Consider the following 55,042-nt stretch of genomic DNA (forward strand, 5'->3'; position numbering starts at 1 on the left):
GGCGTCCTGTTCGAGCCCCCATACCGGCTCGATGGATCTCCCCACCCAGGCCGGTGCAACCCGTCCGCCTCGCCGGCCAGGTTGATAGGGGCGAGTTCAGGGGGCGAGCAGCGGACGAAGGTTTGCGTCTGATCTCTTCGGCCTGCACCTGGGTGACCACGAGGCCGGGGATAGCCGGGTGGTCGTTGATCCAGGTCCCCCCCCCGGGCGGCTACCGCGAAATGGCGCAAATTATCTGGTTGCCACCGGATTGACACTGCTGACTTCCGCCGCGTCGCGTTCGGCCCGCTCGACGCGGCCCTGCCGTCGCAGACTCGTCAGCGCCCGGATCGTCATACCCGCCCGCAGCGGCGCGAGCACCAGAGCGAGCGCCGCCACAACGACGAGCAGCCACCCCGCATCCGGCACGAACAACAACGCCACTTTCAAGTTCCCGCCCATCTGCTGGGGGAGGACGATGCAGGCGGCCGCGGCAGTCAACAGGCAGAGAGCCATCGCCGCGACACCGCCGATCACGATCCGCAAGGCGCCGCGACGCAGTCCGCGTTGGGGTGTACGACACGGAATGCCGACCATCCGACAGCCGTGGCGAGCGCAGCCGCAACCGTGCCGAGCGGCACCAGGATCCACGTCAGCCACGAGTCCTCTTGGGCCGACCGGGCCTCGGCACCGAGCAGGATGCGGGCGACACCGAACGCGGTGTTGTTGCGCCGGTTCTCCTTGGCGAGCCCGGCGGCGTTGTACTGCACGACGACCGCGAGGTCGTGATCGGACAACAGGACCACGATGCCGTGGTAGCCGGGGGTCGCCCCCGAGTGCCGCACCATCCGCTCGTCCAGTCCGTCCACTTCGTCGTCGCGCCAGCCGAAGCCGTAGCGATGGCGGTCGTGGACGGAGACCGCGCCCTGGTGCATCTGCCGGAAGCCGTCCCGGGACAGCACGCCCCGTCCACATCCCGTCAGTTGAGCAGATGCGAAGGCGCGCAGGTCCTTCAGGGTGGCGCCCAAATAGCCGTACGGCACACCCGAGGCGTCGTACCCGAAGTCGAACTTCTTCGGCTGACCGAAGAAGAACCGGTGCCGGGAGCGAGCGTGGCACGCTCGGCCTCCTCGCTGTTGGTGAGCGCGCCGTCCATGCCCAGCGGCTTCAGCACGTTCTCCCTCAGCTGCTGACCGAACGGCTTTCCGGTGACCTCCTCCAACAGCGCCCCAAGCAGCATGTAATTGGCGTTGCTGTACTCGTGCCGCTCACCGGGCGCCGCGGACAGCGACTCTCGCCCGTCGGACACTCTGAGGACGGCCAAGCCCGTGGCAGGCGCGGGACCGGGCTTGTTACCGTTCGTCAACTCGAAGCATGCCAGGAGCGCGGCACCCCACCCCTGTGAGAGCACCGCCCTCGATGGTCGGCGAACCCAGCACCGTTGCCAGGATCCCCAGCGACCTGCAGCACGCGCGTCCTGGAGCCGTCGCCGCCGCCCGCACGGCCCTCGCGTAGCCACCGAGCTGTGTCCTGCCTGTGTCCGGCGTTGCGATCTGTCACGTGAGCTGCGAGGAAAGGGTATCGAGCGAGCCGTTCAGCCCCGACCACCAGGTTTCGGGAAGCCCAGGATCCTCACGTACGAGGGCGCCCTTCGCCGACTGGCTGGGCGGTGACCAGCTCCAGCTCATCGGTCCGCCAGATCACCGGCTCACCTGCCTCGCGCCGCGCCCTGGTACCACTGGGGGTGACGTCCGGCTGGTGCCAGCTGTCGGGCTTGGCGAAGGTGAGGACGCCGCCGTGCCGGCGGGGCCGCCCGCCCTTGGGCCCTGAGCGGCCGGGGCCCGGGTCGCGGAGCATGGCGCGGTCCGAGCGCAGTCGTCCGAGCGGCACGACGGGCAGGTCCCGCAGGGAGTGGGAGAGGTAGGCGACGTCGTAGCCGGCGTCCATCACGATCAGGATCCCGGGGTCGCCCGGCATCCAGTGCCCCGCGTCGACCAGGCGTTCGACGACCTCGCGGAGCTGGGCGGCGGTGACCAGTGTCGCGTCGTCCGCCGGGGCCGAGCCGCACGGCGTCCAACAGCCGGCACCAGGAGGTGCGGCCTGTTTCCAGGGTAGCGACGAAGGAGTACGGCCAGCCCCGGGATCCTTACCGCAGTCGCCGCGTCCGTAGACGTGGCAGAACAACCGGTCGTCGCTGGTGGGAGCGTCGGGGCGGCCAGTTGCTCACGTCCACGGCCAGTACGATCCGTCCGTCGGCCGCCTTCGGTAGCGGCAGGCCGGCCAGAACGCGTCGCAGACGCCTCGGTTCGATCCCGCTGCGGTCCAGCCCCGCATACAGGGCGCGCCGTGTCCGCGCCGATGCTCGACCGTCAGCGACAGCTCGACCAGGGTGTTCACCGGCCCGTCCGCACACAGCACCGCGTCGGTGTGCTCGAAGAGCACGTCAGCCCGGGCATACTGGCAGTCGTAGAACTCGACACAAAAGCGGGAGAACACACCCAACGCCTCGCGTCCGGACACGTCGGCAGACAGACTCATACACAGCGGCCGTTCTCCGGTACTTCGTGACCAGACATCTCGAAGCGTGGAGAACGGCTGCCTCCGCCGTCCCGGAAAACACGGCAGATCAGCAGGTCGGGTGACGAACGAGGATAAACGCCAAGCTTAGGCGGCGTCAGGCCTGGTGTTACATGCGTTCCTGCATGTGTCCGAAGAACTCCTCTGGGCGCGTCACGCCGGCCGTCACCCGGGCGAACTCGTCCTGTGCCGAGCGGCTGCGGGAAACGGCGAGGAGGAGTTCCTGCATCGCGGGGGGCGGTGGTTCCAGCGTGGCGAAGTCGGCCGTGAACTCGTACATGCTCATGACCTCGGAGTCCCTCGTCTCCTGGCAGGCCCGCATGGCTTCGTCGAAGGGCCGTCGGCCGACGAGCACGTCGTCGAGGGCCCGGGTGCACCGTTCCGCATCGCGGAAGGCGTCCTGGATGCCCTGCGCGGTGATGGGATCCTTGAGGTATCCGGCGTCTCCGACGAGGATCCAGCCGGGACCGTAGGGCTTGCGGAAGTAGTTGGGGATGGCCATGCCGACGAACCGCTCGGTCCGAGTGGCTTTCGAGATCCGTTCGGCGAAGGCCGGCGCGCGGGCCAGGACGGCGTGGTAGTTGCCTTCGACATCGTCGCGGTTGGCCTCGAAGTCGCGCATGGGCCAGGCGCAGATGACCAGCGTCTGGTCGTCATTGGTCGGCCATGCGGCGAAGGCGCGGTCCTCGCGGTCGTACGCCTCGAACGCCCCGTTCATCGGCAGACCGGCCCAGTAGGCGTAGTAGTAGGCGTTGATCTTGGGCTTCTCGGCGTAGCCCGTGGCGTCCGTCGCCCTCGCGACGGACGAGTGGACTCCGTCCGCGCCGACTACGATCCGGGCGTGCTCCGTGGCCGTCCTGCCGTCCTTGCCGTGCCCTTTGATGCCGATGACCGTACCGCCGTCGAACAGGATCTCCTCGACGGTGAATCCCTCGCGGACCTCGGCGCCCGACTCCGCGGCGGCGTCGACCAGGATCTTGTCCAGGACCGTGCGGCGCGGGGCGTAGGAGACGTCGAAGCCCTCACCGGCAGGAGAGCCGACGATGACGAAGGGGCCGAGATCGAACGCGTAGGTATCGATGGCGGGGCAGCCCGTATCGACTACGCGGTCCAGCAGTGCCCAGCGTTCGAGCGCAGCCAGGCCGGGCGGATGGATCAGGTGGGTGGAGATCGTGTCGCTCGGGAAGATCGCCCGGTCGACGAGGAGGACCCGGTGACCAAGGCGGGACAGGAGCATGGCGGTCGGGGCTCCTGCGCACCGTGCTCCGACGACGATCACGTCGTGGCGGTGGGTTTCGGCACCGGACGCGCTGGCTGTGCTGGTCATGGACCTCACCTGCCCATCGAGCACACCGCCTGGCGGAATCGTCTGCGGGCGGCCGCGGCGGTGCGCCTCTATTCACGTTAGCCCAGGCCCGCCCCCCTTTCTCATCGAGCCGTGAACGACTGCTCCGGCCGGTTGCCGCGGGCCGAGGGCTACGGCACCATCCCACCGACCAAGAACGGCCCCGCCCTGGGCGGCTATGGGGCCGCGCGTCCGGGGCCCGGGACGTTTTGGAGCTGGGCGCCGGCCACGGCCGCGACGCCCTCTACTTCGCCCGCGAAGGATTCACCGTCCAGGCCACCGACTTCTCCGCAACCGGCCTGGACCAGCTGCGCGCCACCGCCGGGCATCAGGAAGTGGCCGAGCGGGTGACGGCCGCGGTGCACGACGTGCGCGAGCCCCTGCCGCTGCCGGACGCGTCCGTTGATGCGGTCTTCGCGCACATGCTGCTGTGCATGGCCTTGTCGACGAAGGAGATCCACGCCGCGGTCCGTGAGATCCGCCGGGTCCTGCGGCCGGGCGGCGTCCTCGTCTATACCGTCCGGCACACCGGCGACGCCCACTACGGCACCGGCATCGCCCGAGGCGACGACATCTTCGAACACGGCGGCTTCGCCGAGCACTTCTTCGACCGCGCGCTCGTCGACGCCCTGGCCGACGGCTGGATCCTGGACGAAGTCCACGCCCTCGAGGAGGGCGAGCTGCCCCGCCGCTTGTGGCGAGTCACTCAATCCCTGCCACCCCGGACGGAGGCCGCGACGGGCCGGCACCACCCACCCGGTGTTGCCGGCCCGTAGGACGCCAGCGGTCAGTGGCTGGCGGCGAGCTCTCCACTCAGCTTGCCGTGGAGGTCGGCGCTGGGGTCGTTCAGGCCGGTGATCTCGACGGTCTTGCCGCGCTGGGCGTACTTGGTCTCGATAGCGTCCAACGCGGCCACCGAGGAGGCGTCCCAGATGTGCGCGGCGGACAGGTCGATGACGACCTTCTCGGGGTCGGTGGCGTAGTTGAACTGGCCGACGAGGTCGTTGGAGGAGGCGAAAAACAGCTCTCCGGTGACCCGGTAGACCACCGTGGTGCCGTCAGGGTCGATGACGGCGGTGACCTCGGCAAGGTGAGCGACGCGCTTGGCGAAGACGACCATGGCGGTGAGGGAGCCAACGACGACGCCGATGGCGAGGTTGTGGGTGGCGACGACGCAGGCGACCGTGATCACCATGACCGCGATCTCCCCGGCGGGCATCCGCTTGAGCGTCTTCGGGGCGACGGAGTGCCAGTCGAACGTCGCGAACGACACCATGATCATGACGGCGACCAGGGCCGCCATGGGGATGTCGGAGACGACCGGGCCGAAGACGATGCACAGCACCATCAGGAACGCGCCCGCCAGGAACGTGGACATGCGGGTCCGGGCCCCGGAGACCTTCACGTTGATCATCGTCTGGCCGATCATCGCGCAGCCGCCCATGCCACCGAAGAAGCCGGTCACGATGTTCGCGATGCCCTGACCGATGGACTCGCGGGTCTTGTTCGAGTGTGTGTCGGTGATCTCGTCGACCAGCTTCGCCGTCATCAGCGACTCCATCAGGCCGACCAGCGCCATCGCGAACGCGTACGGGGCGATCGTCGTCAGCGTGTCCAGCGTGAACGGCACGTCCGGCAGGCCAGGCACGGGCAGGGAGGAGGGCAGGTCGCCCTTGTCGCCGACGGTCGGTACCGCGATGGCCGCGCCGACGGTGATGACGGTCAGGATGACGATGGAGACCAGCGGGGCGGGGACCACGGTGGTGATCTTCGGGAAGAACACCATCAGCGCGAGGCCCCCGATGATCAGCGGGTAGACGGCCCAGGGCACGTTCCGCATCTCGGGCACCTGGGCCATGAAGATCAGGATCGCGAGCGCGTTGACGAAGCCGACCATCACCGAACGGGGGATGAACCGCATCAGCCTCGCCACACCGAGCGCGCCCAGGACCACCTGGAAAATGCCGGCCAGGATGACGGCGGCGATCAGGTAGCCGAGGCCGTGCTCACGGTTGAGCGGGGCGATGACAAGGGCGACGGCGCCGGTCGCGGCGGAGATCATCGCCCGCCGGCCGCCGACGACGGAGATGACGACGGCCATGGTGAAGGAGGCGAACAGGCCGATGGCAGGGTCGACCCCGGCGATGATCGAGAACGAGATCGCCTCCGGGATCAGCGCGAGCGCGACGACCAGGCCCGCGAGGACTTCGGTTCGCCACACCTTCGGATCGGACAGCCAGTCCGGCTTCAGGCCGCGCAGGCGCGCGGCGGGGGACACAGCGGCAGCAGAAGAGGACAAGGAGGCACCTGTCGTGCTCGGGCGCGTCCCGTTCGGCAGGCCGGGGCGTGCGGGAGGGCGCGGAGGGGCCGGGCCGGCACCCCGCGGACGGCCCGTGAAAGACGTGGGCCGGAGAGGAAGGGGGATCGAGCGAGGGCCGCGCCTGCGCGGCCGGGCTCACATCCCGAGGCGAAGCATCACGGCGGGCAGGCGGCGGCGCCGGGCGTCATGGGCTCGCGCACGCTTCTCTCCTGCAAGAATCGGATCTCCGCCGGGGGCGCCATCGGCCCCGACACGGCAACGACGGGACAGCGAATCGCTGCCCGCACCATCAGCAACTCTACCCTAACGTTAGAGTAGGGACTGGCGGGGAGTGCGGATGCACCCCGCCACGGTGCGAAGGGCTGGGAAGTACAGGCGTGGACGGCAAGCACATGCAGATCGGCGAGGTCGCCGCGCGTACGGAGCTGTCCCTGCGCACGATCCGGCACTACGAGGAAACGGGCCTGGTTGTCCCCTCCGCCCGCTCCCAGGGCGGCTTCCGCCTCTACACCGAGAACGACGTCCAGCGGCTCATGGTCATCCGCCGGATGAAGCCCCTCGGCTTCACCCTGGACCAGATGCGCGACCTCCTGGACGCCACCGACCGCCTCGACACCGACAGCGAGACCGAACTCGATGCCGACGAGCGCGAAGCTCTGCTCAAGCGAGTCCGCGGCTACGAGCAGGCCGCCGCCGAGCGGATCGACAAGCTCCGCGTCCAGTTGTCCCGTGCCGAGGACTTCGCCGCCACCCTGCGCTCCCGCCTGGAGCGGAACACCCCTGCCCCACAGGTCTGATGGCCGTCAGGAAGGTCAGCAGTCCGGGCGGGGGGCAGCAACGAGGGCCTGACGGAGCAGGTCGGCATCGGGCGCCCCGGAGAGCCCGGTCGCGGTCGGGTAGATCCGGCAGGCCAGCCCCGGCGGGCGCCCGGGCTCGGCGAACGGGTCACGGCCGTCGATGAGAATCGTCGGGGAGCCGGTGAAGGCGGACCGCTCGGCCTCGGCCTCATCGGCGATCACGCGGATGGTGAAGCGGGTGTCGGGCAGCCTGGCGTCGGCCAGTGCCTGCTGCAACCGCTGCTCGGCGAGTTGCCGGTGAGGGCAGTCCGGTACGACCAGAACCTCGAGCTCCATGTCTCCAGGATCGCGCGCCGAGACGCCCCACGGGGTCGAAGGCCCGAAGCAGAAGGTCCTCATCCCCGAGGCCGCTGAAATCTCGCCGCGCAGTGCGGCAGTGGCCCGCCGACCACACGTCGGCGGGCCGCTGCCGTTCCCCCTTAGCTAGGCCCTGGCGAGTGCCGCGGCGCCGAAGGAGACGTTGAAGCGGTCGCACCAGATGCTCACGCTCGTGTACTGGGAGAGGTCCACATCGGCGGGAAGGACGTAATTCTGGTCGCCCTTGTTGCCCTTGAGCTTGCCCAGGCTGACGTACTTGCCGTCATCGAAGACCTCCCAGCCCGCCTTGCCTTCCTTCACCGGCGCATCGGTGAGCCACACGTGCAGGTCGGGACCGTTGCTGGTGTCGAGGTTCTCCAGCCGCAGCGTGTGCGAACCGTCCGCCAGCTGGACGATCTTCACCGTGCCCGTCGTGGTGTGCTCATGACTGATCAACTGCCCCGCAGAGACAGTCCGCGGCTCCGGTGGCGCCGACGGCGGAGCCGAACTCTGACCGGACGGGGACGGCACGGCCGACGCGGTCGCTGCTGTGGAGGGTAGGGCCTCCCGCACCGTCTCGTCCTGCCACAGCTTCCAAGGCTGAAACAGGTACATGCCCACGCCGATCACAGCGACCGCAACCACCGCGACGCCGAGAACAACCGGTCTGCTCGATATCCATCCACGCGCCATAGAACGCCTCCCGCAGCATCAGATTCCCGCCTGACATTAGACGGCATCCACCACCGGTGTGAGCCTGGATCCAGAGTCCGGACCCGAGCTCGGACACGAGGGAGCGAGGGCCAGCGCCAGGGACTGGCCATCGCCGGTTGCGGCTGGGCTGGCGGGACGGAGGTCAGCTGTGCGAGCGACACGCGGCACCGCCGTTGGCCGCGTCGGCCTGTCACGTACCGCAGCCTGGTAGGCGAGCACCATTCACTACGTGCCGAGCCGCTCGGGGCGGTCTCGGCTCCCTGCTCGGAGGAGCACGGCATGGCAATCGAAGGTGTGTCCCCCTACCTGCGGTACGAGGACGCGGACGCGGCTCTCGACTGGATGGAGCGGGTCCTCGGCTTCACCGACGCGATCCGCTGGCGCGACGATTCAGGGCGGACGTTCGAGGCTGACATCCAGGCGGGTGTGACGAAGATCGGGGTCAGTGGCGGCGGGGTGAGCAGCGAAGGCAGGAACGCCCTGTTGATCGTGCACGTGGATGACGTCGACGCGCATTTCGCGCTGGTGCGGGCGGCATCCGGCGTGGAGGTGGACGGTCCGGTGGATCAGCCGTACGGGCCGCGGACCTTCACGGTCACCGACCCCTGGGGGTATCAGTGGAGCTTCTGGCAGGGCGAGGCCACACCACCCCAGTGATCGCCGGTGAGCCCCTCCGGTTTCACTGGCCCGTCGTCGAGGGCGTCGCTGCCGAGGCCGGCGCCACCGCCGTGATGTGGCTCAGCAGGCACAGCCAGCGGCCGTCCCGCTTCACGAACACATCCGACGTCCACTCGTCGGCGTCGAACCGCCGGCCCCCGTAATGCGCGGTGTTGGTCATCCGCGCGCTGAAGACCGCGGTGTCGCCGTGCACCCGCACCCGGGGCCTGCTGACGAGGTCCATAGCCGAGTGGGTCAGCTGCCCGGAGGCGACGAACGCGAGGAAGTCGTCCTTGGATGAGATGCCGGACTCCGAGACGATGGCCCAGTCGTCGGTCATGAAGCTCGCGATCCGTGCCGCATCGTTGGAGACGATCGCCGCGGCCCAGGCCTCCGCGACGGTGGTGAGGTCCGCTTGGACCGCGTCGTCGACGCCGTCATGAACCGTTTCGTCCGCCGGGACGGCCGGGTCTGCGCTGGGGTTGTCGGCCATGCCCCGATGCTAGGGCCTGTCGTCAAAGTGATCTTGCATTGTGGATCATGGTTGGGTGATACGTCGCCATGAACTGTCGGACGCTGAGTGGGAACTCGTGCAGCCGTTGCTGCCTCGGCCCGTGTTGGGGCGGCCGCGGCTGGACGACCGGACGATCCTGAACGGGATCGTGTGGAAGTTTCGGACCGGGGTCGCCTGGCGGGACGTGCCCGACCGGTACGGGTCGTGGGCCAGCCTCCACACCCGTTTCCGCAGGTGGGCGGCGGACGGAACCTTCGAGCGGATGCTCCAGGCCGCGCAGGCGCAAGCGGACGCGGCAGGTGACATCGAGTGGCTGGTGTCGGTGGACTCCACCGTTGTCCGTGCCCACCAGCACGCGGCCGGAGCCCGAAAAGGGGGCTCCGCAGCCCGGCCCTCGGCCGGTCCCGCGGCGGACTGACCAGCAAGATTCACCTGGCCTGCGATGGGGCGGGCCGCCCCCTCGCGTTCGTCCTGACCGGCGGGAACACCAACGACTGCACCCAGTTCACCGCCGTGATGGACGCGATACGGGTGCCCCGGATCGGGCCGGGTCGACCGCGCATCAGGCCCGACCACGTCATCGGCGACAAGGGCTACAGCTCGAAGGCCATCCGTACTTGGCTGCGGCGGCGCGGCGTCACGCACACGATCCCTGAACGGTCCGACCAGGTCCGCAACCGGACCCGGCGAGGCGGCCGGGGAGGCAGGCCGCCGGCCTTCGACAAACAGGTCTACAAGCGCCGCAACGTGGTGGAACGGTGCTTCAACCGGCTCAAGCAGTGGCGCGGCATCGCGACCAGGTACGACAAGACCGCCCAGTCCTACCAAGCAGCCGTCACCCTCGCGTCGCTCCTGATGTGGGCGTGACACTTTGACGACAACTCCTAGGCCCTGTCCGGGCCCGATGGCCTGCGGAGCAGCCCTGCCACCCTGAGCGGGCGGTGTGCGAGGGCCCGCGACAACAGCGGAGTTGGTCGGGTGAGGGGATGACGGCGCGCTTGGGGTCGTACTGGGGTGGACTGACGCCCAGGCGGGGGCTGTCTTCGAAGATGCCCAGGCGGTGCGCGCCGAGGAGGATCGACTTCAGCTTGTCGTACGCATTGGACTGCGTCGCGAGCAGGTCGACAAACTCCGAGTCCAGCTGGCCCGCGCCGAGGACTTCGCCGAAACGCTCCGTACGTGCCTGCACCAGGCCGCACCGGCCGGGTCCTGACTCGCGGTGACCCGCCGCCCAGCGCGCTGTCCGACTTCGCCCCTGGTGGTGATGGGCGCGGTCCTCACGATCGCAGGCGCCGCCCTCTACACCATGCCGGGCGAGCGGCCGGAGCTGATCGCCGCCGCAGCCCTGATTGTGGCGGCCGTCGCCGCCTGGTGGTGCGCCTCCCGCCAAGGATGATCACGACCTGACACCGATGTGATCCTGCGCAGGGGGGCGGCGCAGACAGCGGCCCGCCTGGTGGATACGGTGTAAAGAACGCGTCAAGAACTGGCGCGCGGTGTGCCGGGAAGTCTGGTCGGCGTCCTGGGGGCAGTGTGCCCTCTTGCCACTGACACACCCGGAGGCCCACTGCCATGGCGGCACCCGCTCCCGTCCCCCCTTCCTCGGGTTGCTGCCGCTTTCCGAGCGGCAGGCGATCACCCGGGCCCTGCGCATGGAGACCGTCGGCGGCCTGGTCCTCCTCGGTGTGGCTGTCCTCCACTCCGCGCCGGACGCCGAGAGTGGCGTAGCACGTGCGGACGGGAAGCGCACCTGATGACCGGCGGCGATACCTCTCTGCTGGCCCCCACGATCATCATTGCCGCCCTGGTCGTCCGGACCGCGCTCGCGGAGCTGCAGCACTCGGGCAGCGCCCGGCGCCAGTGGGCGTTCGCCACCAACCCCAAGGGCATGGCGGCCGGTGCGACGGTCGCCGCCGCCACGGTCCTGATCGGCGGTGCGAGCTTCGGCTGGGCGGCGGCGGCCTGGGCGCTGCTCATCGGGGTGTTTACCGCCTTCCTCACTGGCCGCGATACCCCCGCCGCCGCATCCCCCGTAGTGCCGAACGCGGAGCGGCGGCCTGTGTCCGAGCGACAGGTTGCCTGGGTGATGGTCGGCATCGGTGCGCCTGTGACCTTGGCCGGGGTGGCGATGTACTTCCTGCCGGGCCCTGGGTCTCCCGTGCTCGTCATGGGGCTGGCCCTGCTCGTCACCGGCCTCGTCATGGCCGCATCCGTCCGCCGCTAGCACCCGACAGGAAACGACGCAGATGATCTGGCAGTGGATCGGATTGACGATCTTCTCTCTCACCCTGCTGCCCGCTGGGCTGGCGATGGCCGCAGGCCGGGCACCGGCCCGTCTGCGGGCCCGGCTCGCGCCGGTAAGTGCCCACGGCTGGGCGCTCCTGGCGCTCTACGCCGTAGCACCCCTGAACGCGATCCCGCGGCTGGCCGGGGCCTCCCCGGAGATGAGCCTGGCCCTGACCGCTGCCGGCGGGATCGTCGGGGTGGCCGGATGCCTGCTGGCCGGCCTGGCCCGCCTCCGCACCCTCAACAGCGGCGCCCGATGACACCGAACCCGCGCCGGCGGGTTGTCGCCTGGTCCGTCATCGGCTGGTGGGCGGTCCTCACCGGCCTGCTGTGGCTTGCTGGCACTGCTCTGGGGTACCCCGCACCACTTGTCGGGTGCGCCGCATCCGCCGCTGTCCTGGTCGCGGTCGGCGAGGCCGGTGATTGGATACGGAGACGGTGGACGGCTCGGTCGGGCGGCCGGACGCCGCGCTAGCGCTAGCGCTAGCGGCCACGAAACGGTGTCCGCCTCGCAGGGCGGAAGGCAGCGGAACCGTTTGGTCCTATGCCTTGTCCGGTGTGATGCGGCGCGAGTATGTTCACCAGCGGTGTGCCGGGAAGTCTGGTCGGCGATTAGGGGCCCTGTGCCCGCCGCGCCGAACCATGGAGGCCCACATGGTCTCGCCCGCCCTCCGTACGCAATCCCTGAGCAAACGCTACGGCCGTGTCCGGGCGTTGGACGGGCTGGATCTGAGTGTTCCGGCAGGCGAGGTGTTCGGCTTCCTCGGCCCCAACGGGGCCGGCAAGTCGACCACCATCCGGCTGCTGCTGGGACTGGCCCGCCCCACCAGCGGCCAAGCATCGATCTTCGGCATCGACGCGGCCGACGTCGCCATGACGCACCGGGGCCTGGCGTACGTACCGGCCGACGTGGCGCTGTGGCCACAGCTGACCGGCGCCGAGACGCTGGAGCTGCTGGCCCGCACGGGCCCCGGAACCGACCGGCTCTACCGAAATGAGCTGGTCGAGCGGTTCGACCTCGACCTGTCCATGCCGGGCCGGGCCTACTCGACCGGCAACCGCCAGAAGGTGGCACTGGTGGCCGCGTTCGCCACCCGGGCACCCCTGCTCGTACTTGACGAGCCGACAAGCGGCCTGGATCCGCTGATGGAACGCGAGTTCCGCCACGCGGTCCGCGAGGCCCGGGACAACGGCCAGACCGTGTTCCTCAGCTCCCACCAGCTCGCCGAGGTCGAGGCCGTTTGCGACAAGGTGGCGATCCTGCGCGCCGGCCAACTCGTGGACGTCGCCGCCGTGCCGGGACTGCGACGGTTGCACCGCACCGAGGTGACGGTGAGCTTCACCGGCACGCCACCGGACCTGGACCGTGTGCCCGGCGTGGAGGAGGTAGAGGTGACCGGCGCGGCTTCGGTGCGGTTCACCCTCACCGGCCCGCCGGGGCCTGCGCTGCAAAAGCTGGCGGAGGCGGACGTGGTCAGCCTCGCGGTACGCGAACCCTCGCTGGAGGAAATCTTTCTCGGCTACTACGGCGGGACGCAGCGGTGACCCCCGTCTCCCCGCCGGCCGAGCACACAGGCCCAGGTCAAGTGGCGGGCCGGGCTGTGACAGCTCTGGCTCTGCGCCAGACCAGACGCGGCGCGCTCGTCGTGACCGCTGTGGTGGCCGGGATGTCGGCGGTGGCGGTCGCGGCCCACCGCAGCACCGTCAAGGACCAGGTGGATGCCGCAGCCCTTGAGGCGCTGGCGGGCAACCCGGCGATCCGCACCCTGTTCGGCGAACCGATCGCGCTGTACGACGCCGGCGGGTTCGCCGTGTGGCGCACCGGGACGGCACTGGCGGTCGTGCTGGCCGTGTGGGCACTGCTCGCCGCCACGCGGATCACCCGGGGCGAGGAGGACGCAGGCCGGTGGGATGTCCTGCTCGCAGGGCGGCTGCCGGTCACCACCGTGGTCGCACGCCACCTCGCCGTCCTGATCGCGGCGTCACTCCTCGCGGGCACGGCAGCATTCGCCGGCCTCACCGCAGCGGGTGCCACCGCGGGCGGCGCCGCCGTGCACAGTGCCGGGCTGGCCCTGTGCGGAGGGTTCTTCGCCGCGGTGGGCACCATGGCCGCCCAGGTGTTCACGACCCGGGCTTCAGCCAGCGGCGCGGCCGTCGCAGTGCTCGGCATCAGCATGCTGCTGCGGATGGTCGGCGACGGCGTCGCCGCCCTGGGGTGGCTGCGCTGGCTGTCGCCGTTCGGCCTGACGGCGCTGACGCGCCCGTACGACGGAAACCGGATCTGGCCCCTGCTGGCCTTGTCCGCCGCCGGCCTGGTGCTCGCCGCCGCAGCCACGGCTACGGCAGGGCGGCGCGACATCCGCGACGGCTACCTGCGCGCTCCCTCCGGCCGGCCCCCGCGCATGAGGCTGCTCGGCTCGGTCCAGGCGTTCGCGGTGCGGCGGCTCGTGCGGCCACTGGCCGCTTGGTCGGCTGCCGTCGGCGCGTACTACCTCCTCATCGGGATACTGGCCGTGTCCATGGCGGACTTCCTCACCGACAACCCGCACTTCGCCGACCTCGCCGCCCAGGCCGGCTTCGCGGGGCTCGGCACCGTCCAGGGCTACACCGCCACGCTGTTCGCACTGCTGGCCGTCCCGGCAGGAGCCTTCGCCGCGGTCCGCCTCGCCACGCTCGCCGCCGACGAAACCGGCCGACGCCTCACACTCCTGTTCGCCCAGCCCCTCACCCGCACGAGAGTGCTCACCTCCGAGATCACCGCCGCCCTCGGCGGCGTCATCGCGCTCACCACCGTCTCCGGCCTCGCCACCTGGAGCGGGACACAGGCCGTCGGTGCCGAACTCGGCCTCACCGCCGCGCTGTCCGGGGCATGGAACGTACTGCCCATCGCCCTCCTCTGCCTCGGCGCCGGTGTACTCGCCCTGGGCTGGGCCCCGCGCGCAGTCGTCATCATCGGATCGCTCCCAGCAGCAGGCGGGTTCCTGCTGAAAGTCATCGCCGACAGTTCCGGCTGGCCGGCATGGGTCGGCCAACTGTCTCCGTTCGCGCACCTGGCCGCAGTACCCGGCGAACCCGTCAACTGGACCGCGGCCTTGCTGATGATGACCGCCGCCACGCTCGCCACAATCGCCGGCATCATCGGCTACCAACAGCGCGACCTCCGCACCTGACCACACGGCGGCCGAGGGACAGACCTTGCAGCACCTGCACCTCGATGCTCGACCGGCCGACAAGTAGGTGCAGAGAAGGCACTTCGAGCTTGGGGAGAGCGATCGGACGAGACCCGCGCACTCCTTGCGGTACGGCGTGAGTGCGGCCCTTGTGCGCCTGCCCGTGGGTTGGCGATAGTCCGGGCCTTCGGCAGTCGGGGGGCTCGGTGGGCGGAACCATCATGATTTTGGTCGTCGGGTTCTTGGTGTTCGCGTTCTCGGCGGGTTTCTACTTCCACTCCAGTCCGCTGCTGAAGCGCGGGGTGTGGACATCCGCGGTGTGCGTGAACGTCGGTCAGGTCGCGCAGGGTTCCGTGCTCCTGCTGGAGTACACCCCGGTGGGCGGCCCGGCGCGGCAGTACACCGTCGGACCGTTCGTGTTTCCTCCCGTCGCGGTCGGGGGGCGACTTGACGTGATCTACGATCCCAAGCGCCCTCAGGAGGTCACGCTCCCGGAGCGACTCCCCAAGGGGACGCGTGGGCTGCTGATCACGATGCTCATCTCCGGGGCGGTCGTCGCGGGATGCGTGACGGCCGTGGTGGTAGCCGTCAACTGAGCCCTGGCGCGCTCGGGGCGAAGCACGAAGAAGGCCGGCATGTGGTGTACGGGCGGCGCCGACCAGTTCCTCCAGGAGGTCTTCCATCGTGACGAACCCGATCACCATGCCGCTGGCCGCGGCAACGGCCGCCAGGCGGGTTCCGGCGTCGCGCCTGGCGGTCATGGTGTCGTCGAGCGGGGTGTCGAGGGCCACGGTGAAGAGTGCGCGCAAGGTCGGATTGATTCAGACCGGCACGGTGAAATCAAGTGCTTCGGGAGTCCCGCTCCGTCAAACCTACGTCTTCTCGCCGCTGGTGCAGACTGCAGACGACCCGTCGTCGACTGCTGAGGCACTGCACCTGCGTAAGCTCTTCACGCTCGCATTCTCTTCGGGCGTGAGAAGGCCATGCTGGGCCGGGGCCGGATCAATGATCCGGTGGTGCTCGTTTCGAAGCTCCTCAATGCCGGCTCCGTCGGCCCTGCCACCAATATCGGCACTGACTGTCACCTTCTGGAAGCCGCTGGCGTCGTGCAGGTTGACGAACTCACCAACGGTCGGGCCGGAAGAGATCGTCCGTGACGGCCTCGACTGGCTCAAGGCGAGCGTCGGAAGCATGCCCGGAGGATCTTCCTCTCTTAAGGTGGAAAATGCCCCTGGGCTGTTCGTCACTCCGGAGGAAGATCGCTCTAAGTTGACTGATGACGCGGCTAGTGACGAGATCACGACCTCCGCGATTCTTGAACTGAGGAAGGAGGTCCAGCGTGCAGTCAGGCACGAGAGCCCGTTCGGGCGGCAGTAGGCCAGCGGCTCCGAAGGCACCCCAGGCCGGCGAACTCCTGGAGGCCCGGGTTGCCCAGCTTTGGTTCTGGGAGGGTTTCTATTCGCGGTATGGAGTCAATCTTGAGCGGCACTATCAAGAACCGCTTGTGGTGACCGATCTCGACCTCTTTGCCTTTGACTTCACGCCTCACCTTTCCCAGGTCAAATATATCGGGGAAGTGAAATCTGGCACCGGCAAGAACACCGAGAAGCCGCTTGATCGCATTGTTTGGCTTCGCGGACTTCGCGAGCTTGTAGGTGCCGATGCTGCGGAGCTCACCATGGCCAGAGGTGTCACTGGCCGCATTAGACGTCATCTCATTTGGCCAGTCGGCGGTAGCAGATGAGGGTGCAGGCGAGGCTGGTGAAGGCGAGGAAGTGTTCGGCCTCGCGTTCGTAGCGACGGTGGAGGCGTCGGCAGCCGGCGAGCCAGGACATGGTCCTTTCGACGACCCATCGGTGGCGGCCGAGTCGTTGTGAGGACTCGATGCCTCTGCGGGCGATGCGGTGCGTGATGCCGCGCCCACGTAACCATCGGCGCAGGTGGGCGTAGTCGTAGCCCTTGTCCGCGTGAAGCTTGCCGGGCTTGCGTCGTCGGCGTCCGCGTCGTGAGCGGATGGGCGGTATGCCGCGGACGAGGGGCTCGAGGGCCTGGCTGTCGTGCAGGTTCGCGCCCGAGATTCCGACGGACAGGGGCAGACCGGTCCGCTCGGTGATCAAGTGGATCTTCGAGCCGTACTTGCCCCGATCGACAGGATTCGGACTTGTCAGATCCCCCTTTTCAGGGCCCTCATGTTCACCGAGTCGATCGCGCAGCGGGACCAGTCGAGCTCGCCGCGGGAACCGAGTTCGTCGAGGACCAGGCGGTGGAGCTTGGCCCACACGCGGGCCTTGCTCCATTCGGAGAAGCGTCGGTGGGCTGTCGCCCCCGAGGGGCCGAACGATGCCGTGGGCAGCTGCTGCCAGGTACAACCCGACGTCGCGACGAACACGATCGCGGCCAGTACCTCACGGTCGCCGTGCCGACGCCGTCCACCACCTTGGGGCCGCGACGGCGCCTCCGGCACCACCCGCTGGAACAGCACCCACAACTCGTCCGGCACCAGACGCTCAACGATCCCCACCATGACCGACAGCCTACCCACGAAGCCCAAATGAGATGGCTTCTTAGGCGCCTTGGTCGCAGTCTTGACGTGACCGCGCAGAGTCTTGAGGACTTTGAACGTCGCAAGGGCAACGCCGTCGGAAAGTTGACAGATCTGGGATCGCAAGGAGTGGGTGCCCTTCACCTGGAGCGAGAGATCCGTGACTTGTGTCGCGGAGAGGCGGCACTGGACCGGGCCTTCAAGTTCCTCCGCGGAGAAGTTCTGTTCCTTGAGCCCTTCTTGGCGATCAAGCAGCTGATTGATCTCCTGCAGGGCATTGGTCAGCACTGGACTCCGCGAATCCAAGATGATGAAGCCCGGGTCGTCAGGTGGTTGGCAGCCGAAAGTGTCAGCATCCTTACCCTGAAGCTCGTAGCGGCTGCTTCCGCTGCCGTCACCGTCAATCGCGATGACTGGGACGCCCTGGTCTCTGAGCGCCTGGCAGAAGGCGCCGTCCCCATGCGTGAGATGAGGAAAATCTCCGATGCCGTCGACAAATATATGGCCGGAGTGCTGGCCGCCGCGAAGGTGGCGCCCGAAATTCGCACCGAGACTATTGGCGCCTTTCTTCCCGAGCCGCCGCAATATGCAAGTTCGCTCGCCGAGCTCTGCTGGAGGCTCAAGAGTGATGCCCCAGTCGCGCGTGCGCTTCCCCGGCAGCTCGACCTCTTCATGTTCGAGCACCTGGTTAAGTGCAGAGACATTGATCCACTCGTGGCGGGACGTTTGGGGCTAAGGGCTGTCCCGTAATCCCTGGCGGATCAGCGTGCGGTGTCGGATGCGGTGCATCGCAAGGCGGAGGAGCGTCCTCATACTGGGTGTATGCGGGCGCTTCCGACAACGCGGCGAGGCGCCGTAGCCGGCGCCGCGCGCCCGCCGGGGACTACGGGACAGCCCTTAGCGCGCGACTCTTTCGTTCATATGCGTCGGTTGATTGCGGCCTTCCTGCGTGCGTGTGATACAAGTTTTGGTGAACTGGAACACGTCATGACGACCGGGCTGGAATCCGGGAGTGCACCCAGTGTCGTAAATCAGGAAGGTGATTCGGCGTCCTCCGGTTCCCAAATCTCCTGTTCCTCCGGTCCGATGACGGGGAGCCGGGAGTAGCTGTGATCGGCCGCGGTCCCTACCAGGCGCCCGGGGATGTCGCCGGGGACGGTCATCATGGGCCGTTATGGGGCAAGGCCCAGGTGTGCCCGGGCCACACGGCTCACCCGGGGCCCGGAGACACCCGGCTCGGCCTTCGCGTCCGCCTTCTCGATCGCTCGGCGCAGCTGCCTACGGCTTGTCTCGGTCGTGATTCCCAGGCGCACCCCATGGGTGTCGCGCACCACCAGGGCGCGGTGGGCGCCGCCGTACGAAAAGGTCGTCAGGAGCCGGACCGTGCTGATCCGGTTCAGGTCGTCAGACCGTTCGCCAGTCAGGGTGTGTGCGGTCAGACGCGACGACGAGCGTCGGAACGGAGCCCGCTCTTCGCACAGGGTGGGGAGGAGCGCGAAGCCGGCGATTATGGACAGCAGGCCGAGCACGATCGGTGCACCTTCTGGGACTGCTCCCATGCGGGCCAGTCCGTAGCTGCCGAAGGGAAGCAGCAGGAGCGTTACCACCAGGCCCGATCCAATGCGTGCACGGGCGACGCTGCGGGCCGTCGTTGCTTCCACTGAACACCCCCGGTCTCCGTCGGCAGGCGCCGTCGTGCATGCGCGGCAGCTCTTGCCGCATTCCCGGTGTCCATCCCGGGCGGCGGACCGCAGCAAGGACACTCGGGCCGGCCGGCGAGGAAGAGCGGCATCCGTACGGCCAGCGTGGCGGCGAGCCGGGGGAGCAGGTCCGGGCTCGGCTTGGCCACGTGCGCGATGATGCCCCGGCCGGTCGCCGCGGCCACCGCGCTGTCGTCGGGGAGCAGCTGGGGCCCTTCGCTCCCGCTGGCCTCCGAGCCTTCGCTGCCCGCAGGGTCGCTCGCAGTGGAGGACAGCAACGCCAGAGTGCACAGGCCCGGTTCAGCGACCTGTCCCGGGCCGGGCGGTGTGCGTTCCACGGCCCGCAGCAGCAGTCCGTCGGCCTGCACCACCTTGCTGGTCCCCGCGACGGCTGTCGCGGCCAGGGCGGGTGCGGCCGTGTCGGCATCCGACAGGACCGTGGTCGACGAGTCCAGTTCCCGCAGGTCGATACCGGGCTCCGCGACGATCGCCGCCTGGTCCAGCAGCTGTTCCAGGTGCTGGCCCAGCTTGCGGTTGTACAGCCGGATCACCAGCCGCAGCGTGGGGTTGAGGCGACGGGCCACCAGTGCGGCTCGCACGTTGGTCTCGTCGTCCCCGTAGGCGAGTGCGAGGGCGGCGGCACTCACCACGCCTGCAGCGGTCAGCACTTCTTCGTCCGGCTCGGTCGCCTCGAAGAACCGTACGCCCTGCGCGGCCGGGGGGTTGCCCGGGGACGGGATGGGTCGGCTGCGGGCGGCCGGAGCCCAGCCGAGGAGGCGCCGGGCGAACTCGCGCCCCTCTCCGTTGCCGGGGGCGGCCTGTGGGGCACTGCTCGGCGGGGCCACGAGGGTCACGTGCTCGCGGTAAACGCCCTCGAGCTCCGCAGCCAGCCGGTGAGCCAGCCCGTCGTCGCCGCAGACCACCATCCGCTGTGCGGGCTCCGGCTGTTGGCCGTTGGGAGAGATCGACACGGCCCTACCCCTCTCGTGGTCATGGCCGCCGCGGCTGATGGCTACAGGCGCATCTGCACGTGGTACTCGGCGGTGAGCCCGCCCTTCAAGGAGTGATCCTGCCCGCCTTCGTCGCAGCGTGCATTGCCGATTTCCGGCAGCCTTTACGCGCTCTTGATGCCGGTCGTGGTGGAACGGAACCGGCATGGCACCCTTAGGCGGAGTCAAGAGCACGTCCAGACTCATGGGGGAGCGAACGGTGGAGCGGACGGCCGCGGAGGAGTATCTGGCGGGATACGGAAAGATCCTTCTGGACGCCTGTGCCAGCGGCCGTCGGCTCACCCGGGACGAGATCGAAGCGCGGCGGTCCGAGGGCGTTCAGGCGGCCGAAGCCGGCCTTGCGCTACGAGAGCTCGTCCGGGCCCACCTCGCCGAGGCGCGAGCGGTTCAGGGGGAGCTGCCGACGAGGAGTCGCGATCAGTTGCTGGCCACCGTCGAGCAGGCCGTCGACGCGTTCGCGGAGGGCCATGAGCGGGCGCAGAGGCTGGCGGTGCGACAAGAGGAAGCCGCTCGGCGTGAGTTCATCGACGACCTCCTGTACGGCGGCAGCGACTTGGGCCGCCTCGCCGAACGTGCTGAGAGGTTCGGGCTGCGGTTGTCACAGTCCCACGCGGTGGCGGTGGCCATCGGCCCGGAACCGTACGGTGACGGCTACCCGGTCGCGCGCGGCATCGAAATGGCCGTCCTGGCCCGGTTCGGCGACCAGAGCACGCTCCTCACCACCAAGGATGGACGCCTCATCTGCGTGGCGCCGGGAGACAAGCCGGATGTACTGACGTTCTTCGCCAAGCAGGCGTATGCCGCGACCGACGGTGGCCGCGTTGCCGTCGGCCGCTCCCATCCAGGACCCGGTGGCGTCGTCCACTCCTACCAAGAGGCGCTGAACGCACTCGACTTGGCGGACCGCATGGGATTGGACGACCCGGTGCTGCATGCCGCCGACTTGTTGGTCTACCCAGTGCTGGCACGGGACCGGCAGGCCATGGCCGACCTGGTGGAGAGCACGCTCGGCCCGCTTCAGCAGGCCCGGGGAGGTGCGCAACCCCTGATCGATACCCTCACCGCCTACTTCGACAGCGGCTGCGTAGCGGTGGAGGCGGCCCGAAGGCTCTCCCTCAGCGTGCGAGCCCTGACGTACCGTCTGGAGCGCATCCAGAGCCTGACGCAGATCGACCCCGGAGAGCCGTCCCACCGCTACACCCTTCAGACGGCGGTCATCGGCGCCAGGTTGCTGGGGTGGCCGACGAAGGAATGATGGAGGTCCTTCGAGACGGTCGTGCTCCAGCCGGCCGGCGGGCCCCGTGAGGTGGTGCGCCTGGTCGTTGCGGAACTGCTGAGGCTGGACAGCTGGTTCACTCCCGGCCTGCGCCTGGTGGCGGCACACCTCCCTCGTCCGGTCAGGGAACGTCCTGTCAACCACCGCCGCGAGCACGGTCAACGCGGTGGCCTGGGGGGAAGGACGGTTCCCCGCGCACAAAACCTCATTGCCCGGCTCCGGCAATGGTGGAACCCGAAGACCGACAGCACCGCCCCTTCGCCGACCAGCCGCGCCGTCGATTGAGTGACCAGGCCGCACCGTGATCCGGCGACCGCCGTAGGGGCCCCTTGCTCGCAGCACACGTAGCCCGGTACCGCTTGCACGTCTCGCAGGAGCCAGACCCATGACATGGCAGTGGAGCGGTCTTGCCTCGCAAGCGCGTTGACGGGTGCAGTACAGCTGCCAGGACGGCGGCGGTGACGGAGGCGATGAGGACGGCCGCCTTGACGTGCTCCCCTACGGCTGCGCCGGGGAAGGCGAGCTCGCCGATGAGGAGGGCGACGGTGAAGCCGATGCCGGCCAGGACGGACAGCCCGAGGACGTCGGCCCAGGCGAGGTCGGGGTTGAGCTCGGCTTTGGTGAAGCGGGCGGCGAGGTAGGTGCCGAGGAAGATGCCGACGACCTTGCCGACGAGGAGTCCGATGACGACGCCGAGCGGTTCGGGGGTGGTGAACACCTCTGCCAGAGCGAGTCCGGAGATGCTGACGCCCGCCGCGAAGAGGGCGAAGAGCGGCACCGCGACACCGGCGGAGAAGGGGTGCATCAGGTGCGAGACCCGGGATGCGGGGGAGGCGGTCTCGCCCTTGTCCGTGGTGGTGCGCAGGATGAGTCCGATGGCGACGCCGGCGACGGTGGCGTGCACGCCACCGTTGTACATGAGGGCCCAGATCGCGACGCCGAGGGGCACGTACCACCACCAGCCGCGGACGCGGTAGCGCTGGAGGAGGTAGAAGACGGCGAGGCCGGCGAAGGCTCTGCCGAGCGCCCAGAGGTTCAGGTCGGAGGTGAAGAAGATCGCGATGATGAGGATGGCGCCGAGGTCGTCGACCACGGCGAGGGTGAGCAGGAAGGCGCGCAGCGCGGCTGGCAGGTGCGTGGAGATCACGGCGAGCACGGCGAGCGCGAAAGCGATGTCGGTGGCCATGGGGACGGCCCAGCCGTCGAGGCTGCCGCCGCCGGCCCAGGCGGTTGCGGCGTAGAGCGCGGCGGGCACGGCCATGCCGCAGATGGCGGTGATGACCGGGAGGGCGGCCGTGGCGGGGGTGCGCAGCTCGCCGACGACCAGTTCGCGTTTGAGTTCGATCCCGGCGACGAGGAAGAAGATCGCGAGGAGGCCGTCGGCGGTCCAGTGCCCCACGGAGAGGTCCAGGCCGAGGGCGGGTATGCCGAAGTGGAAGTCGCGTATCGCCTCATAGGCGCCGCTGAACGGGGTGTTGGCCCAGATCAACGCGATCACGGCGGCGGCGAGGAGGACCAGGCCGCCTACGGTCTCGGTGCGCAGGGCGGAGGCGATGGCCTGCCGCTCGGGCCACGGCATGAGGCCGAAGATGATACGTGGGCGCTGGTTGCTCATGCGGGAGGCCTTCCGGGGGCGTCGGCTGGAAATGGGCACACGGCCCCAAGGACGCCGACCAGACTTCCCGGCACACCGCGCGTCGCGGGCAGCCAGCTGCCCCTTGACGCGTTCTTTACACCCTGTCCCGGGTCGCCGGATCCCACCAGAGGGGTTCTCACCTGCTGAAATGCAGATGAGCGGGCTCGTACACACCAAGGCGCAAGGTGTGTACGAGCCCGCCCAGGAACCGGGCCGCCGGGGGGCGGTCAGACGGTGGTCTTCACCGGCTCCTGGTCGGTGTCCTCGTCGTCGTCCGTCGCGATGCCGGCGTCGCGGCGGCGGACGTAGTCGAGGAAGGAGTTCAGCTCCCGCTTGACGACGGGGGCCAGCAGGTACAGGCCGATGATGTTGATGACGGCGAGCATGAAGAGCACCGCGTCCGCCATGTCGATCAGGGTCTGCAGGGTCAGCAGGGAACCGGCCACCGCCACGAGCGTGTACATGACCTTGAAGGTGAGCTCACTGGCCCTGCTGCGGCCGAAGAGGTGGGTCCAGGCCTTCATGCAGTAGTAGCCCCAGGTCAGCACCGTGGAGATGGCGAACAGCATGACCGCGATGGTCAGGATGTACGGGAACCAGGGCAGGACGGTGGCGAAGGCGTCGGAGGTGATGGTGACGCCGCCGATGGACTCGCCCTTGCGGGCCTCGCCCCAGCTGGCCGGGTTGGCGATCACGATCGTCAGCGCGGTCATCGTGCAGATGATCACGGTGTCGATGAACGGCTCCAGCAGGGCGACGAGGCCTTCGCTGGCGGGGTGCTTGGTCTTGACCGCGGAGTGGGCGATCGGGGCGGAGCCGAGACCGGCCTCGTTGGAGAACGCGGCCCGCTTGAAGCCGATGATCAGCGCACCGAGGACACCGCCGGCGACGCCCTGCGGGTTGAAGGCGCCCTCGATGATCGTGGAGATCGCGGCCGGGACGGCGGTGACGTTGACCAGGATCACGACGAGGCAGGCGGCGATGTAGATGCCGGCCATCGCGGGGACCAGCTTGCTGGTGACGGAGGCGATGGAGCGGATGCCGCCGAGGAGCACGATGCCGACGAGGGCGGCGATCAGGATGCCGAAGAACAGGGCGCCGGCGGAGGAGCCGAGCATGCCGGACTCGCCGCCGGTGACCGATACCAGCTGGGCGTAGGACTGGTTGACCTGGAAGAGGTTGCCGCCGAAGAGGCCGAAGAACAGGACGAACGTGGAGGCGAGGACGGCGAGGACCTTGCCGAGCGTCTTGCCGCGGGAGCCGAAGCGGTCGGCGAGGCCCTTGGGCAGGTAGTGCATCGGGCCGCCGGAGACGGTCCCGTCGGCGTGCACCTCGCGGTACTTCACACCGAGCGTCACCTCGACGAACTTCGTCGCCATGCCGAGCAGGCCGCAGAGGATCATCCAGAAGGTGGCGCCGGGGCCGCCGATGGAGACGGCGACGGCGACACCGGCGATGTTGCCGAGCCCGACCGTGCCCGATACCGCGGCGGTCAGAGCCTGGAAGTGGTTGACCTCACCGGCCGACCCCTTCTCGTCGTACTTGCCGCGGACCACGTTCACCGCGAGTCGGAACTTGCGTATCTGCACGCCCCCGAACCAGAGGGTGAAGACGATACCCGCGACGACCAGCCAGGCGACGATCAGCGGAATCTGGGTTCCCCCGACGGGGACGGAGTAGAAGACGACCTCGCCGAGCCATGTGGCGATGGGCTCGAAGAAGCCGCTGACGGCATCGTCGATGGAGCTGGTGATGGTGTCGAGTGACATCAGGTTTTACCTCGATGGCGCAGGACCGACGCAGTGCGGTGCGTCGGTGACAAGTGCGGGCTTGGCGCGAACGCCGTTGTCCGATCGGCGACCCTGATCGTCTCGATCCGCGGGCTCGGATCGAAGCTTCCCTGGTCGGGCAAAGCCGGTTGGGTGTGCTGGCGCTCCGTCATCTGGCGAGTGCACCAAAACGGAGTTGCGTATTCCTAGCACACTCTTTACGGAATCTTTAGTGATGCAGATCACTATCGCGGGGGAGGGGTGCCCGAACGCCTGGGCCGGTGATGCGATCGTTATCCGGATCTGTGGTTCTCCTGAGCGGACGCCGGTGCGGGGTGAAGGCTCTCCGGAGGCCGGCGACGGGCTGAGGGGACGAGGACGGGTAGGGGATCCGCATGAAATGGCTGGTCACCTTGGGCGGGCGCGAGCCTCGTGCTATTGGTCCTGCGGGACGTGTTCCACACCCTGTGGCACCCCACGCGCCACGGCGGTCTCAGCCGTCTGGGCATGACAATCCTGTGGAGGCTGGCCTCTTTCCTGCCCTGCGCCGCCGGGCCTCAGGGCTGGCGGGCCCCTCGCCATGGTGGTCGTGGTCGCGGTCTGGGCCCTCGCGGCGGTCCTGGGATGGATGCTCATCTACTGGCCATACATGCCGCAGGCATTCACCTACGCCCCCGGCCGGAGGCGAAGTATGTCTGGATCTCGTCGGAGCTGTCCAGCGCCGTCACCCGGCGGGAGACCATCTCCAGCACACGGCGCGCGGAGTCGGCGAGGGCCTCGGCACGCCGGGCGCGGGCGTCCTGGAGCGTCTGCCGACGGGCGGAGAACGCGTCGTGGACCTCGGCCCGCTTCCCGGCGATCTCGCTCAGGATCCCGTCGTGCTCCGCGTAGCGCGCCTCCAGGTTCTCCAACCGAAGCAGCAAACGGGCAAGGTTGGGACGCGCACTCCTCGGGGGTGTCGGCCGCCGCGAGGGCACCGGTGACGGCTTGGCCCAGCAGCGCGAACTCCGCCGTGAACCCGGCGCGCCCTTCGATGTCGAGCAGTTCCCGGCGGCGGGCCGCGAGCGCAGCGAGGGCCCGGTTCACTGCGGCGAGCACCTCGGAGATGCGCGCCAGGATGGCGGTGCGGACGGTCGCGTCGCCGATGTCCAGGTCGGCGACCACCTCGGCGAGGGTCTGCAGCCCGAAGCTCCGCTCCTCCAGACGTTCCCGGAGTGGGGCGGTCTCGGCGACGGTGGGGATCACCTCGGCGTCGGAGGCAAGCTGTTCGGCCTCGTCCACATGCGCGTCGAAGACGTCCTCACGCGAGAGGAAGGCCACGGCGCGTGGTCCGGCAGCGGCGATGTCCGATGCCACGTCCCGGCTCAGGGCTTGGACGGCCGCGGTGTCGGCGTACCGCATCTCCGCGAGCGTGAGCAGGTGTCCATGGGCTCGGCGCAGCTCGGCGATGCACTCGATCCACTCCTCGGCAGTGGCCGGCGACTTCGCCCAGCCAGGGAGCCGCCACGAATTCCGCCTGCTTCTCGCCTTCGGCGTGAGGATCTGGGACTGGCGCTGCCCCTCGGCTCGGAGAATGACGGCCCGCTTGTCCCGCTCGGCCCGCATCTGCTTTTCCATCGCGTCCTTGATGGACTGCGGCGGGTAGAGGGCCTTGATCTCCACCCGGTTGACCCTCAGCCCCCACTTGCCGGTGGCGTCGTTGAGCACGCCGCGAAGCTGGTTGTTGATGGTGTCCCGTGAGGTTAGCCTCTTCTCCAGGTCCATGGATCAGACCACGTTGCGCAGTGTGGTGACCGTCAGTTGTTCCACGGCTTGGAGGAAGCTGGCGATCTCGTACGCGGCCGCACGCGGATCCGTGACCTGGAAGTAGAGGACGGTGTCGATCTCGACGACCAGGTTGTCCTCGGTGATGCCCGGCTGGGGCTCTGACGAGACGAGCTGCTCGCGCAGGTCGATCACCGGGTACACCCGGTCGATGTAGGGGATGACGACATTCAGACGGGCTGCAGGGTGCGGTGGTCTCGAAGCCGGGCCTACGGATTGCGGATGCTTGTGCGGGGAAGGGCACGGCAATGGCGTTGATCGGGCTCGGTTTCACAGCCGTAGGTATCGTGCTCCTCGTCCGTGCCTGACTTCCGATCGGACCGAAAGCCGCTCCAGCACAGTGGTGCACCAGCCTGTGCTGACGCAGCCTCCCCGTGAACACCCCGATCACCGTGATCACACACTGCTCTCGCAGTCGGCAGGAGAGCCCTGCTGCTACGGACGGCTTGTCCGCCTCAACGGCGGTCCGCGGAATCCGACGGCGTGATCAGGTACCGCATGACCGCGGTGGCGGATACCACCCCGAGCATCCTGGCCTCGTTGTCGTCGACCTGTTCCACAACGGGCACGAGCGGGATCCGCCTGCGAGCCATGACGGCGGCGATCTGGGCGGCGGTTGCGTCAGGTCCCATACACCGCGGGCCGAATCCGCGACGTGGCAGCCAGTCCCCGACGGTCTGCTCCTCGAGTGTGGCGGCCAGCCGTTCCGACGGCTCCTCCTGAAGGACGGCCGCGCGCAGCGGGTCGTCCAGAGCCGGTTCTGGCACGAGCTGCCGCACGAGCTGGGAGACAGGAACCACGGCGTACGGCATCCCGTGCCCATCGACTACGAGCAGCGCCGGGAGACTGTGCTCGGTCAGTAGCCGAATCGCGGCGTTGGTGCTTTCGTCCGTCGTGACGGACGGGTAAGGGGCAGCGAGTTCACGCGCGGACACGAGGGGCCTCCTGGCCATCGGCGGGCGCTCCGGTCGGCGCGCCGCCGGGGATTCCCGCGATGTCCTCGACGTGGAAGAGCCGGGCCACGGGGACGTCGGTGCTGCTGTGAGCGATGATCGAGAAGGCGATGCACACCGCGATGAGTGTGTACGCCTGTTCGCCCTGGGGGATGCCAGCCTGGAGGACGAGCAGCCCGTACACGACCGAGGCGAAGCCCTTAGGGCCGAACCAGGCGGCGACCAGCTTCTCCCGGCGCTCCAGCCGCGTACCGAGCAGTGACAGGAGGAGCGAGGCCGGCCGGATCAGGAAGATCGCCAACAGTACGGCTACGTATCCGCCCACGGACAGGTCGCCGAACAACTGCGGGGTCAGCAGGGCGCCGAAGACCAACAGCGCCGCGAACTTCGCCAGTTCTGCCAGCGACTCGCCCAAGGGTTCGAAGGCGGCCTTGGGTTCCGGCGAGACCGTCGCGAGAACCGCGCCGGCGGAGAAGGCCGCGAGGTAGGGGTTGGCGTGAGTGAGGTGACAGAGCCCGTAGAGGATGATGCCGGTGGCGAGCGGCAGCAGCGGTTGCAGCTTCGGCTCGGCGCCCAGCAACCGGAGCCGGAGGAGGCCGGCCACGAGCAGCGGCAGGAGGACTCCGAACCCGAGACCGAGGCCCAGCTCCAGGCCGATCATGCCGATGGACGCCTCGGAGTGGGCGGCCGTCGGTCCGGCCGCGGCGATGAGGACCAGGACGACGGGCAGAGCCAACCCGTCGTTGATCCCGCTTTCGACATTCAGCAGTTGCCGGAGCTTGGTCGGAACTTCCTTCCGCCCCACGATGGCAGAGGCGAAGACCGGGTCGGTGGGTGCCAGCACGGCGCCCACCAGGAACGAGGTCGTCCAGTCCATGCCTGCGACGTAATGGGTCACCAGCGCCATGCCGACCATCGCAAGGGGCATGCCCAGGCCGAGCGCACGGGCCGGGTTCTTCCAGTTCTCCCGGAGTTTGGGGAATGAGACGTGCATGCCGTCGGTGAACAGCACGGCGAACAGCGCCAAGTCGGCCGTGACAGCGACTATTTCACTGTCGGCGGTGATGTGCACCAGGCCGAGGAACCCGTCACTGACCAGTGCTCCGCCCAACAGGAAGAGAAGCGAAGTGGAAAGTACGGTTCGGGCGGCGAGCCCGGACAGCAGCACCGCCACAAGCAGTGCCACGCCGAATACGGCAACAAGAACCATGGCAGAAGCCCCCTGGTCTTCGAAGAGAGTTGTCCCCTGATCGCCGACCAGACTTCCCGGCACGCCGTGCGTTACTTTATACGACTCTTACGAGTCCTTGGCGAGATCCTGACGGCAGTCCCGGACCGGAATCGTTGCCGGACTCCGGCAGGCTGACGAATGGATGACGCTGCCTATCGTGGGCAGTCTCATCGGAGAGGTGCCTATGAACCGAATCCCTGCCCGCCTCGCCCTCTCCGTGGTGAGGCGTCTCCTGCGTCCCCCGGCCGGCGCCGAGCCCACCGCGCGCGCTGCGTGAGCGTGAGCGGCCGGCGGCCCGGCCGCATGCCTCCGCGGCTTCGCACCTGGCAGGCGGCCGGTGACCGCGAGGACCCGCACGCGTCTGCGTGCCTGGTTGGGCAGAAATGCCGCCGAATTCCGCGTGGGGGTACTGCTCGTGGCCATGGGCGCCCCTGTGTCCATGTCGGGAGCCGTGCTGTACGTCCTGCCAGGACCCGGCTTTCCCGTGCTCGTGATCGGGCTGGCCTGCCTGGTCACGGGGCTTGTCATGGTGGGAGCAAACGCCTCGCGGCGCGGCCGCCGCTGATCTTGTGTGAGGGGTGGCCCTATCCGATCCGGCGCGGTGGCACCTCCTCCAGCCGCACGAACGGGATCTCGGTCCCAGTGCGGCGGAAGGCTGCATCGGTGCCGTCCACGTCGAAGGCCAGGTATCGGCACAGGGCCAGGGCGGCACGCGGGTGCCGCGCCGCGTACGCCGCCATGATCGAGGCCCCGTCATCAGGGGACAGGAAGTACGCGTTGACCGGATGGAACGTCCGGCCGACCTGCATGGTCACCTTTGGGATGTGCCGGAGGTTCCGGTACCACTGCGCACGCACACCGAAGCCCGATGCGACCGTCCACGTGCCGCGCCCAGGATCGTGGGCCACGACTTCCAGGCACACCTCACGTGTTTCCCCGGACACCAGACCGGTGTGCTGGAGCAAGAGCAGCCGCTTGCCGAAGACGGGGCCCAGCCCGATACGGAAGAGGAGGAGCGGGAGCCGGGCGATGCGTCGCGTCCACCCGGTCGGCGGAGCCGGATGCTCCCGGAGCCGGGGCGGCCGTCTCATCCGGAACCTCCTCGGGTGCGCGGAGAGCGTGGGGCGCCCGCAGCGGGTAGATAACACTTCAGCCGGGAAGTGCTTTGGGCACAGAACTTTTGCATAGGCTAAACCTGGCAGGTGGCGGGGGGCTCTTCAACCTTTCACGAGGTGTCGGTCAACGATCAACGGCGTTCCCCCTTCTTCATCGCCCAGTTCGTACAAGGCACCGGAGCGCGTCATGGATCCCGAAAAGTCACCCTCGGCAACCGCCGGAAACACGCTGCGGGTGCTGCCGTACGCCGTCATGGGGGTCGTTGCCGTGACCGACGTGACGGCGGGTCCCGGCGTCGGCCTCCTTCCCCTGGTCTCGTTGGGGCCCGCCTTCGCCGGCCTGGCCGGGTCATGGCGCCGCACCGCGGCGGTCGGAGTGCTCGCCCTCGTCCTGTGTCTGGCGCTCGGTCTGTACGACGACCTCTTCGACAACCGGCGCGGCTACACGGCGATGGCCGCGGTCGCGGGCGTGACCGTGGCCGGCGTGGCCGCGGCGGTGATGCGCCGACGCAGGGAGGATGAGCTCGCCAGCGTCCGTTCGATCGCGGAAGTCGCCCAACGCGTCCTGCTGCGGCCCGTGCCCCGGCTGGCCGGACATGTGCGCGCGGCGGTGTCGTACACCTCCGCGGTCGCGGAAGCGCGGATCGGCGGGGACCTGTACGAGGTGGTGCAGGTGGCCGGCGGCGTGCGGGTGATCATCGGCGATGTGCAGGGCAAGGGTTTGGAGGCGGTGGAGACGGCCGCGACCGTGCTCGGGGCCTTTCGGGAGGCCGCGTACAACGAGCGGGACCTGTCCGCCGTCGGTGACCGTGTCGCGTGCGCCGTCCGCCGTACCGTTGAGAAGGAGGGCGATGGTGAGAGGTTCGTCACCGCCTTGCTGGCCGAGATCACGGAAGACCGGGGGACGGTGTTCGTGAACTACGGTCACGCCCCGGCCCTGGTGATCCGCCATGACGGGGGAACCTTCTTCGCCGATCCACCGGAGCACGCCCTGCCTCTGGGCCTCACCGGTGACGGCGAACGGCCGACGCCCTACCAGGTCGGTTTCGGCCCCGGAGATCAGATCCTGCTCTACACCGATGGAGTCACGGAGGCTCGTGGGCCGAGCGGTGACTTCTACCCGCTGCGAGAGCGGACAGGACTGCTGGCGGGCAGTGACCCGCAGGAAGCGCTGGACGCCCTGCGCGCGGACGTCGTGTCCCATGCCCGTGGCCCTCTGCACGATGACGCCGCCATGCTGCTCCTGCGCTGCCGGTAGTGGGGCGCCCGTGGGAGTGCGGCCGCGGAGCGGTACAAAGAGGTATGACCGATCACCCGCGGCGCGCTGCCACCAGTCCTGACAAGCACGATGTCGACGATGTCACCCGCGCTGTACTGACCGCGTCCAGGTTGCTCGTCGCGGTGTCGGCACGGTCGCTGGCGGCCATGGAGGACAAGGTCACGGTTCCCCAGTTCCGTATGCTCGTCGTCCTCGCCACCCGGGGGGCGACGAAGCTCGTCGTCCTCGCGGACCAGCTCGGTGTGAGCCCGTCGACGGCCATGCGGATGATCGACCGACTGATCGCCGCCGGCCTGGCCGATCGCCGGCACAACCCCGAAAACCGCCGGGAGACGCTGTTGACCGTCACGGACGGCGGGCGGCGGCTCGTCGAGGACGTGACCGCCCGCCGCCGGGCCGAGATCGCGGTGATCGTCGGGCGGATGGAGCCGGCCCAGCGCTCGGCTCTTGTGACGGCGCTGACCGCGTTCAACGAAGCCGGGGGCGAGCCGCCCGTGACCCATCCGGATGTCCTTCCACACCCTCTCGGCTGGACCGACCCCCCTCGCTGACCGGGCGAGCGCCTTGCGCGGAGGCCCTCCGCGCCTGCGTCCTCAGCCGAACCAGGTATGGGTGGACAGCTCGGGGTTCAGTCCGTGGGCGGCCCGCCCGAGCGCTCGAAGAGGGCTGCGGCCGGCCTTCCCGCGGCACTCGCACTCACCGTGGTCAGCGGCGTCACGAAGGTTTGCCGGACGGTACGCCGCCGCAGGTGACCAGGTCAGCCGCCGACGGGCCAGGCGGAGGGCGGAGCGGCCTGGCCGTGCGCGGCGGCACCGCCCTCCTGCGGGTTACTTCTTGGGGAGCCAAGCCTTCCAGACGAACTCGTTCTCCTTGACCCACTTCTCGGCAGCCTTCTCGGGGGTCATCTTGTCCGCCGCCACGTACTTGGCGACGAGGTTCTGCTGCTCGGTGGTCCACCGGAAGTTCTTCAGGAACTTCGCCGCGTCGCTGTCCTTCGACGAGAAGTCCGCGTTCATCCATTTCTTGAGCGGCACGTCGGGATAGGCGCAGGCGACGGAGTCCTTGTCCGCGTCACAGCCCTCCTTGTACTCGGGCAGCTTCACCTCGACCAGGTCCAAGGTCGCGTTCATCCACTGCGGGGTCCACCAGTAGGTGAGGAAGGGCTTCTTGTTCTTGTACAGCTGCTCCAGCTGCGCCAGGTGCGTCGCTTCGGCCCCGGCCTCGATCGGCTTGTAGTTGAGGCCGAGGTTCTTGATCAGCGCGTCGTCGTACGAGACGTAGGACGGGTCGCCCTTGATGAACTGGCCCTGGTCGCCGCTCTCCGGGGTCTTGAAGAGGTCGGCGTACTTGTTCAGGTTCTTGGAGTCGGTGATGTCGGGGTGTTCGTCCGCGACGTACTTCGGCACGAACCAGCCGATGTGGCCCGTGACGCCGAGGTCGCCGGCCGCGACCACGCTCTTGTTCCCCTCGACGTAGCGCTTCTCCTCCTGGGGGTGGCCCCAGTCCTCCAGGATGGCGTCGATCTTGCCCTGGCTCATCGCGTCCCAGGCCGGGGTCTCGTCCATCTGCTTCGTCTTGACCGTGTACCCGAGCTCGTGCTCCAGCAGGTAGGCCGCGACGGCTGTGTTGACCTCGGCGCCCACCCAGGACGGGGTGTGCAGGTTGACGACCTTGGCGCTGTCGCCGGTGTCGGCCGCGCCGCACGCGTTGATCGTGAGCAGAGCGAGCACGCCCGCCGCCGCGATGCCCGTTCGAACGGCTCGGGTGCGTGTACGGGGGTTCATGGTCATGATGAAGTGCCTTTCGCGGGGGAGGAGATAAGAAGGCGGGAGGTTGGGGAGAGGTCCGTGTCTCACCGGTCGGCGGCAGCGGGCTTTTGCGCCGGCGACGGAGCCGGCTGGGTGAGTTTGTCGAGCATCAGGCCCAGGCAGACGATGCCCGCGCCCGCGACCAGGCCGGTTCCGAGTTCGCCCGCAGTCAGGCCCTTGACCACGTCGAAGCCGAGGGCTCCGCCGCCGACCAGGCCGCCGATGACGACGACGGCGAGGACGAGTACGACGCCCTGGTTGGCGGCGACGAGGAGGGCGGGGCGTGCCAGCGGCCACTGCACCTGGCGGATCTGCTGCCAGGTGGTGGCCCCCAGCGAGCGCGACGCCTCCATGGCGGCCGGGTCGACCTGCTTCAGGCCCTGGGTGGTGATGCGCACTACCGCCGGCAACGCGTAGACGGCAGCCGCGGTGATCGCAGCGACCCGGCCGGCGTTGAAGAGCTGCACCACCGGAATGAGGTAGATGAACTGGGGCAGGGTCTGCATGGCGTCGAACACCGGGCGCAGCAGACGTTCGGCCCAGTTCACCCGGGCGGTGAGCACACCGAGAGTGAAGCCCAGAAGCAAGGTGAGCGCGACGGCGACGAGGACCTGGGACAGGGTGTAAAGGGACTTGCTCCAGATGCCGAGCGTTCCGACGCAGGCCAGTGCCAGGACGGAGGTGAGCGCACCGCGCCAGGTTCCCACCAGCCAGGCGACGGCGCCCGCCAGCATCAGGACCGACCACCAGGGCAACGCCTGGAGGCCGTCATTGAGCGGGTTGAGCACCCAGGTGGTGAAGGTGCCCGCCCAGACGTCCGTACCGCCGAGGATAGGCACGTCCTGGTAGAAGGAGCCGACCACCCAGTCAATGAAGGTGTTGAGTGGGGCGGCGAAGTCCACGGTCAGGCCCGCGGGCCAGCTCCACGCCGTGAACTGTCCCAGCGCCACGCCCACCGCGCTCACCGCGAGGGCGATCCCTGCCGACCGTCGCCCGGGCCCGGCGCCGGTGCGTGCTCCGGCCGCGGCAGTCGTACGGTCCAGCCACACGGCGATCAGCACGATCGCGAGGCCTGCCGTGAGGCCCTGCCCGAAGTCGCGGGTCTTGAGGGCCTGGTAGATGCTCTCGCCGAGACCACCCGCGCCGACGACGGAGGCGATGACCACCATCGACAGAGCCATCATGATGGTCTGGTTGAGGCCGAGCAGCAGCTGGGGGCGGGCCAGCGGCAGCCGCGCGGTGCGCAGCCGCTGCCAGCACGTCGAGCCGAGGGAGCGGGACGCCTCCAGCACCGATGCGTCGGCGCCCCGCAGTCCGAGGGAGGTCATGCGGACCATCGGCGGCGCCGCGTACACGACCGTCGTGATCAGCGCGGAGGGAGTGCCGATGCCGAAGACCAGGACGAGCGGCAGCAAGTACGCGAACGACGGCAGGACCTGCATGGTGTCCAGCACGGGACGCAGGACTCGCTGGGCGGTGTCGGACAGTCCGGCGGCGAGGCCGAGGAGCAGTCCGAGTGCCGTGGCCGCAGCCACGGACACCAGCATCAGGGCGAGGGTTTCCGCGGCCTGGTCCCAGAGACCCAGCAGCCCGCAGCCGGCCAGCGCACCGAAGGCCACGCCTGCGTGCCGCAGTCCCTTGCGGCCCGCACCTGACGCGTACCAGGCGAGCGCAGCGGCGGGAACCAGTACCCCGGCCCAGCCCGCCGAGGCCAGCAGCCCGTGCACCCAGTCCACCGAGTCGGTGGCCGTGTTCGACAGGTGCAGCAGGAAGTAGAGGAACACCGGATGGGTGTCCCGGTTGTCCACCACCCAGTCGGCGATCGAGTCCAGGGTGGGCACGAGGTCGACGCGCAGGGCCTGGGGCCATCCGGCGTCGCCGAACAGTGCGGCGGCCGGCAGGAACAGGGCGAGGGCCAGGAGCACCGTCGGGGCGGAAGGGGGTGAGGGCCGCCGGACCGGCCGGTGCGGCGGTGCGTCCTGCCGGAGCCGGGGGTGGTCGTCCTCCACCGGCGGGGCGGGTGCCGTGGTGCTCACGCCGTCACCACGTCCGCGTCGGCGGCCGGCGGTTCGCAACCGGCGACGACCGCGAGGAGCGCCGCGTGGTCGACGACGCCGAGGAGGAGTCCGTCAGCCATGACGCGGGCCGGTACACCGTCCCGTGCGACGGCCGCGATGCCGTCCGCCACGATGGCGTCCGGAGCGAGCACGGCACCCGTGCCGGCCTCGTCGGCCCGGGCCGGGCGCATGGCCCGCGCGACGGTGACGACCTGCTCGCGCGGGACGTCGCGGACGAAATCCCGCACGTAGTCGTCGGCGGGCCGGGTCACGATCTCCTCGGGCGTGCCCAGCTGCACGATGGCACCGTCACGCATGAGCGCGATCCGGTCGCCGAGTCTGAGGGCCTCGGAGAGGTCGTGGGTGATGAAGACCATCGTCCGCCCCTCTTCCCGGTGCAGGCGGACGACCTCCTCCTGCATGTCGCGCCGGATGAGGGGGTCGAGGGCGCTGAACGGCTCGTCGAACAGCAGTACTTCCGGATCAGCCGCGAGGGCGCGGGCCAGCCCGACACGCTGCTGCTGGCCACCGGAGAGCTGGTCCGGGCGGCGGCTCTCCAGGCCGGTGAGGCCCACCTTTTCGATGACCTCCAGCGCCCGGGCGCGGCGCCGGTCCTTGGCCATGCCCTGGATCTCCAGTCCGTAGGCGACGTTGTCGACGACGGAACGGTGCGGAAGGAGGCCGAAGTGCTGGAAGACCATCGAGGCCCGGTGCCTGCGCAGCTCGCGCAGCCGGCCTGCGTCCATGGCCAGGACGTCCTCGCCGTCGATGGCGAGCGAGCCGCTGGTGGGCTCGATGAGCCGGGTCAGGCAGCGCACCAGGGTGGACTTGCCCGAGCCCGACAGGCCCATCACCACGAAGACCTCGCCCTTGCGGACGTCGAACGACACGTCGCGGACGGCGGGTGTGCATCCGGTGCGCGAGCGGATCTCGTGGGTGGAAAGCCCCGTGTACCGGCGATCGCCCGGGATTCGCTCGGCCTTCGGGCCGAACACCTTCCACAGGCTCCGTACGGAGAAGACGGGTTCGGTGGTGGCGTTCATCAGGCGCCACCGCCCGGTACGGAGGCCGACACAAGGATGTCGGCGCACTTCTCTCCGACCATGAGAACGCCGATCATCGGGTTCACGGCGGGAATCGTGGGGAAGACGGAAGCGTCCGCGATGCGGATGCCCTCCAGGCCCCGAACGGTCAGATCCGGCGTCACCACGGCGAGCTCGTCGTCCTGCGCGCCGATCCGGCAGGTGCCGGCGGGGTGGTAGACGGTGTGCGCGACCTTTCGTGCGTACTCGCTCAGGTCCTCGTCGCCGGTCACCTCCGGGCCGGGGCAGACCTCCCGGACGAGCCAGGAGGCGAGCGGTTCCGCCTTGGCCACCTCGCGGGCGATCCTTATGCCGTCGACGAGGGTCCGCCCGTCGTGATCGTCCTCGTCCGTGAAGTACCGGAAGTCCAAGGCGGGCTTGACTTCCGGATCCGGGCTCGTCAGGTAGAGCCTGCCCCGGCTGCGGGGCTTGGGGACGTTGGGTGTCATCGACACCCCGTGCCGGGGCCGTTCGTACCCGAGCCGCTCCGGATTGTCGGTGAAGGGGATCTGGTAGAAGTGGAACATCAGGTCGGGGCCCGGTGACCGTGGGTCGCGTCGCACGAACAGGCCCGCGTCGCTGTCCATCGCGGAGTTGTCGGGTATCGGCCCGTGCGTCTCCCAGACGATGACGGACTCCGGGTGGTCGAGCAGGTTCTCGCCGACTCCGGGGAGGTCGTGGAGGACCTCGATACCGAGGGCGGTCAGGTCCTCGCGCGGTCCGATCCCCGAGTGCAGCAGCAGGCGGGGGGTGTCCACAGCCCCGGCACACAGGACGACTTCGCGCCCCGCCCGTACGAGGCACTCCCGGCCGTCCTCGGTACGGACGTGGACCCCGGTCGCCCGCGTCCCCTCGAACTCCAGCCGGTACGCCCAGGTCTCCAGTAGCAGGTGCAGGTTGGGGCGGTCCAGGAAGGGATGCAGATAGGCGACTGAGGCGGACGAGCGTCTGTTCCCCTCAGGCTCGTACGCCAGGTCGAAGAAGCCCGCGCCCTCGTGGAAGGGCTTGGCATTGAATCCTTCGACGAGCGGCACGCCGAGGGCTGTCCGGGCGGAGGCCACGAAGTCGCGGGCGATGGCGTTGCGGTCCTTCTCGGCCACCGGTACGACGTTGTTGCGCAGCTTGCCGAAGTAAGGCTCCATGGAGGCCGCGTCCCAGCCCTCCGCGCCGTGCGCGGCCCACTCGTTCCAGTCCGACGGCAGGGGCTTGAAGGCGATCAGCGTGTTGTGGGAGGAGCAGCCGCCGAGTACCCGGGCACGGCTGTGGCGGATGTGGGAGTTGCCACGGGGCTGCCGCGTGGTCGGGTAGTCGTAGTCGAGTTCGCCTCCGAGGAGGTCCATCCAGCGTCGAAGGGTCAGGACTTCGGGCCGGTCGACATCGGAGGGCCCACCCTCGATGACGGCGACGGTGACGTCCGGGTCCTCGGTCAGGCGGGAGGCGATCACCGACCCGGCGGTTCCCCCGCCGACGATGACGTAGTCGTAGGTGTGGTCAGGCATGGCGTGCTTCTCCAGGTGGCGTGCGTGTCTTCGAGGGCCCGGGCGAGCCGGGTGGCTCCGGTGGCCGGGCGGCGGCGTCATCCCGAGAACCACCTCACGGGGCGCGGCGCGAGGTTCTGGTAGATGTGCTTGGACTCTCGGTACTCGGCGAGCCCCGACGGCCCCAGCTCTCGCCCGATGCCCGACTTCCCGAAGCCGCCCCACTCGGCCTGCGGCAGGTACGGGTGGAAGTCGTTGATCCAGACCGTTCCGTGCCGAAGCTTCCCGGCCACGCGCCGGGCCCGGCCGGCGTCGGCGGTCCACACGGCGCCCGCCAGCCCGTACTCGGTGTCGTTGGCCAAGGACACGGCCTCGTCCTCGGTGCGGAAGGTTTCCACGGTCAGCACAGGTCCGAAGATCTCCTCGCGGACCACGCGCATCCGGCGGTGGCACCGGTCGAGCACCGTCGGCTCGTAGAAGTACCCGCCCTCGGGCCGGACTTCGCTGGGGCGCGGCCGGGCTCCGCCGCTGCGCAGGACCGCGCCGTCGGCCAGCGCCGAGGCGACGTACCCCTCGGTGCGCTCCAGCTGTGCCAGGGAGACGAGCGGTCCGCATTCGACGCCCTTCTCGGTGCCCCGGCCCAGGCGGATGCGGTCCGCGCGTCGGGCGAGTTCTGCGACGAACCGCTCGCGCACCGACTCTTCGATGATGAGGCGGCCGCCCGCGGAACACACCTGCCCGCTGTGGATGAAGGCCGCGTTGAGGGCCTGGTCCACCGCCGTGTCGAAGCCCTCCTGCGTCTCGCAGGCGTCGGCGAAGACCACGTTCGGGTTCTTCCCGCCCAGCTCCAGCGCCACCTTCTTGACACCGGGTGCCGCGGCCTGCGCCACCTTGATGCCACTGGCGAGGCCACCGGTGAACGAGACGAGGTCCACGTCCGGATGCTCGGCCAGGCGCGCGCCCACGTTCTGGCCGGCGCCGGTGACGAGGTTCGCGACGCCGGGCGGGAGTCCCGCCTCCGTCAGCAGGGCGACGAGCGCGACCGTGGTCAGCGGAGTCAGCTCACTCGGTTTGACGACGAAGGTGTTCCCGGCTGCCAGTGCCGGCGCGATCTTCCAGCTTGCCTGCAACAGGGGGTAGTTCCACGGAGTGATCAGTGCGCAGACGCCGACCGGTTCGTGCACGACCACGCTGTGCACCGTCTCCGATCCGGCGTCGACGACGCGCCCTGCGCCTTCCGCGAGCACCAGATCGGCGAAGTAGCGGAAGGCGTCGGCAACGCAGGCGACGTCGATGCGTCCTTCCGTGACGGTCTTGCCCGCGTCCCGGCTCTCCAGCAGGGCCAGTTCCTCGCGGTCCCTGATCAGCAGGGAGGCGACCCGCCGCAACAGCGCGGCCCGCCCGGCGACCGGCGTGTGCGGCCAGGCGCCGCCGTCGAAGGCCGCGCGCGCCGAAGCGACGGCGGCGTCGGCGTCCTCGGCGCGGCCTTCGGCGACCACGGCGAAGGGCAGACCGTCCGCCGGATCGATCACCTCGCGGCTGTCACCCGCGAGGGCGGCCCGCCACGTGCCGGCCGTATGGATCGTTCTTTGTATCGACAAGAGCAAGCAGCCTTCTTTTCCGATCGGTCGGCGCCGGTTCCCCGGCAACCCGGTCTTTTCCCCAGGGTTTGTTCAAGCATGCGTATAGGGTTCGCAAAGTGGGATGTGTCTCAATGTGGACCCGTGTATGCGCGAGTTCGTGTATGGAAGCTCACCGGACCGCACCCAGGAACGTCCTGGTCCGTTCCTTCTCGGGAGCTTCGAAGAGCTGTTCCGGCGGTCCCGATTCCAGGATCCGGCCGTGGTCGAACATGAAGACCCGGTCCGAGACGTCCCGCGCGAATTCCATTTCGTGGGTCACGCACAGCATGGTGATGTCGGTGGTCCGGGCGATGTCCCTCAGGACGTCCAGGACCCCGGCCACCAACTCGGGGTCCAACGCCGAGGTGACCTCGTCCAGCAGCAGGATGTCCGGCCGCATGGCCAGGGCGCGGGCGATGGCGACCCGCTGCTGCTGGCCGCCCGAGAGCCGCGTGGGGTGTGCGACGAGCTTGTCGTGGAGTCCCACCAGATCCAGTAGCTCCCGCGCCCGCTCCGCCGCCTCGTCCCGGCTCAGGCCCAGTACGTGGACGGGCGCTTCCATGACGTTCTCCAGCACCTTCATGTGCGGGAAGAGGTTGAACTGCTGGAAGACCATGCCGATGCGCCGTCGCGTTCCGGCGAGGTGTTTCTCGTCCGCCGGTACGAGGGATCCGTCCCTGGCCGCCGGCATGTGGGAGAAGGGCTTTCCGTCGACGTGGATGGTGCCTTCGGTGACCCGCTCAAGTGTCATGAGGAGGCGCAGGATGGTGGTCTTGCCCGAGCCGCTGGGCCCGATCAAGGTCACCCGCTCGCCTCGGCCGACCCGCAGGTCGAGCCCGTCCAGCACCGTGTGGTCGCCGAAGCGCTTGACCACTCCCTCGAAGCGGACCATCTCCGAACCCGCGGTCCCGGTCTCACTGGGCAAGGCGCTTCTCCAGTCGTCTCATCAATACGGAGGTGGGATAGCTCGCGGCCAGGAAGACGAGGGCGGCCAAGGTGAAGGCTTCGAGGTAGGCGAAGTGGACGCTGCCGTACTCGTTCGCCCGGTGGACCATCTCCTGTACGGCGATCACCGAGAGGAACGGGGTCTCCTTGAACATGGAGATCACGTAGTTGCCCAGGGCGGGCAGCACGTTGCGCACCGCTTGCGGGAGCACCACGGCCCACCACACCCGCCGCCGCGGCAGCGAGAGGGCGAGGCAGGCCTCCCACTGTCCCTTGGGCACCGCGTCGATGCCCGCGCGGTACACCTCGCAGGTGTACGTCGCGTAGTGGATACCCAGCACGGCGATGCCCAGCGTCAGCGCGTCCAGCCCCGGTACGAGCACCCACGCGGCGAACAACTGGATCATCACCGGGGTGGACCGGACGAAATCGGCGGCCGCGCGCAGCGGAAGGGCGAGCCAGCGCGTCGGCGTACGCAGGAGCACTGCGATCAACAGCCCCAGCACCGTCGCCACGACGGACCCGAGCACGGTCGCGAGCAGGGTGATCCCGAAACCGCTCATGACCACGGGCAGACCCTCGCGGGCCGTCTCCCAGGACCACATCAGGAAGCCTCCGCGTCCTGGCCCAGCCGGGTCTTCGCCGCCGACTCCGTCGCGCGCATCAGGGAATTCATCCCGGCGGCGATGGCGTAGTAGATCACCAGGATCGCGAGGTACGCCTCGGCAGTGCTGCCGGTGAGCGACCTCAGCTGGTCCATCTGGAAGGTGAGGTCGGCGATGGTGATGAGGGACAGCAGCGGCGTGGCCTTCAGGAGCTGGATGAGGAGGTTGCCGAACGGCGGGATCATCTGCACCCAGGCCTGCGGCAGGATGACCCGCCTCATACGCAGCCGCGGACTCATCCCCAGTGCGACCGCCGCTTCCCACTGGGCTCGTGGGACCGCGTTCAGCGCTCCGCGGACCACTTCGGATCCGTAGGCCAAGTTCAGGCCGAACGCGACGACGGCGCAGGCCATGGGCTCCAGTCGGAAGCCGAGCACGGGAAGGGCGAAGAACAGCCAGAACAGCTGCACGTACAGAGATGTGCCCCGGAAGAACTCGACGGCGAACCGGGCGGGCCCCCGTACGAGCAGTCGCGACGAGCGCGTCATCAGTCCGAAGGCGAAGGCCACTGCCAGAGCCACGGCCGCGCTGAGCGCGGTGGCCTGGAGGGTCACCACCACACCCCGGCCGACGCTGGGCAGGGAACGGGCGAATTCCGTGAAGAAATCAGTCACCTGGATGGCTCGTCACGCCTTGCAGAGGTCGGCCGTCCGGAGCGTGGCGGGCGGCACCTCCCGCTCGGTGAATCCGTACTTCCCGATCAGCGAGACGTAGCGGGCCGGATCGCCGGTGATCTTGGCCAGTTCGCCGTTGAAGGCGTCACGCAGTGCCGTCGCACCCGGCCGGAAGACCGCACCCCCCGGGCTGTACTGCGGCGCACCGTTCAGCTCGGGCACGAACGGCTCCAGCACGTCCACCGCCGCGCCGGCGTTCGCCTTCGCCAGCCAGCGCAGCGAGATCCCGGTCAGCGCGAAGGCGTCGATCCGCCCCGCCACCAATGCGTCGAGCCCGTCCTGTTGCTTCGCGAGCGACTTGATCGCGGAGTCGGAGACCCCGGCCCCCTTGGCGTACGAGGCCTCGACTGCGGCGGTCAGCACACCGACCGTGACGCCCCGGGAGGCGGCCGACTTCAGGTCGCTCAGGGCCTTGGGGTTGCCCCTGGGGACCATCAAAGCGGTGGGGGAGACGAATTCGGGCTCCGAGAACACCACCTTGGCGCAGCGTTCCGGTGTGATCGCCATGCCCGCGCTGACCACGTCGAACCGGTCGGCCAGCAGACCCGGGATCAGCGCGCCGAAGTCCGTCAGCGTGGCGCGGAGTTCGGCCACTCCGAGGGCCGTGAAGATCTCCTTGTGCAGAGTAGGGGCCTCCCCGGCGAGCTCGTTGCCGTCCTTGAACCCGTAGGGGGCCTCGCCCGCGAACCCGATGCGGACGAACCCCTGCGCGCGCAGCTTCGCCAGCAGGTCACCCTCATGCCCAGCCGCCCCGGTGCCGGCCTCGGTTCGGCTGCACGCCGTGATCAGCCCGGGTGTCAGGGCCACACCCCCGAGGAGCGCCGTACGGGAGAGGAACCTCCTGCGGGAGAGGTCCATGTGTTCAGGCATCTCGTTCCTTTCGCTGAGGAGTGGGGGCGCGGCGTCCCGCCGGCCCGACCCGGCGTGCCGCTTGCCCGACCGGCCCGTCGGAGCCGTCAACGCAGGGGCGTGAAGTCCCGCGAGGCGATGTGTCCGGGGCGGCGGACCGGGGCGGCGAAGGGCTCGTCGGGCAGGTTCTCCACGCTGTTGAACACGAGGAAGACGTTGCTGCGCGGGTAGGGCGTGATGTTGTCCCCGGAACCGTGCATCGCGTTGCAGTCGAACCAGGTGGCGGAGCCCGCCTTGCCGGTGAAGAGCTTGATGCCGCAGGCCGAGGCGAACTTGGTCAGCGCGTCGCCCGAGGGCGTACCGGCGTCCTGCATCTGGAGGGACTTTTTATAGTTGTCCTCCGGCGTCGCGCCGGCGCAGCCCAGGAAGGTGCGGTGCGAGCCCGGCATGATCATGAGACCGCCGTTGGTGGCGTAGTTCGGCGTGAGGGCGATGGACACCGACACGGTCCGCATACGCGGCAGACCGTCCTCGGCGTGCCAGGTCTCGAAGTCCGAGTGCCAGTAGAAGCCGCTGGCACCGAACCCGGGCTTGACGTTGATCCGCGACTGGTGCACGTAGACGTCCGAGCCCAGGATCTGGCGGGCCCGGCCGACCACGCGCGGATCAGCGGCGAGCCGGGCGAAGACCTCGCTGATCCGGTGCACCTCGAAGACAGACCGGACCTCCCCCGACTTCGGCTCGACGATGGACCGTTCGTCGTGGCGCATCTCGGGATCGCCGATCAGCCGGTTCATCTCGGCCCGGTAGACGTCCACGTCGTCGGGTGCGACGAGCTGGTCGACGGGAAGGAACCCGTCACGCTCGTAGCTCTCCAGCTCGTGGGCCCACAGGGGCCCGGGGGTGCCGGGCTCGGACCAGACGACCGGGTCCTTGCGGCCGATGAACGCCTCCTCGGAGCCTCGGGTCGGGTACAGGTCCTTGATGGTGCGGGCGGATGCGGTGCTCATGGTGGTGCCTGCCTCTCCTCTCGTCACGGGTCAGGTGGGGTCGGGTTCGGTGAGCAGTGGGTACACGCCGTTCTCGTCGTGGTCCTCGCGGCCGGTGACCGGCGGGTTGAAGATGCACAGGCAGCGGAACTCGCGCTTCACGCGCAGGGTGTGCCGCTCGTGGCCGTCGAGCAGGTACATGGTTCCCGGCGTGATGGTGTAGGTCCGGCCGGTCTCCTCGTCGGTGAGTTCGGCCTCGCCCTCCGTGCAGACGACGGCCTCGACGTGGTGCGCCTACCACATCGACGTCTCGGTGCCGGCGTAGAGGACGGTCTCGTGCAGGGAGAAGCCGACGCGTTCCTTGGCCAGGACGATGCGTTTGCTCTCCCAGGTGCCCGATGCGGCCTTCACGTGCCGGTCGGTTCCTTCGATGTCCCTGAACGAGCGGATGATCACGGTGGTGCCCTTCGTCGGCTGCGGCGGTGTCGGTCAGGCGGTTTCGCGGACGGAGCGGGCCAGGATGTCCAGCCCTTCGTCGAGTTCGTCGGCGCTCACGGTGAGAGGGGGAAGCAGCTTCACCACTTCGTCCTCGGGACCGGAGGACTCGATGAGGAGGCCGTGCTCGAAGGCCTTCCGGCAAACGGCTGCTGCGCGCTCCTTGTGGGTGAACTCGATGCCCCACACGAGGCCGCGCCCCCGGTAACTCGCCCCCAGCCGCCCGTGGTCGGCGCACAGTTCGCGCAGAGCGCGCTCGATCCGGCCGCCGTGCACGAGCGTCCGCTCGCGCAGGGCTCCGTCGCTCCAGTAGGTCTCCAAGGCGGCGGTCGCGGTGACGAAGGCCGGGTTGTTGCCGCGGAAGGTGCCGTTGTGCTCGCCCGGCTCCCAGAGGTCCAGTTCGGGCTTGAACAGGCACAGGGCCATGGGCAGTCCGTATCCGCTGATGGACTTGGACAGGGTGACGATGTCGGGCGTGATGCCCGCCTCCTCGAAGGAGAAGAACTCGCCGGTACGGCCGCAGCCCATCTGGATGTCGTCGACGATCAGCAGCATGTCGCGGCGTCGGCACAGGTCCGCGAGGGCGCGCAGCCATTCCGCGCGGGCCACATTGATCCCGCCCTCGCCCTGGATCGTCTCGACGATGACCGCCGCCGGATGGTTGAGGCCGGATCCCTGGTCCTCCAGCAGTCGCTCGAACCAGAGAAAGTCCGGGACCCTGCCCCCGAGGTAGTTGTCGAAGGGCATGGGAGTGCTGTGCACCAGCGGGATTCCGGCGCCGGCCCGCTTGAAGGCGTTGCCCGTTACGGCGAGGGAGCCGAGTGACATGCCGTGAAAGGCATTGGTGAAGGAGACCACCGCCTCGCGCCCCTTCGCCTTCCGTGCGAGTTTCAGCGCCGCCTCGACGGCGTTGGTACCGGTGGGGCCGGGGAACATGACCTTGTACGGAAGCTCGCGCGGGCCGAGGATCCTCGACTGGAAGGTCTCCAGGAACGCTCTCTTGGCGGTCGTCGACATGTCCAGGGCGTGGGTGATCCCGTCCCGCTCGATGTAATCCAGCAGGGCGCGTTTGAGTACCGGATGGTTGTGCCCGTAGTTCAGCGAGCCGGCCCCCGCGAAGAAGTCCAGGTACTCGCGCCCCTGCTCGTCGTACAGCCTGCTCCCGACAGCGTGTTCGAAGACCACAGGCCAGGCGCGGCAGTAGCTGCGCACCTCCGATTCCACTGTCTCGAAGACGGTCAGCTGCGGCTCGGTCACGGTCAAAGCGTTCTCCAGTACGTATGTGTCACTGAACGGGCGATCGCGCGGTCGCTCAGGTGGTGGGGCGCTGGGGTGCGGTGGGGGCAGCGAGGGCGGGTGTCACAACGACAGCGGCCCGATGCGGTGCAGAATCTCCGGATCATGCGCGCCGTCCGGGAATTGGTCCGGCTCGAAGAGCGCTTCCCGTGCGATCGCGGAGCCGTGTCGCTCCGCGTAGGTCGCGAACAGGCGCTGCGAGGCCGAGTTCCCGGGAGCGATGCTCGTCTCCAGCCAGTCGAGGCCGTGCTCGGCGGCCACCCGGTCGGTGAGTGTGTCGAGAAGGGCTCCGGCCACCCCCAGACCGCGCAGTGATTCGGCCACGGTGATCTGCCAGATCAGCAGGGTCCGGGGCGACTCGGGGCGAAGGTGTCCGCTGATGAATCCGACGGGCTTGCCCGCGCCGTCGCGGGCTACTGCGGAGGTGTCGGCGAAGTCGCGGCACCAGAGCAGGTAGCTGTACGAGGAGTTGACGTCGAGGGTCTTGGAATCGCGCGCCAAGCGCCAGAGGGAGCCGCCGTCCGCCACCACGGGGCGGTCCAGACGCAGGCCGGTAGGCAGGTCGAGGGAGTCGTCTCGGGGGCGGGTCGGTTCGGCACGAGCGGTGGTCATGCGGGCCGAAGTTACCCAGCAAAGAATGAAATTGCATTGAGGAAATGGCTTGTGCGACCTACTCCTATCCGGTATTGCCGGAGGTGTCGCTGGTGCACTTCGCACCACTGGATGGCTGAGCATTTCTGCGTAAATCGGGTCATTGTGTGCGAGTGGGTGTGCAAGTAACGAACCCGTAACTCATTTGCCCTGTGCTAAATTTGCGACTTGAATGTTATGTCATTGTCGGTCTCAGGGGCGTTTGATCCTGCAACTGCTGGGAAACGCGACCACTCCGGCCTGGTCCGTTCTCCGCTTGCTCACGGGCACCTGTCCAAGTGGACGAGGCGCGGAGGGGCGCGAGCGATGGACCGACGAGGGCAGGCGGCAGGTTGCCGGTGGGATCGGTCACCACTTGCACGTTCACGCTGTGAACAAGGGGAACCATGTTCATCCGCGAACGCGTCGACGGCTCACGGAGCCGGGTGTGGCTCACTCGTGAAGCGGCGGGGTGGGCGCCGGGGCGGGCTCAGCCCGCGCTACCCGCCCGGCGGGCGGCACGCGCTCTGTTGCCGCAGCCGATCGAACACCACGCCTGATCTCGCCTGCGCGCGAGGAAGAACATCCCGCAGCTCGGCGCCGGGCAGCGCCGCAAACGCGTCTGCTCCGGCCCGGCGGCCAGTACGAGCGCCTGCCGGGCGACCGCCGCCGCGACCGGCCCGCCGGCCTCCCGCTCCGCGAGGTGGCCCGCGTCGTCGACCCGGAACGTCACCGGGGCCCGCGCGGCCAGCGCGTTGAGTCGCTCCCTCGCCGGACCCGGCAGCGGCGCCTGCCGCGCCGCCGCGTCCAGCGCGGCCCGGACCGGGGCGCGCAGCTCCGCCAGATCGTCCAGGGGCAGACAGGCGAGTTCCCGGTCGAACGCCTTCTCCCGCCAGGACGCCAGCAGCTCCGGGTCGGCCAGCAGATCGACGTCCCCGCCCGCACGACCGGCTCCGACGAGGACGGTGTTGGCCAGGTCGAGGGCCGGCCGCTCGCCGATCCACGGCATCTCGCGCAGGTTCTTGAGGGACATGTCATCAGCCTACCGGACCCACGGATTCCCTGCCTCGAATCCGTGATAGCTTCCACTCACGCATTCAGTAATCCAATTCCGTGAGGCGATGAGGGAAGGGTTCCTATGAACATGACCATCGAGTACGTACGCTTCGCCTGTGCCAACCCCGAGCAGCTGACCGCCCACCGTGACAGGCTGACCTCCCTCCTGCGCGAGCGGTACGGGTCCGACTTCCTAGGCGCACACCTCGCCCGCTACGAGGACGGCTCCCTGCTCGACCTCATCCTCTGGGCTTCGCCCGAGGCGGCCGCCCGGGCGGCGGAGGAGATGCCCGGGGATCCGGCCGCCGGGGAGTTCTTCCGCCTGATCGGCGAGGTCCACGAGATGCGGCACGCCGAAGTGCTGCACAGCACCCAGCAGTAGCCGAACCGGCATCCGCGGCCTGCGACCGCGTGGGGCAGGCACGCCGCAAGTGCCGGAACCAGACAAGAAGGGCGAGCCGTGCCCGCGGCCGACGAACTGATCAACCCTCGCACCACGGACCGGCTGGCCTCCGTCACGGCAGCGGCGGGCGCCGCATCGGCCACCGCCCTCCGCGGCTGCGGGGCCCTACTGAAGGGCTCGACTTTCAGCCGACGCGTCACCACCGTGAAGAAGGCCGTCCTCGCCGATCTCCCGGACGCCTACCCGGCCTTCGCCGGCGCCGTCGGCGCAGCCCTGAGCCGACCGGACTTCACCGGATGGACGACCTTCCCCGTCAACGCGGCGGTCGCCGAACGCGGCCTGGCGCGCGACGTGTTCGAACCGGGCCGCGATCTGCTCGCCGCGCTCACTCCGCGGCTCACCGCGGAGATGGCCGTACGCCCCTTCCTCATCCGGGTGCGTGCGGACCGGATGACGGTGAGAAGGAGGCGGCCAGGCTGCTGTCGGGGGAGGGCGACTTGGTAGCGCACAGACGGACAGCCTCCTCGTGTCCTCTGTCACAGCGCATGTGGCGCGGGTCCCGGCCTGAGATCGCCCGCCGAGGGGCGAGGGGCTTGCCTCCGGCTCCGGGGCGGAGCGGACGGGTGTGCGGTCGGCTGCCGGTGTCTCACAGACTCAGGACCAGCTTGCCGCGTACCCGGCCCTCCGCGCTGATGCGGTGTGCTTCGGCCGCCTTCTTCAGGGGGAGGACGGACTCGACCTCGACCTGCACGGAGCCGGAGTCGATGAGGGTGCCGATGCGGCGCAGGGCCTCGCCGTCAGGGGTGACGACGATGCGGCGGGCCGCGATGCCGGGCAGGCGGTGTGTCTCGTCGACGGGTTCGGGGAGCGTGATGAGGGTGCCGCCGGGCCGGAGGAGGTGCCATGACGTGTGCTGGACCGGGCCTCCGACGGTGTCCAGGACGATGTCGAAGGGTCCCGAGGCCGCCAGGTCCGTCATCGCGCGGTCGACGGGCTCATCGACGCCGAGCCGGCGCAGGAAGTCCAGGTTGCGGGCGGAGGCGGTCGCGGTGACGTGCGCCCCGAGGTGCCGGGCGAACTGGACGGCGAAGTGGCCGACACCGCCGGCTCCCGCGTGCACCAGGACCTGCGCGCCGGTGTCCGTTCCGGCCGCCTCCAGGGCCTGCCAGGCCGTCAGGGCGGCCAAGGGCACGGCTGCGGCCTCCGCGTAGGACAGCCGGGCCGGCTTGGGCGCGACAGCGGAGGCGGGGAGGACGGCCAGCTCCTGGTAGGCGCCTCCGTACGGCAGCGGCAGCATTCCGTAGACGGCTTCGCCGATCGCCGGGCCGCCCGGCACCGTGGCCCGCACCACTCCCGCCACGTCCCAGCCCATCCCCAGTGGGAACGGCCGGTCGCTCCGGACCGCTCCCTCGCGGTGCTTCCAGTCGATGGGGTTGACGCCGGCGGCCTTGACCTCCACGAGGATCTCGCCGTCCGCCGGTGTCGGCGACGGCCGTTCGGTGAGCTCCAGGACGCTTTCGTCGCCGTACCGGGAGAAGACCACTGCGCGCATCGAAGATGCTCCTGCCTGTTCGTGTTTGTTCGTGTTCGTCGCGGCTGTCGTATCGCGACGGGGTCCACGGTGCGGGCCGGAAGGAGGCGGAACCATTACCCCCCGAGTACCTGGCGAAGAGACCCGCACGGGGCTGGGGGGTACTGCCAGGGACATGCTGCCGGGCGCCGCGCAACGGATAATCGGGGGTATGAACCCAGCCAATGAGCTCGGCAGCTTCCTGATGTCACGGCGCGCCCGGGTGACTCCGGCGGCGGCCGGAATCCCCGTCGCCGGCCGGCGACGGGTCGCGGGGCTGCGCCGCGAGGAGGTCGCCGAGCTCGCCGGGGTGAGCGTCGTCTACTACACACGTCTGGAACAGGGCCGCGCCCATCATCCGTCCGACTCCGTACTGGATGCCCTGGCACGGGTGTTGCGCCTCAACGCGGCCGAGCGGGCGCACGTGAACGACCTGGCACACCGGCCCCGCGCTCGTAGCGCCGTCGATCCGGCTCCGGTCGATGCCGCGGACCCTGCGCAGGGCGGGTGCATACGAGACGGGCTACGGCGCCTGCTGGCCGCGGTGGGGGCCGTGCCGGCGTACGTCCTCGGTCCCGCGATGGACGTCCTCGACGCCAACGAACTGGCGCGCGCACTCATCTGCGCCCCGATACCAGCTCCCGGCGAACGGCTCAACCTCGCCCGTCACGTGTTCCTCGACGCCACCGCGCGGGAGCTGTACCCGCGATGGGAGGACGTGGCCCGTCAGACGGTCGGCTTCCTGCGCTTCTCCGCCGGACGCCGCCCCGGTGACGTCCGGCTGGCCCGCATCGTCGCCGAACTGTCCGGCCACAGCGCGGAGTTCCGTTCCCTGTGGGCGGAGCAGGAGGTGGGCAAGAAGCCGTACGGCACGAAGGCCTTCCGGCACCCCGTGGTCGGCGGATTCGACCTCGCGTACGAGACGCTCGCGCTGCCCGGCGGTGAGGACCGGTCCCTGGTCGTCTTCACCGCCCCCGACGCCCGCGCGGACACCGCGCTGCGCCTGCTCGGCAGTTGGGCGGCACCGGCCGCTCCGGCAGGAGCGCCCGCATCGCCCCACTCGCCGCGAGAGCGTTCATCGAAGCCGCACTGACCTGCCGCGGTCAGCGGCTGCTGCCGCCCGTCACGGCCCCAGGGTCATCGGCGCCGCCGTTGTCCGAGGCGTGCTCCTCTTCGTCGGACAGCCGGCGGTAGACGGCGTTGCGGCGCCGGAGCACGGCGCCGGCGGCCGCTGCGGAGATGAGTGAGGCGATCAGTACCGCGGCCTTGACGGATTCTGCGTTAACTCCCCCGGGGAAGGCCGCTACCGCAGAGCGGGAGGCGCCGCCCGAGCGTGCTCTCCGCTTGCGGAACCAGCCCCTCAGGTACAGCGCCGTGATGACGAGTAGCGAGACCCAGGCGAGGGCGAAACACCAGATCAGCATGGGTGATGAGGTCGCGGCGGCGGCTACCAGCAGGCCGAGGCAGAGTACGGCCAGGATGCAGATAATTCCCGCCGCGAGGGGAGACCACGCGATGACGCGCGGCGGGGCCGTGGAACTCAGCGTGTGCTGGAGTTCGACGTCGGCTTCCAGGATCTGCTCGATGTCCGACAGGATTTTGCGTTCGCGAGGCGACAGAGCGGGTCCCTCGTCCATTCCAAACCACCTCCGCTGTGTGCGAGGTGCCGGGCATGTTCTCATCTTCGCCCTTCATGACAGGTTCTTCCGCACGAACACCGGCCAGCCTGCGGCGCCCAGGAGCCGAGTGCACGCCGGGCCACCGCCGCACGTGGAGGCGATAGACCCGGCGGGCGTTGCCCAGGCTTCCGGGGGTGTGGTGGTGGGTGTCGTCGATGCAGAGGAACTGGTGCCGGTGGTGCGGGCTGCCGCCTGGGAGGCGCTGGCCCACGGCGGAGTCCTGCGGGTTCTGCACGCGGTGGAGTGGCCGCTGCCGCCCGGCTCGGAGGAGACGGGGATGGACCACGTGCAACGGGCGGAACGGGTGATCGCTCCCTTCGCCGACCTGGTGGCGAAGGAGTTCCCACAGATCCGGGTCGTTCCCGACATCGTTTCGGGTTCGCCAGCTCCGGCGCTCGTGCGGCGTTCGAACGAGGTGGCCCTGGTCGTGGTCGGGCACCGCGGTTCGGGAGGGTTTCCCCGGCTTCCGCTGGGATCGGTTGCTCTTCAGGTCGCCACGCATTCCGGGTGCCCCGTCCTGGTGATCCGCCCGGGCGAAGAGCCGGATCCCGGAGCGGAGCGCCGGCGGGTCGTGGTCGGGGCGGAGGCAGGCGGTGCGCCGACCGAGGTCATGGACTTCGCAGTGGAGGCGGCAGTCCGCCGCGAGGCGGACCTGGGCGTGATCCACGTGGTGGCGCCCCCGGTGCTGGCGAGGGCCGGCACCACCGGGCCCGTGCTCACAGACCACCAGGCCCTGAGCGACAGCGCGGCCCAGGCGCTGGAGCGCGAACTCGCCGCCTACCGGGAACGGTGGCCCCGGCTGCGGTTGCATGTGAGCGAGGGACGGCCCGCGAGCGTCCTGGCCGAGGCATCACGTACTGCGGAACTGCTGGTGGCCGGCACTCGTGGCCGTAGCGGGCTCAGGCGTCTCATGCTCGGCTCGGTCAGCGGCGATGTGCTCCACCACGCCCACTGCCCGGTCGCCGTCATACCGTGCGCCACGCAAGACGAGGAACGCCCGGGCGGGCCCTGAAGGCAGCCGCAGGGGTCGGGGGAGTCGGTCAGTGCCTGAACCAGGCTTCCGTGGACATTTCGGGCTGGATGCCGCGCTGGGTGCGGGCGAGGACCACAGCGGTGGACAGCAGTCCGACGTGGCTGAGCCCCTGGGGGAAGTTTCCCAGGAACGAGCCGTCCGAGGGGTCGATCTGCTCGGGTAGCAGGCCGAGCGGGCTGGCGTAGGAGCACAGGTGCTCGAACAGCGCGCCGGCTTCATCGGTCTGGCCCTGGCCTGCGAGATTGTCGGCCATCCAGAAACTGCACAACATGAACGCTCCCTCCGGCTCGTCGATCCCGTCGGGGGTGGCCTAGGGCAGGTAACGGAACAGCAGACCGCCACCCGCGTCGAGGCGCTCACCTATGGTCTGCGCGGTCGCGGCCATGCGTGGATGGTCGGCCGGCAGGACACGGCGCAACGGCAGGGCAAGGAGCGAGGCGTCCAGTCCTCCCTGGCCGCCTATCTGGGAAGCCAGCGCACCCACCTCGTCGTTCCAGGCTTCGGCGAGGATCCGCTCGGTGAGCGCGTTCGCGTCGGCGGCCCAGCCGGCCGCGTCGCCGGGCAGGTTCAGCCGGCGTGCCAACCGGCCGCGCGGTCGAGGGCGACCTGGCACATCGCGGCGGAGTAGGTAGACGGCCTGCCGGGCGTGCGGACCTCCCAGATGCCGTGGTCCGGACGCCGCCAGGCCGTGCGGACTGCCTGGACCAGGCCGGTGAGTTGATGCCACAGTCTGTCGGGCAGTCGCCCTCCGGTGGCCGCCCACTGGAAGGCGCAGTCCAGGATCTCCCCGTACAGGTCGTGCTGGACCTGGTCGGCCGCCGCGTTGCCTTGCCCTGGGTGGCTGCCTCATGGGTCTGCGCCGGGCCGCCGCCCGGTCCAGGCCGAGCGTAAACGTCTCGCCCTCCCGCAGCCTCACTGTGGTGTCCACGGCAGGTAGGGGGTGCGTCGCCCCGATACGGACGGTGACCTTCTGGTCCGGGCACCCACCGCACGGTCGCGGGAGGGCGAGGGGCGACGTTCACATGCAGTGTCATCCGGCCGCGGGTCACCCGGGCTCGGCGGAGCAGCTGGCGGGCCCCGGCCGGGACGTCGTCCTCCAGCCGGGCGCGCGGCTTCGGCAGGAACGCGTCGGTGACCTCCACGGTGCCCTCCGGCCCGGTCATCTCGGTCACGAGCACCCCGGTGCCCGGCTCGTACCACTGGCGGCTGCACCGCGTCTCCACCGGAGCGAGCACGAGAGTGCCGCCGCGGTTGCGGTCCAGCAGGGCGGCGAACAGCGGTGCGGAATCGAAGCGGGGCACGCACATGAAGGCCACGGCGCCGTCCCTTCCGATCAGCGCGCAGCTCTTCCCGTCACCGATCAGACCGTGGTCGGCGATCGGCAGGTAGCCCTGCTGCCGTTGCAGCGGGCGCGGCACGTCCATACCTCATGGTCACCCTTCGGCCCGCACACGTCTCCCGCGGTACCCGGTGGTGCCTGGCAGGTGCAGCGCTGTCAGTGACGGCGGATACTGGACGCAGGGGCGCAGGTGCGGGAGGTCGGCGCAGATGGAGTGGTGGATCTGGCTCGTCATCGCCCTGGCGGCCGTGGCGGTGTGTGCCGTCTCGGCGCTGGGCATCCAGGTGCGGCGGCGCGGCGGCGGCGTCATCGCCGGCAAGCGCCCGCCCCAGGGCGGCGGAGACGGGACTGGGTCATGAGCCGGTACATGCGGGCGAGTGAAATCGCCAAGCTGCCAGTGGTGACCCTCGGCGGCGAGGACGTCGCCCAAGTCAAGGACATCGTCTTCGATACCGCCCGCGGCACCGTGCGGTGCTTCACCCTCAGCGGGCGCGGACTGCTCTCCGGCCCCCTCAAGCGGGATCTGCCGTGGAACAAGGTCCACGCACTCGGCCCGGACGCGGTCATGATCCGGGACGAGAACGCGCTCGCCGAGGACGACCAGACGACCAAGGACCTCACCGCCTCCGGCGGAGGCAACATCCTCGGTGCCCGGGTCATGACCGACGGCGGCACGACCCTCGGCAAGATCGTCGACGCCATCATCGAGACCGGCCGAACCCCGACCGTGGCCGGCTACGAGCTCGAGGCCGCCGGACGCGGCCACCAGCGGGTCCTGCTGCCCGTGATCAAGCCCGTCGCCGTTTCCGGCGAGATGGTCCTCGTCCCCGACGCCACCGGCGAATTCACCGCCGGAGACCTGGTCGGGTTCCCCGAAGCAGCCGGCGGGCTGCGCACCCGCCTCGAAGGGGAGACGTGACGATGCCACTGTTCACCCAGACCAAGGGCCAAGGCGTCGTCGGCCTGGCCACCGCCGAAACCCTTGCCACCGTCACCGGGGTCGCCGTCGCCGCCTCACCCGCCCGCATCGCCGCTCTCCGCGTGAAGACCAAAGCCCCCGGCACCCTCGTGACCTGGAACCACATCCAGGCATTCGGACCCGACGCCATCACCGTCCGCTCCGCCGACGACTTCCAGACCGAGGACGACACCAAGACCCCGACGGGCAAGCATCACGACCCGCTCGGCAAACGCGTACTGACCGAGACCGGGCAGGACCTCGGGGCGGTGCAGGACATCGAGTTCGACGCGACCACGGGGCACATCCAGCGCATCATCCTCAGTGGCCAGGAGGTCGATGGCGAGCGCCTCCTCGGCACCGGCAGCTACGCCGTCATCGTTGCAGCCCCCTGAACCGCCGACACCCCATGGAGCACCCAGGTGCCCGGTCGGCTCCCCACATCGCGCGACGGGCAATCGGTCCCCTGCCGACGCGGACTCCCGGACAGCGGCGCGGCCTGGGTCTGATCCGGCGGGCTCGGATGCGGGGGACCGTACCGGGCGGCATCCGCAATGGCGACCCGATCGGCGCAGGAAACCATGCCTAGCCAGTGAGGGTGTCGGGTTGGGCGGCGAGATCGCGGTGGGCAACCGTCAGGTGGGGACGGGTAGCGGCCAAGGGGGCCGGGAGGTCGGCGTCGTCGTGAGAGCCGTGCTCTGACCTGCGAGGCGCCGCGGGTCGGCCGCGTTGTGGCGGGCCCCGGCCAGCGGCCATACGGTCGATGGTGCGGCGTTCGCGAGTGGCTGGCACGCGCTGTTCGCCGGCGGTTCCTGCGGGGCCGGGGCGGCCGCGTAGGTAGCGGCGCCCGGCAGCCTGTCGATTGGCGGCACCGGGCGGGAGACCGAGGCCAGCTCAGCTGGCACCCGCCTCACGGGCCTTACGATCGGGCCGGTCTCCCAACTGGCAATGCGGGCCGGAAGCGTCAGCTTGCTGCACGCACCGCGCCCTCCGCACGTAGCGCACAACGACGCCCTGTCCGTTTTGCTCCACTCGGACCTCTGGCATGCGGCTTCTCTCCACTTGTGTTCGCTGCACCTTATTTCGATGCCCCAGCATGTCGAGTGCGTCGCGATCCTTGAGCCTGCTGAAAAGGGCCGCTGACCTGCAAGTTTGCCGAGTGTGCATTATGGGCGTTACGTGCGTTAGGTGCGATATCTTGACGCATATTCGACGCACGTGACGCACGTTTGACGCACGGATGGCGCGGTTTCTGATGGGCCGTCATGCGGGCTTGGTGGCCACCGAGTGGAGCCCTCCGCTGTCCGCTCTGAGGCACGCCGAGGTGGCCGGGCGCTGCCTGCTGAGCTGTTGGCCGCCCCTG

General features: G+C 69.3%; 57 protein-coding genes and 6 pseudogenes. 24 read left to right on the forward strand and 39 right to left on the reverse strand.

The genetic code is table 11. From position 1 onward, the window contains the following. Nucleotides 1-231 precede the first annotated feature (231 nt). The 5 genes and pseudogenes from BSL84_RS29910 to BSL84_RS29935 all read right to left on the reverse strand — a co-directional run bounded on the left by BSL84_RS29910 (nt 232) and on the right by BSL84_RS29935 (nt 3,883). Complete coding sequence (locus BSL84_RS29910; protein ID WP_159393584.1) at nt 232-525, reverse strand: hypothetical protein; 294 nt, start codon at nt 523-525, stop codon at nt 232-234. Next, nucleotides 513-1,219, reverse strand: a pseudogene (locus tag BSL84_RS29915) (serine hydrolase domain-containing protein). The gene BSL84_RS29910 and the pseudogene BSL84_RS29915 overlap by 13 nt, the downstream one beginning before the upstream one ends. 392 nt (nt 1,220-1,611) lie before the next feature. After that, nucleotides 1,612-2,163 (reverse strand): transposase, encoded by a 552-nt coding sequence (locus BSL84_RS29925; protein ID WP_075971586.1) that lies wholly within the window; start codon nt 2,161-2,163, stop codon nt 1,612-1,614. A 39-nt stretch (nt 2,164-2,202) separates the two neighbouring features. Next, the gene (locus BSL84_RS29930) at nt 2,203-2,499 is read right to left on the reverse strand and encodes a hypothetical protein (protein WP_199838762.1); all 297 of its coding nucleotides are present in this window, start codon (nt 2,497-2,499) and stop codon (nt 2,203-2,205) included. 166 nt (nt 2,500-2,665) lie between these two features. Further along, complete coding sequence (locus BSL84_RS29935) at nt 2,666-3,883, reverse strand: NAD(P)/FAD-dependent oxidoreductase (RefSeq protein WP_075971587.1); 1,218 nt, start codon at nt 3,881-3,883, stop codon at nt 2,666-2,668. Between the two features lie 227 nt (nt 3,884-4,110). Between BSL84_RS29935 and BSL84_RS29940 the strand changes: the two genes are divergently transcribed. Further along, nucleotides 4,111-4,677 (forward strand): class I SAM-dependent methyltransferase, encoded by a 567-nt coding sequence (locus tag BSL84_RS29940; RefSeq protein ID WP_234363553.1) that lies wholly within the window; start codon nt 4,111-4,113, stop codon nt 4,675-4,677. A gap of 11 nt (nt 4,678-4,688) precedes the next feature. Here BSL84_RS29940 and BSL84_RS29945 read toward each other — a convergent pair whose 3' ends face one another. Then, nucleotides 4,689-6,179 (reverse strand): SulP family inorganic anion transporter, encoded by a 1,491-nt coding sequence (locus tag BSL84_RS29945; RefSeq protein ID WP_075971588.1) that lies wholly within the window; start codon nt 6,177-6,179, stop codon nt 4,689-4,691. A gap of 419 nt (nt 6,180-6,598) precedes the next feature. Here BSL84_RS29945 and BSL84_RS29950 point away from each other — a divergent pair, with 419 nt between their 5' ends. After that, nucleotides 6,599-7,018: a MerR family transcriptional regulator gene (locus BSL84_RS29950; RefSeq protein WP_199838763.1), complete on the forward strand. Its 420-nt coding sequence runs from the start codon at nt 6,599-6,601 to the stop codon at nt 7,016-7,018. Nucleotides 7,019-7,033: 15 nt separating this feature from the next. Here BSL84_RS29950 and BSL84_RS29955 read toward each other — a convergent pair whose 3' ends face one another. Beyond that, a complete protein-coding gene (locus BSL84_RS29955) occupies nt 7,034-7,354 on the reverse strand; it encodes a hypothetical protein (RefSeq protein ID WP_075971589.1) in 321 nt (106 codons plus the stop codon). Nucleotides 7,355-7,501: 147 nt separating this feature from the next. Continuing rightward, nucleotides 7,502-8,068, reverse strand: a complete 567-nt coding sequence (locus tag BSL84_RS29960; RefSeq protein ID WP_075971590.1) for a DM13 domain-containing protein — start codon at nt 8,066-8,068, stop codon at nt 7,502-7,504. A gap of 300 nt (nt 8,069-8,368) precedes the next feature. Between BSL84_RS29960 and BSL84_RS29965 the strand changes: the two genes are divergently transcribed. Next, nucleotides 8,369-8,746, forward strand: a complete 378-nt coding sequence (locus BSL84_RS29965; protein ID WP_075971591.1) for a VOC family protein — start codon at nt 8,369-8,371, stop codon at nt 8,744-8,746. A gap of 22 nt (nt 8,747-8,768) precedes the next feature. On the opposite strand, the gene BSL84_RS29970 is transcribed toward BSL84_RS29965, so the two are convergent. Next, on the reverse strand, nt 8,769-9,239 hold the full coding sequence (locus BSL84_RS29970) for a nuclear transport factor 2 family protein (RefSeq protein WP_075971592.1): 471 nt from the start codon (nt 9,237-9,239) through the stop codon (nt 8,769-8,771). A 58-nt stretch (nt 9,240-9,297) separates the two neighbouring features. Between BSL84_RS29970 and BSL84_RS35010 the strand changes: the two are divergent. The 10 genes and pseudogenes from BSL84_RS35010 to BSL84_RS36290 all read left to right on the forward strand — a co-directional run bounded on the left by BSL84_RS35010 (nt 9,298) and on the right by BSL84_RS36290 (nt 16,460). Next, nucleotides 9,298-10,127, forward strand: a pseudogene (locus BSL84_RS35010) (IS5 family transposase). Nucleotides 10,128-10,524: 397 nt separating this feature from the next. Continuing rightward, nucleotides 10,525-10,656 (forward strand): hypothetical protein, encoded by a 132-nt coding sequence (locus tag BSL84_RS37540; protein WP_267894058.1) that lies wholly within the window; start codon nt 10,525-10,527, stop codon nt 10,654-10,656. Nucleotides 10,657-10,801: 145 nt separating this feature from the next. Further along, nucleotides 10,802-11,014, forward strand: a complete 213-nt coding sequence (locus tag BSL84_RS29985; RefSeq protein WP_159393586.1) for a hypothetical protein — start codon at nt 10,802-10,804, stop codon at nt 11,012-11,014. Continuing rightward, nucleotides 11,014-11,484, forward strand: coding sequence for a hypothetical protein (locus BSL84_RS36660; RefSeq protein WP_075971594.1), 471 nt, complete (start codon nt 11,014-11,016; stop codon nt 11,482-11,484). The genes BSL84_RS29985 and BSL84_RS36660 overlap by 1 nt, the downstream gene beginning before the upstream one ends. Nucleotides 11,485-11,506: 22 nt before the next feature. Continuing rightward, nucleotides 11,507-11,806 (forward strand): hypothetical protein, encoded by a 300-nt coding sequence (locus BSL84_RS29995; protein ID WP_075971595.1) that lies wholly within the window; start codon nt 11,507-11,509, stop codon nt 11,804-11,806. 394 nt (nt 11,807-12,200) lie between these two features. After that, complete coding sequence (locus tag BSL84_RS30005; protein ID WP_075971597.1) at nt 12,201-13,091, forward strand: ABC transporter ATP-binding protein; 891 nt, start codon at nt 12,201-12,203, stop codon at nt 13,089-13,091. Between the two features lie 56 nt (nt 13,092-13,147). Further along, complete coding sequence (locus BSL84_RS30010) at nt 13,148-14,716, forward strand: ABC transporter permease (protein ID WP_199838764.1); 1,569 nt, start codon at nt 13,148-13,150, stop codon at nt 14,714-14,716. A 206-nt stretch (nt 14,717-14,922) separates the two neighbouring features. Then, a complete protein-coding gene (locus BSL84_RS36280; protein ID WP_159393587.1) occupies nt 14,923-15,312 on the forward strand; it encodes a DUF3592 domain-containing protein in 390 nt (129 codons plus the stop codon). Nucleotides 15,313-15,400: 88 nt separating this feature from the next. Then, nucleotides 15,401-16,093, forward strand: a complete 693-nt coding sequence (locus BSL84_RS36285) for a hypothetical protein (RefSeq protein WP_159393588.1) — start codon at nt 15,401-15,403, stop codon at nt 16,091-16,093. A gap of 130 nt (nt 16,094-16,223) precedes the next feature. Next, nucleotides 16,224-16,460 carry a hypothetical protein gene (locus BSL84_RS36290; protein ID WP_159393589.1) on the forward strand — a complete coding sequence of 79 codons (237 nt, stop codon included), beginning with the start codon at nt 16,224-16,226 and terminating at the stop codon, nt 16,458-16,460. Here BSL84_RS36290 and BSL84_RS30025 read toward each other — a convergent pair. Next, nucleotides 16,432-17,240, reverse strand: a protein-coding gene (locus BSL84_RS30025) for an IS5 family transposase (protein WP_107484868.1) whose coding sequence is annotated in 2 segments (ribosomal slippage) — nt 16,432-16,892 and nt 16,892-17,240 — 810 coding nt in all. Because the reading frame shifts where the segments join, the coding sequence is not laid out codon by codon here. The genes BSL84_RS36290 and BSL84_RS30025 overlap by 29 nt on opposite strands. A gap of 66 nt (nt 17,241-17,306) precedes the next feature. Between BSL84_RS30025 and BSL84_RS30035 the strand changes: the two genes are divergently transcribed. Continuing rightward, nucleotides 17,307-18,008, forward strand: a complete 702-nt coding sequence (locus BSL84_RS30035) for a hypothetical protein (RefSeq protein ID WP_159393590.1) — start codon at nt 17,307-17,309, stop codon at nt 18,006-18,008. A gap of 422 nt (nt 18,009-18,430) precedes the next feature. Here the strand turns inward: BSL84_RS30035 and BSL84_RS30040 are convergent, their stop codons facing one another. Together BSL84_RS30040 and BSL84_RS30045 are read right to left on the reverse strand one after the other, a co-directional pair. Beyond that, the gene (locus BSL84_RS30040) at nt 18,431-18,787 is read right to left on the reverse strand and encodes a hypothetical protein (protein WP_234363555.1); all 357 of its coding nucleotides are present in this window, start codon (nt 18,785-18,787) and stop codon (nt 18,431-18,433) included. A 332-nt stretch (nt 18,788-19,119) separates the two neighbouring features. After that, a pseudogene (locus BSL84_RS30045) lies at nt 19,120-19,884 on the reverse strand (NAD-binding protein); the annotation flags it as partial. A gap of 268 nt (nt 19,885-20,152) precedes the next feature. Between BSL84_RS30045 and BSL84_RS30050 the strand changes: the two are divergent. After that, on the forward strand, nt 20,153-21,223 hold the full coding sequence (locus BSL84_RS30050) for a PucR family transcriptional regulator (RefSeq protein ID WP_075971602.1): 1,071 nt from the start codon (nt 20,153-20,155) through the stop codon (nt 21,221-21,223). A gap of 226 nt (nt 21,224-21,449) precedes the next feature. Here the strand turns inward: BSL84_RS30050 and nhaA are convergent, their stop codons facing one another. From nhaA to BSL84_RS30085, 7 genes and pseudogenes are all read right to left on the reverse strand, one after another. Continuing rightward, nucleotides 21,450-22,859: a Na+/H+ antiporter NhaA gene (gene nhaA, locus BSL84_RS30055; protein WP_234363557.1), complete on the reverse strand. Its 1,410-nt coding sequence runs from the start codon at nt 22,857-22,859 to the stop codon at nt 21,450-21,452. Between the two features lie 248 nt (nt 22,860-23,107). Continuing rightward, nucleotides 23,108-24,649 (reverse strand): alanine/glycine:cation symporter family protein, encoded by a 1,542-nt coding sequence (locus BSL84_RS30060; protein WP_075971603.1) that lies wholly within the window; start codon nt 24,647-24,649, stop codon nt 23,108-23,110. A gap of 662 nt (nt 24,650-25,311) precedes the next feature. Continuing rightward, nucleotides 25,312-25,572, reverse strand: coding sequence for a hypothetical protein (locus BSL84_RS37685; RefSeq protein WP_075971604.1), 261 nt, complete (start codon nt 25,570-25,572; stop codon nt 25,312-25,314). A gap of 583 nt (nt 25,573-26,155) precedes the next feature. Beyond that, nucleotides 26,156-26,673 (reverse strand): annotated as a pseudogene (locus tag BSL84_RS30070) (SPFH domain-containing protein); the annotation flags it as partial. Between the two features lie 255 nt (nt 26,674-26,928). After that, nucleotides 26,929-27,408 carry a CBS domain-containing protein gene (locus BSL84_RS30075; RefSeq protein WP_075972308.1) on the reverse strand — a complete coding sequence of 160 codons (480 nt, stop codon included), beginning with the start codon at nt 27,406-27,408 and terminating at the stop codon, nt 26,929-26,931. Continuing rightward, nucleotides 27,395-28,636: a cation:proton antiporter gene (locus BSL84_RS30080; protein WP_075971605.1), complete on the reverse strand. Its 1,242-nt coding sequence runs from the start codon at nt 28,634-28,636 to the stop codon at nt 27,395-27,397. The genes BSL84_RS30075 and BSL84_RS30080 overlap by 14 nt, the downstream gene beginning before the upstream one ends. Nucleotides 28,637-29,241: 605 nt before the next feature. Continuing rightward, nucleotides 29,242-29,748 (reverse strand): nitroreductase family deazaflavin-dependent oxidoreductase, encoded by a 507-nt coding sequence (locus tag BSL84_RS30085; RefSeq protein WP_075971606.1) that lies wholly within the window; start codon nt 29,746-29,748, stop codon nt 29,242-29,244. A 211-nt stretch (nt 29,749-29,959) separates the two neighbouring features. On the opposite strand from BSL84_RS30085, the gene BSL84_RS30090 reads away from it, so the two are divergent. Both BSL84_RS30090 and BSL84_RS30095 read left to right on the forward strand, forming a co-directional pair. Further along, nucleotides 29,960-31,030 carry a PP2C family protein-serine/threonine phosphatase gene (locus BSL84_RS30090; RefSeq protein ID WP_075971607.1) on the forward strand — a complete coding sequence of 357 codons (1,071 nt, stop codon included), beginning with the start codon at nt 29,960-29,962 and terminating at the stop codon, nt 31,028-31,030. 44 nt (nt 31,031-31,074) lie between these two features. Next, on the forward strand, nt 31,075-31,602 hold the full coding sequence (locus tag BSL84_RS30095; RefSeq protein WP_075971608.1) for a MarR family winged helix-turn-helix transcriptional regulator: 528 nt from the start codon (nt 31,075-31,077) through the stop codon (nt 31,600-31,602). Nucleotides 31,603-31,878: 276 nt separating this feature from the next. On the opposite strand, the gene BSL84_RS30100 is transcribed toward BSL84_RS30095, so the two are convergent. From BSL84_RS30100 to BSL84_RS30165, 14 genes and pseudogenes are all read right to left on the reverse strand, one after another. Continuing rightward, nucleotides 31,879-32,835, reverse strand: coding sequence for an ABC transporter substrate-binding protein (locus tag BSL84_RS30100; RefSeq protein ID WP_075972309.1), 957 nt, complete (start codon nt 32,833-32,835; stop codon nt 31,879-31,881). Nucleotides 32,836-32,903: 68 nt separating this feature from the next. Beyond that, nucleotides 32,904-34,895, reverse strand: a complete 1,992-nt coding sequence (locus BSL84_RS30105) for an ABC transporter permease subunit (protein WP_234363558.1) — start codon at nt 34,893-34,895, stop codon at nt 32,904-32,906. After that, nucleotides 34,892-35,959 carry a quaternary amine ABC transporter ATP-binding protein gene (locus BSL84_RS30110; protein ID WP_075971609.1) on the reverse strand — a complete coding sequence of 356 codons (1,068 nt, stop codon included), beginning with the start codon at nt 35,957-35,959 and terminating at the stop codon, nt 34,892-34,894. The genes BSL84_RS30105 and BSL84_RS30110 overlap by 4 nt, the downstream gene beginning before the upstream one ends. Further along, nucleotides 35,959-37,497 (reverse strand): GMC family oxidoreductase, encoded by a 1,539-nt coding sequence (locus BSL84_RS30115; protein ID WP_075971610.1) that lies wholly within the window; start codon nt 37,495-37,497, stop codon nt 35,959-35,961. The genes BSL84_RS30110 and BSL84_RS30115 overlap by 1 nt, the downstream gene beginning before the upstream one ends. A gap of 77 nt (nt 37,498-37,574) precedes the next feature. After that, nucleotides 37,575-39,077: an aldehyde dehydrogenase family protein gene (locus BSL84_RS30120; protein WP_420718796.1), complete on the reverse strand. Its 1,503-nt coding sequence runs from the start codon at nt 39,075-39,077 to the stop codon at nt 37,575-37,577. 151 nt (nt 39,078-39,228) lie between these two features. Next, entirely contained in the window at nt 39,229-39,990 is a 762-nt protein-coding gene (ehuA, locus tag BSL84_RS30125) for an ectoine/hydroxyectoine ABC transporter ATP-binding protein EhuA (RefSeq protein ID WP_075972311.1), read from the reverse strand. A gap of 22 nt (nt 39,991-40,012) precedes the next feature. Continuing rightward, a complete protein-coding gene (ehuD, locus tag BSL84_RS30130) occupies nt 40,013-40,648 on the reverse strand; it encodes an ectoine/hydroxyectoine ABC transporter permease subunit EhuD (RefSeq protein WP_075971612.1) in 636 nt (211 codons plus the stop codon). Next, nucleotides 40,648-41,322, reverse strand: a complete 675-nt coding sequence (ehuC, locus tag BSL84_RS30135; RefSeq protein ID WP_075971613.1) for an ectoine/hydroxyectoine ABC transporter permease subunit EhuC — start codon at nt 41,320-41,322, stop codon at nt 40,648-40,650. Before ehuC ends, ehuD begins: the two co-directional genes overlap by 1 nt. Nucleotides 41,323-41,334: 12 nt before the next feature. Continuing rightward, nucleotides 41,335-42,252, reverse strand: a complete 918-nt coding sequence (gene ehuB / locus BSL84_RS30140; protein WP_075971614.1) for an ectoine/hydroxyectoine ABC transporter substrate-binding protein EhuB — start codon at nt 42,250-42,252, stop codon at nt 41,335-41,337. 86 nt (nt 42,253-42,338) lie between these two features. Then, the gene (gene thpD, locus BSL84_RS30145; RefSeq protein ID WP_075971615.1) at nt 42,339-43,241 is read right to left on the reverse strand and encodes an ectoine hydroxylase; all 903 of its coding nucleotides are present in this window, start codon (nt 43,239-43,241) and stop codon (nt 42,339-42,341) included. A 30-nt stretch (nt 43,242-43,271) separates the two neighbouring features. Further along, nucleotides 43,272-43,676: pseudogene (locus BSL84_RS30150) on the reverse strand (ectoine synthase). Between the two features lie 33 nt (nt 43,677-43,709). Further along, the gene (ectB, locus tag BSL84_RS30155) at nt 43,710-44,978 is read right to left on the reverse strand and encodes a diaminobutyrate--2-oxoglutarate transaminase (RefSeq protein WP_075971616.1); all 1,269 of its coding nucleotides are present in this window, start codon (nt 44,976-44,978) and stop codon (nt 43,710-43,712) included. 96 nt (nt 44,979-45,074) lie between these two features. After that, the gene (ectA, locus tag BSL84_RS30160) at nt 45,075-45,623 is read right to left on the reverse strand and encodes a diaminobutyrate acetyltransferase (RefSeq protein WP_075971617.1); all 549 of its coding nucleotides are present in this window, start codon (nt 45,621-45,623) and stop codon (nt 45,075-45,077) included. A 508-nt stretch (nt 45,624-46,131) separates the two neighbouring features. Next, complete coding sequence (locus tag BSL84_RS30165) at nt 46,132-46,674, reverse strand: ABATE domain-containing protein (RefSeq protein WP_075971618.1); 543 nt, start codon at nt 46,672-46,674, stop codon at nt 46,132-46,134. Nucleotides 46,675-46,779: 105 nt separating this feature from the next. On the opposite strand from BSL84_RS30165, the gene BSL84_RS30170 reads away from it, so the two are divergent. Then, nucleotides 46,780-47,079 (forward strand): hypothetical protein, encoded by a 300-nt coding sequence (locus BSL84_RS30170; RefSeq protein WP_075971619.1) that lies wholly within the window; start codon nt 46,780-46,782, stop codon nt 47,077-47,079. 78 nt (nt 47,080-47,157) lie between these two features. Further along, nucleotides 47,158-47,604: a hypothetical protein gene (locus BSL84_RS30175; RefSeq protein ID WP_075971620.1), complete on the forward strand. Its 447-nt coding sequence runs from the start codon at nt 47,158-47,160 to the stop codon at nt 47,602-47,604. A 142-nt stretch (nt 47,605-47,746) separates the two neighbouring features. Here the strand turns inward: BSL84_RS30175 and BSL84_RS30180 are convergent, their stop codons facing one another. Continuing rightward, a complete protein-coding gene (locus BSL84_RS30180) occupies nt 47,747-48,652 on the reverse strand; it encodes an NADP-dependent oxidoreductase (RefSeq protein WP_075971621.1) in 906 nt (301 codons plus the stop codon). A gap of 190 nt (nt 48,653-48,842) precedes the next feature. Between BSL84_RS30180 and BSL84_RS30185 the strand changes: the two genes are divergently transcribed. After that, complete coding sequence (locus tag BSL84_RS30185; RefSeq protein ID WP_075971622.1) at nt 48,843-49,763, forward strand: helix-turn-helix transcriptional regulator; 921 nt, start codon at nt 48,843-48,845, stop codon at nt 49,761-49,763. 10 nt (nt 49,764-49,773) lie between these two features. Here the strand turns inward: BSL84_RS30185 and BSL84_RS35765 are convergent, their stop codons facing one another. Then, nucleotides 49,774-50,307, reverse strand: coding sequence for a DUF3040 domain-containing protein (locus BSL84_RS35765; protein WP_075971623.1), 534 nt, complete (start codon nt 50,305-50,307; stop codon nt 49,774-49,776). Nucleotides 50,308-50,491: 184 nt separating this feature from the next. Between BSL84_RS35765 and BSL84_RS30195 the strand changes: the two genes are divergently transcribed. Then, a complete protein-coding gene (locus BSL84_RS30195) occupies nt 50,492-51,361 on the forward strand; it encodes a universal stress protein (protein ID WP_234363559.1) in 870 nt (289 codons plus the stop codon). A 28-nt stretch (nt 51,362-51,389) separates the two neighbouring features. On the opposite strand, the gene BSL84_RS37180 is transcribed toward BSL84_RS30195, so the two are convergent. The 4 genes and pseudogenes from BSL84_RS37180 to BSL84_RS37195 form a co-directional block, all read right to left on the reverse strand. Continuing rightward, on the reverse strand, nt 51,390-51,635 hold the full coding sequence (locus BSL84_RS37180; RefSeq protein WP_234363560.1) for a glycoside hydrolase family 15 protein: 246 nt from the start codon (nt 51,633-51,635) through the stop codon (nt 51,390-51,392). A 57-nt stretch (nt 51,636-51,692) separates the two neighbouring features. Next, nucleotides 51,693-51,965, reverse strand: a complete 273-nt coding sequence (locus tag BSL84_RS37185; RefSeq protein WP_234363660.1) for a hypothetical protein — start codon at nt 51,963-51,965, stop codon at nt 51,693-51,695. Further along, on the reverse strand, nt 51,950-52,177 hold the full coding sequence (locus tag BSL84_RS37190; protein ID WP_324616568.1) for a glycoside hydrolase family 15 protein: 228 nt from the start codon (nt 52,175-52,177) through the stop codon (nt 51,950-51,952). The genes BSL84_RS37185 and BSL84_RS37190 overlap by 16 nt, the downstream gene beginning before the upstream one ends. A 263-nt stretch (nt 52,178-52,440) precedes the next feature. Beyond that, a pseudogene (locus BSL84_RS37195) lies at nt 52,441-52,806 on the reverse strand (trehalase-like domain-containing protein); the annotation flags it as partial. Between the two features lie 124 nt (nt 52,807-52,930). Here BSL84_RS37195 and BSL84_RS36665 point away from each other — a divergent pair. The 3 genes from BSL84_RS36665 to BSL84_RS30210 are packed head-to-tail and all read left to right on the forward strand — an operon-like array spanning nt 52,931 to nt 54,074. After that, entirely contained in the window at nt 52,931-53,080 is a 150-nt protein-coding gene (locus BSL84_RS36665) for a hypothetical protein (RefSeq protein ID WP_199838766.1), read from the forward strand. Nucleotides 53,081-53,088: 8 nt separating this feature from the next. After that, nucleotides 53,089-53,640, forward strand: a complete 552-nt coding sequence (locus tag BSL84_RS30205; protein WP_234363561.1) for a PRC-barrel domain-containing protein — start codon at nt 53,089-53,091, stop codon at nt 53,638-53,640. 2 nt (nt 53,641-53,642) lie between these two features. Then, on the forward strand, nt 53,643-54,074 hold the full coding sequence (locus tag BSL84_RS30210; protein WP_075971625.1) for a PRC-barrel domain-containing protein: 432 nt from the start codon (nt 53,643-53,645) through the stop codon (nt 54,072-54,074). The last annotated feature ends 968 nt before the right edge of the window (nt 54,075-55,042 follow it).

Origin of the sequence: Streptomyces sp. TN58, assembly GCF_001941845.1 — a bacterium.
Taxonomy (GTDB): Bacteria; Actinomycetota; Actinomycetes; order Streptomycetales; family Streptomycetaceae; genus Streptomyces.

What these genes read in the sequence shown, in the direction of transcription:
- BSL84_RS29935 (WP_075971587.1), bottom strand. Translation starts at nt 3,883, where the DNA reads ATGACCAGCACAGCCAGCGCGTCCGGTGCCGAAACCCACCGCCACGAC.
- BSL84_RS29955 (WP_075971589.1), bottom strand. Translation starts at nt 7,354, where the DNA reads ATGGAGCTCGAGGTTCTGGTCGTACCGGACTGCCCTCACCGGCAACTC.
- BSL84_RS29960 (WP_075971590.1), bottom strand. Translation starts at nt 8,068, where the DNA reads ATGGCGCGTGGATGGATATCGAGCAGACCGGTTGTTCTCGGCGTCGCG.
- BSL84_RS29965 (WP_075971591.1), top strand. Translation starts at nt 8,369, where the DNA reads ATGGCAATCGAAGGTGTGTCCCCCTACCTGCGGTACGAGGACGCGGAC.
- BSL84_RS29970 (WP_075971592.1), bottom strand. Translation starts at nt 9,239, where the DNA reads ATGGCCGACAACCCCAGCGCAGACCCGGCCGTCCCGGCGGACGAAACG.
- BSL84_RS37540 (WP_267894058.1), top strand. Translation starts at nt 10,525, where the DNA reads ATGGGCGCGGTCCTCACGATCGCAGGCGCCGCCCTCTACACCATGCCG.
- BSL84_RS36660 (WP_075971594.1), top strand. Translation starts at nt 11,014, where the DNA reads ATGACCGGCGGCGATACCTCTCTGCTGGCCCCCACGATCATCATTGCC.
- BSL84_RS29995 (WP_075971595.1), top strand. Translation starts at nt 11,507, where the DNA reads ATGATCTGGCAGTGGATCGGATTGACGATCTTCTCTCTCACCCTGCTG.
- BSL84_RS30005 (WP_075971597.1), top strand. Translation starts at nt 12,201, where the DNA reads ATGGTCTCGCCCGCCCTCCGTACGCAATCCCTGAGCAAACGCTACGGC.
- BSL84_RS30050 (WP_075971602.1), top strand. Translation starts at nt 20,153, where the DNA reads ATGGGGGAGCGAACGGTGGAGCGGACGGCCGCGGAGGAGTATCTGGCG.
- nhaA (WP_234363557.1), bottom strand. Translation starts at nt 22,859, where the DNA reads ATGAGCAACCAGCGCCCACGTATCATCTTCGGCCTCATGCCGTGGCCC.
- BSL84_RS30060 (WP_075971603.1), bottom strand. Translation starts at nt 24,649, where the DNA reads ATGTCACTCGACACCATCACCAGCTCCATCGACGATGCCGTCAGCGGC.
- BSL84_RS30080 (WP_075971605.1), bottom strand. Translation starts at nt 28,636, where the DNA reads ATGGTTCTTGTTGCCGTATTCGGCGTGGCACTGCTTGTGGCGGTGCTG.
- BSL84_RS30085 (WP_075971606.1), bottom strand. Translation starts at nt 29,748, where the DNA reads ATGAGACGGCCGCCCCGGCTCCGGGAGCATCCGGCTCCGCCGACCGGG.
- BSL84_RS30090 (WP_075971607.1), top strand. Translation starts at nt 29,960, where the DNA reads ATGGATCCCGAAAAGTCACCCTCGGCAACCGCCGGAAACACGCTGCGG.
- BSL84_RS30095 (WP_075971608.1), top strand. Translation starts at nt 31,075, where the DNA reads ATGACCGATCACCCGCGGCGCGCTGCCACCAGTCCTGACAAGCACGAT.
- BSL84_RS30100 (WP_075972309.1), bottom strand. Translation starts at nt 32,835, where the DNA reads ATGAACCCCCGTACACGCACCCGAGCCGTTCGAACGGGCATCGCGGCG.
- BSL84_RS30110 (WP_075971609.1), bottom strand. Translation starts at nt 35,959, where the DNA reads ATGAACGCCACCACCGAACCCGTCTTCTCCGTACGGAGCCTGTGGAAG.
- BSL84_RS30115 (WP_075971610.1), bottom strand. Translation starts at nt 37,497, where the DNA reads ATGCCTGACCACACCTACGACTACGTCATCGTCGGCGGGGGAACCGCC.
- ehuA (WP_075972311.1), bottom strand. Translation starts at nt 39,990, where the DNA reads ATGGTCCGCTTCGAGGGAGTGGTCAAGCGCTTCGGCGACCACACGGTG.
- ehuD (WP_075971612.1), bottom strand. Translation starts at nt 40,648, where the DNA reads ATGTGGTCCTGGGAGACGGCCCGCGAGGGTCTGCCCGTGGTCATGAGC.
- ehuB (WP_075971614.1), bottom strand. Translation starts at nt 42,252, where the DNA reads ATGCCTGAACACATGGACCTCTCCCGCAGGAGGTTCCTCTCCCGTACG.
- thpD (WP_075971615.1), bottom strand. Translation starts at nt 43,241, where the DNA reads ATGAGCACCGCATCCGCCCGCACCATCAAGGACCTGTACCCGACCCGA.
- ectA (WP_075971617.1), bottom strand. Translation starts at nt 45,623, where the DNA reads ATGACCACCGCTCGTGCCGAACCGACCCGCCCCCGAGACGACTCCCTC.
- BSL84_RS30165 (WP_075971618.1), bottom strand. Translation starts at nt 46,674, where the DNA reads ATGTCCCTCAAGAACCTGCGCGAGATGCCGTGGATCGGCGAGCGGCCG.
- BSL84_RS30170 (WP_075971619.1), top strand. Translation starts at nt 46,780, where the DNA reads ATGAACATGACCATCGAGTACGTACGCTTCGCCTGTGCCAACCCCGAG.
- BSL84_RS30180 (WP_075971621.1), bottom strand. Translation starts at nt 48,652, where the DNA reads ATGCGCGCAGTGGTCTTCTCCCGGTACGGCGACGAAAGCGTCCTGGAG.
- BSL84_RS30185 (WP_075971622.1), top strand. Translation starts at nt 48,843, where the DNA reads ATGAACCCAGCCAATGAGCTCGGCAGCTTCCTGATGTCACGGCGCGCC.
- BSL84_RS35765 (WP_075971623.1), bottom strand. Translation starts at nt 50,307, where the DNA reads ATGGACGAGGGACCCGCTCTGTCGCCTCGCGAACGCAAAATCCTGTCG.
- BSL84_RS37180 (WP_234363560.1), bottom strand. Translation starts at nt 51,635, where the DNA reads ATGGCCGACAATCTCGCAGGCCAGGGCCAGACCGATGAAGCCGGCGCG.
- BSL84_RS36665 (WP_199838766.1), top strand. Translation starts at nt 52,931, where the DNA reads ATGGAGTGGTGGATCTGGCTCGTCATCGCCCTGGCGGCCGTGGCGGTG.
- BSL84_RS30205 (WP_234363561.1), top strand. Translation starts at nt 53,089, where the DNA reads ATGCGGGCGAGTGAAATCGCCAAGCTGCCAGTGGTGACCCTCGGCGGC.
- BSL84_RS30210 (WP_075971625.1), top strand. Translation starts at nt 53,643, where the DNA reads ATGCCACTGTTCACCCAGACCAAGGGCCAAGGCGTCGTCGGCCTGGCC.